This is a genomic window from Paenibacillus xylanilyticus, assembly GCF_013359935.1.
Classification (GTDB): domain Bacteria; phylum Bacillota; class Bacilli; order Paenibacillales; family Paenibacillaceae; genus Paenibacillus; species Paenibacillus xylanilyticus.
In genome coordinates, this window is record NZ_JABMCB010000206.1 from 403094 (window position 1) to 460764 (window position 57671).

The 57671-nt window shown below is 46.9% G+C and carries 58 protein-coding genes, 1 tRNA gene and 1 pseudogene (2 of these 60 running past the window's edge); 39 read left to right on the forward strand and 21 right to left on the reverse strand.

The window, feature by feature from the left end:
• Together HP552_RS33715 and HP552_RS33720 are read left to right on the forward strand one after the other, a co-directional pair.
• Positions 1 to 1192: the 3' portion of a class I adenylate-forming enzyme family protein gene (locus tag HP552_RS33715; RefSeq protein WP_175399672.1), read on the forward strand. The gene continues 362 nt to the left of window position 1, outside the view; only the last 1192 of its 1554 coding nucleotides appear in the window; the start codon falls outside the window, past its left edge; the stop codon is at positions 1190 to 1192.
• Positions 1193 to 1536: 344 nt separating this feature from the next.
• Positions 1537 to 3567, forward strand: coding sequence for a YheC/YheD family protein (locus HP552_RS33720; protein ID WP_175399673.1), 2031 nt, complete (start codon positions 1537 to 1539; stop codon positions 3565 to 3567).
• Between the two features lie 158 nt (positions 3568 to 3725).
• Here HP552_RS33720 and HP552_RS33725 read toward each other — a convergent pair whose 3' ends face one another.
• The 3 genes from HP552_RS33725 to HP552_RS33735 all read right to left on the reverse strand — a co-directional run bounded on the left by HP552_RS33725 (position 3726) and on the right by HP552_RS33735 (position 5217).
• Positions 3726 to 4022, reverse strand: a complete 297-nt coding sequence (locus tag HP552_RS33725; RefSeq protein ID WP_175399674.1) for a putative quinol monooxygenase — start codon at positions 4020 to 4022, stop codon at positions 3726 to 3728.
• Positions 4023 to 4116: 94 nt separating this feature from the next.
• Positions 4117 to 4767, reverse strand: coding sequence for a nitroreductase family protein (locus HP552_RS33730; RefSeq protein ID WP_175399675.1), 651 nt, complete (start codon positions 4765 to 4767; stop codon positions 4117 to 4119).
• Between the two features lie 30 nt (positions 4768 to 4797).
• Positions 4798 to 5217, reverse strand: coding sequence for a MarR family winged helix-turn-helix transcriptional regulator (locus HP552_RS33735; RefSeq protein WP_175399676.1), 420 nt, complete (start codon positions 5215 to 5217; stop codon positions 4798 to 4800).
• A 474-nt stretch (positions 5218 to 5691) separates the two neighbouring features.
• Between HP552_RS33735 and HP552_RS33740 the strand changes: the two genes are divergently transcribed.
• From HP552_RS33740 to HP552_RS33775, 8 genes are all read left to right on the forward strand, one after another.
• On the forward strand, positions 5692 to 6213 hold the full coding sequence (locus HP552_RS33740; protein ID WP_175399677.1) for a TetR/AcrR family transcriptional regulator: 522 nt from the start codon (positions 5692 to 5694) through the stop codon (positions 6211 to 6213).
• 66 nt (positions 6214 to 6279) lie between these two features.
• Entirely contained in the window at positions 6280 to 7257 is a 978-nt protein-coding gene (locus HP552_RS33745) for an SDR family NAD(P)-dependent oxidoreductase (RefSeq protein ID WP_175399678.1), read from the forward strand.
• Between the two features lie 376 nt (positions 7258 to 7633).
• On the forward strand, positions 7634 to 9061 hold the full coding sequence (locus HP552_RS33750) for an NAD(P)-binding domain-containing protein (protein ID WP_175399679.1): 1428 nt from the start codon (positions 7634 to 7636) through the stop codon (positions 9059 to 9061).
• A 149-nt stretch (positions 9062 to 9210) separates the two neighbouring features.
• Positions 9211 to 9687 (forward strand): hypothetical protein, encoded by a 477-nt coding sequence (locus HP552_RS33755; protein ID WP_175399680.1) that lies wholly within the window; start codon positions 9211 to 9213, stop codon positions 9685 to 9687.
• Positions 9688 to 9954: 267 nt separating this feature from the next.
• Positions 9955 to 10701, forward strand: coding sequence for a DeoR/GlpR family DNA-binding transcription regulator (locus HP552_RS33760; protein WP_175399681.1), 747 nt, complete (start codon positions 9955 to 9957; stop codon positions 10699 to 10701).
• Between the two features lie 2 nt (positions 10702 to 10703).
• Positions 10704 to 11615 (forward strand): 1-phosphofructokinase, encoded by a 912-nt coding sequence (gene pfkB, locus HP552_RS33765; protein WP_175399682.1) that lies wholly within the window; start codon positions 10704 to 10706, stop codon positions 11613 to 11615.
• Positions 11616 to 11697: 82 nt separating this feature from the next.
• Positions 11698 to 13662 (forward strand): PTS fructose transporter subunit IIABC, encoded by a 1965-nt coding sequence (locus HP552_RS33770; RefSeq protein ID WP_175399683.1) that lies wholly within the window; start codon positions 11698 to 11700, stop codon positions 13660 to 13662.
• Positions 13663 to 13822: 160 nt separating this feature from the next.
• Positions 13823 to 14611 carry a class I SAM-dependent methyltransferase gene (locus tag HP552_RS33775; protein ID WP_175399684.1) on the forward strand — a complete coding sequence of 263 codons (789 nt, stop codon included), beginning with the start codon at positions 13823 to 13825 and terminating at the stop codon, positions 14609 to 14611.
• A gap of 121 nt (positions 14612 to 14732) precedes the next feature.
• Here the strand turns inward: HP552_RS33775 and HP552_RS33780 are convergent, their stop codons facing one another.
• Together HP552_RS33780 and HP552_RS33785 are read right to left on the reverse strand one after the other, a co-directional pair.
• On the reverse strand, positions 14733 to 15872 hold the full coding sequence (locus HP552_RS33780; protein ID WP_175399685.1) for a zinc-dependent alcohol dehydrogenase: 1140 nt from the start codon (positions 15870 to 15872) through the stop codon (positions 14733 to 14735).
• 78 nt (positions 15873 to 15950) lie between these two features.
• Positions 15951 to 17114, reverse strand: a complete 1164-nt coding sequence (locus HP552_RS33785) for an oxalate decarboxylase family bicupin (RefSeq protein WP_175399686.1) — start codon at positions 17112 to 17114, stop codon at positions 15951 to 15953.
• Positions 17115 to 17405: 291 nt separating this feature from the next.
• Here HP552_RS33785 and HP552_RS33790 point away from each other — a divergent pair, with 291 nt between their 5' ends.
• Positions 17406 to 17966, forward strand: a complete 561-nt coding sequence (locus tag HP552_RS33790; RefSeq protein WP_175399687.1) for a nitroreductase family protein — start codon at positions 17406 to 17408, stop codon at positions 17964 to 17966.
• Positions 17967 to 18104: 138 nt separating this feature from the next.
• Positions 18105 to 18647: a MarR family transcriptional regulator gene (locus HP552_RS33795; RefSeq protein WP_175399688.1), complete on the forward strand. Its 543-nt coding sequence runs from the start codon at positions 18105 to 18107 to the stop codon at positions 18645 to 18647.
• A 65-nt stretch (positions 18648 to 18712) separates the two neighbouring features.
• Here the strand turns inward: HP552_RS33795 and HP552_RS33800 are convergent, their stop codons facing one another.
• On the reverse strand, positions 18713 to 19597 hold the full coding sequence (locus tag HP552_RS33800) for an SDR family NAD(P)-dependent oxidoreductase (protein WP_175399689.1): 885 nt from the start codon (positions 19595 to 19597) through the stop codon (positions 18713 to 18715).
• Positions 19598 to 19801: 204 nt separating this feature from the next.
• Between HP552_RS33800 and HP552_RS33805 the strand changes: the two genes are divergently transcribed.
• On the forward strand, positions 19802 to 20236 hold the full coding sequence (locus HP552_RS33805) for a MerR family transcriptional regulator (RefSeq protein ID WP_312884391.1): 435 nt from the start codon (positions 19802 to 19804) through the stop codon (positions 20234 to 20236).
• A gap of 61 nt (positions 20237 to 20297) precedes the next feature.
• On the opposite strand, the gene HP552_RS33810 is transcribed toward HP552_RS33805, so the two are convergent.
• Entirely contained in the window at positions 20298 to 21230 is a 933-nt protein-coding gene (locus HP552_RS33810; RefSeq protein WP_175399691.1) for an AraC family transcriptional regulator, read from the reverse strand.
• Positions 21231 to 21392: 162 nt separating this feature from the next.
• Here HP552_RS33810 and HP552_RS33815 point away from each other — a divergent pair, with 162 nt between their 5' ends.
• The 5 genes from HP552_RS33815 to HP552_RS33835 all read left to right on the forward strand — a co-directional run bounded on the left by HP552_RS33815 (position 21393) and on the right by HP552_RS33835 (position 26128).
• A complete protein-coding gene (locus HP552_RS33815) occupies positions 21393 to 21698 on the forward strand; it encodes an Atu4866 domain-containing protein (protein WP_175399692.1) in 306 nt (101 codons plus the stop codon).
• The gene (locus tag HP552_RS33820) at positions 21691 to 22428 is read left to right on the forward strand and encodes an SDR family oxidoreductase (RefSeq protein ID WP_175399693.1); all 738 of its coding nucleotides are present in this window, start codon (positions 21691 to 21693) and stop codon (positions 22426 to 22428) included. The genes HP552_RS33815 and HP552_RS33820 overlap by 8 nt, the downstream gene beginning before the upstream one ends.
• A gap of 57 nt (positions 22429 to 22485) precedes the next feature.
• Positions 22486 to 23388 (forward strand): LysR family transcriptional regulator, encoded by a 903-nt coding sequence (locus tag HP552_RS33825; protein WP_175399694.1) that lies wholly within the window; start codon positions 22486 to 22488, stop codon positions 23386 to 23388.
• A gap of 198 nt (positions 23389 to 23586) precedes the next feature.
• The gene (locus HP552_RS33830; RefSeq protein WP_175399695.1) at positions 23587 to 24348 is read left to right on the forward strand and encodes a spermidine synthase; all 762 of its coding nucleotides are present in this window, start codon (positions 23587 to 23589) and stop codon (positions 24346 to 24348) included.
• A 163-nt stretch (positions 24349 to 24511) separates the two neighbouring features.
• Positions 24512 to 26128: a sensor domain-containing diguanylate cyclase gene (locus HP552_RS33835; RefSeq protein ID WP_175399696.1), complete on the forward strand. Its 1617-nt coding sequence runs from the start codon at positions 24512 to 24514 to the stop codon at positions 26126 to 26128.
• Between the two features lie 79 nt (positions 26129 to 26207).
• Here the strand turns inward: HP552_RS33835 and HP552_RS33840 are convergent, their stop codons facing one another.
• From HP552_RS33840 to HP552_RS33860, 5 genes are all read right to left on the reverse strand, one after another.
• A complete protein-coding gene (locus HP552_RS33840; RefSeq protein WP_175399697.1) occupies positions 26208 to 26567 on the reverse strand; it encodes a winged helix-turn-helix transcriptional regulator in 360 nt (119 codons plus the stop codon).
• A gap of 220 nt (positions 26568 to 26787) precedes the next feature.
• On the reverse strand, positions 26788 to 27183 hold the full coding sequence (locus HP552_RS33845) for a DoxX family protein (RefSeq protein ID WP_175399698.1): 396 nt from the start codon (positions 27181 to 27183) through the stop codon (positions 26788 to 26790).
• A gap of 57 nt (positions 27184 to 27240) precedes the next feature.
• A complete protein-coding gene (locus HP552_RS33850; RefSeq protein WP_175399699.1) occupies positions 27241 to 28233 on the reverse strand; it encodes a Gfo/Idh/MocA family protein in 993 nt (330 codons plus the stop codon).
• 42 nt (positions 28234 to 28275) lie between these two features.
• On the reverse strand, positions 28276 to 28917 hold the full coding sequence (locus tag HP552_RS33855) for an NAD(P)-dependent oxidoreductase (protein WP_175399700.1): 642 nt from the start codon (positions 28915 to 28917) through the stop codon (positions 28276 to 28278).
• Positions 28918 to 28995: 78 nt separating this feature from the next.
• On the reverse strand, positions 28996 to 29469 hold the full coding sequence (locus HP552_RS33860; protein ID WP_175399701.1) for an adenosylhomocysteinase: 474 nt from the start codon (positions 29467 to 29469) through the stop codon (positions 28996 to 28998).
• Positions 29470 to 29689: 220 nt separating this feature from the next.
• Here HP552_RS33860 and HP552_RS33865 point away from each other — a divergent pair.
• Positions 29690 to 29774: transfer RNA gene (locus HP552_RS33865), tRNA-Leu, on the forward strand.
• 109 nt (positions 29775 to 29883) lie between these two features.
• On the opposite strand, the gene HP552_RS33870 is transcribed toward HP552_RS33865, so the two are convergent.
• Positions 29884 to 30084: a hypothetical protein gene (locus tag HP552_RS33870; RefSeq protein WP_175399702.1), complete on the reverse strand. Its 201-nt coding sequence runs from the start codon at positions 30082 to 30084 to the stop codon at positions 29884 to 29886.
• 158 nt (positions 30085 to 30242) lie between these two features.
• Here HP552_RS33870 and HP552_RS33875 point away from each other — a divergent pair, with 158 nt between their 5' ends.
• Positions 30243 to 31391, forward strand: a complete 1149-nt coding sequence (locus tag HP552_RS33875; protein ID WP_175399703.1) for a sn-glycerol-1-phosphate dehydrogenase — start codon at positions 30243 to 30245, stop codon at positions 31389 to 31391.
• Positions 31392 to 31636: 245 nt separating this feature from the next.
• On the opposite strand, the gene HP552_RS33880 is transcribed toward HP552_RS33875, so the two are convergent.
• Complete coding sequence (locus HP552_RS33880; protein ID WP_175399704.1) at positions 31637 to 32233, reverse strand: helix-turn-helix domain-containing protein; 597 nt, start codon at positions 32231 to 32233, stop codon at positions 31637 to 31639.
• Between the two features lie 447 nt (positions 32234 to 32680).
• Between HP552_RS33880 and HP552_RS33885 the strand changes: the two are divergent.
• The 10 genes and pseudogenes from HP552_RS33885 to HP552_RS33930 all read left to right on the forward strand — a co-directional run.
• Positions 32681 to 33064, forward strand: a pseudogene (locus HP552_RS33885) (phage holin family protein); the annotation flags it as partial.
• 249 nt (positions 33065 to 33313) lie between these two features.
• Positions 33314 to 33601, forward strand: coding sequence for a Dabb family protein (locus HP552_RS33890; RefSeq protein WP_175399706.1), 288 nt, complete (start codon positions 33314 to 33316; stop codon positions 33599 to 33601).
• A 181-nt stretch (positions 33602 to 33782) separates the two neighbouring features.
• A complete protein-coding gene (locus HP552_RS33895) occupies positions 33783 to 34244 on the forward strand; it encodes a DUF86 domain-containing protein (protein WP_175399707.1) in 462 nt (153 codons plus the stop codon).
• A gap of 11 nt (positions 34245 to 34255) precedes the next feature.
• The gene (locus HP552_RS33900) at positions 34256 to 35221 is read left to right on the forward strand and encodes a DUF4261 domain-containing protein (RefSeq protein WP_175399708.1); all 966 of its coding nucleotides are present in this window, start codon (positions 34256 to 34258) and stop codon (positions 35219 to 35221) included.
• 180 nt (positions 35222 to 35401) lie between these two features.
• The gene (locus HP552_RS33905; RefSeq protein WP_175399709.1) at positions 35402 to 35797 is read left to right on the forward strand and encodes a YtxH domain-containing protein; all 396 of its coding nucleotides are present in this window, start codon (positions 35402 to 35404) and stop codon (positions 35795 to 35797) included.
• A gap of 226 nt (positions 35798 to 36023) precedes the next feature.
• Positions 36024 to 36833, forward strand: a complete 810-nt coding sequence (racE, locus tag HP552_RS33910) for a glutamate racemase (protein WP_312884396.1) — start codon at positions 36024 to 36026, stop codon at positions 36831 to 36833.
• 235 nt (positions 36834 to 37068) lie between these two features.
• On the forward strand, positions 37069 to 38298 hold the full coding sequence (locus HP552_RS33915; protein WP_175399860.1) for a M14 family metallopeptidase: 1230 nt from the start codon (positions 37069 to 37071) through the stop codon (positions 38296 to 38298).
• 156 nt (positions 38299 to 38454) lie between these two features.
• Complete coding sequence (locus tag HP552_RS33920) at positions 38455 to 38706, forward strand: hypothetical protein (protein WP_175399710.1); 252 nt, start codon at positions 38455 to 38457, stop codon at positions 38704 to 38706.
• Between the two features lie 148 nt (positions 38707 to 38854).
• Positions 38855 to 39157 (forward strand): iron-sulfur cluster assembly accessory protein, encoded by a 303-nt coding sequence (locus tag HP552_RS33925; protein WP_175399711.1) that lies wholly within the window; start codon positions 38855 to 38857, stop codon positions 39155 to 39157.
• 21 nt (positions 39158 to 39178) lie between these two features.
• Positions 39179 to 39400 (forward strand): YuzB family protein, encoded by a 222-nt coding sequence (locus HP552_RS33930; RefSeq protein WP_175399712.1) that lies wholly within the window; start codon positions 39179 to 39181, stop codon positions 39398 to 39400.
• 130 nt (positions 39401 to 39530) lie between these two features.
• Here the strand turns inward: HP552_RS33930 and HP552_RS33935 are convergent, their stop codons facing one another.
• The gene (locus HP552_RS33935; RefSeq protein ID WP_175399713.1) at positions 39531 to 39929 is read right to left on the reverse strand and encodes a hypothetical protein; all 399 of its coding nucleotides are present in this window, start codon (positions 39927 to 39929) and stop codon (positions 39531 to 39533) included.
• A gap of 199 nt (positions 39930 to 40128) precedes the next feature.
• On the opposite strand from HP552_RS33935, the gene HP552_RS33940 reads away from it, so the two are divergent.
• The 3 genes from HP552_RS33940 (at position 40129) to HP552_RS33950 (ending at position 42746) form a co-directional block, all read left to right on the forward strand.
• Positions 40129 to 40410 (forward strand): hypothetical protein, encoded by a 282-nt coding sequence (locus HP552_RS33940; protein WP_175399714.1) that lies wholly within the window; start codon positions 40129 to 40131, stop codon positions 40408 to 40410.
• Between the two features lie 175 nt (positions 40411 to 40585).
• The gene (locus tag HP552_RS33945; protein WP_175399715.1) at positions 40586 to 41416 is read left to right on the forward strand and encodes an aldo/keto reductase; all 831 of its coding nucleotides are present in this window, start codon (positions 40586 to 40588) and stop codon (positions 41414 to 41416) included.
• Positions 41417 to 41840: 424 nt separating this feature from the next.
• Positions 41841 to 42746, forward strand: coding sequence for a prenyltransferase (locus HP552_RS33950; protein ID WP_175399716.1), 906 nt, complete (start codon positions 41841 to 41843; stop codon positions 42744 to 42746).
• A gap of 141 nt (positions 42747 to 42887) precedes the next feature.
• Here HP552_RS33950 and HP552_RS33955 read toward each other — a convergent pair whose 3' ends face one another.
• The 4 genes from HP552_RS33955 to HP552_RS33970 all read right to left on the reverse strand — a co-directional run bounded on the left by HP552_RS33955 (position 42888) and on the right by HP552_RS33970 (position 47664).
• Positions 42888 to 43598 carry a DsbA family oxidoreductase gene (locus HP552_RS33955; RefSeq protein ID WP_175399717.1) on the reverse strand — a complete coding sequence of 237 codons (711 nt, stop codon included), beginning with the start codon at positions 43596 to 43598 and terminating at the stop codon, positions 42888 to 42890.
• Between the two features lie 229 nt (positions 43599 to 43827).
• On the reverse strand, positions 43828 to 44232 hold the full coding sequence (locus HP552_RS33960) for a cytidine deaminase (protein ID WP_175399861.1): 405 nt from the start codon (positions 44230 to 44232) through the stop codon (positions 43828 to 43830).
• A gap of 80 nt (positions 44233 to 44312) precedes the next feature.
• Positions 44313 to 46307: an LTA synthase family protein gene (locus tag HP552_RS33965; protein WP_175399718.1), complete on the reverse strand. Its 1995-nt coding sequence runs from the start codon at positions 46305 to 46307 to the stop codon at positions 44313 to 44315.
• A 205-nt stretch (positions 46308 to 46512) separates the two neighbouring features.
• Positions 46513 to 47664, reverse strand: coding sequence for a THUMP domain-containing class I SAM-dependent RNA methyltransferase (locus tag HP552_RS33970; protein WP_175399862.1), 1152 nt, complete (start codon positions 47662 to 47664; stop codon positions 46513 to 46515).
• A gap of 240 nt (positions 47665 to 47904) precedes the next feature.
• Here HP552_RS33970 and HP552_RS33975 point away from each other — a divergent pair, with 240 nt between their 5' ends.
• The gene (locus HP552_RS33975) at positions 47905 to 48537 is read left to right on the forward strand and encodes an O-methyltransferase (protein WP_175399719.1); all 633 of its coding nucleotides are present in this window, start codon (positions 47905 to 47907) and stop codon (positions 48535 to 48537) included.
• A gap of 104 nt (positions 48538 to 48641) precedes the next feature.
• Here the strand turns inward: HP552_RS33975 and HP552_RS33980 are convergent, their stop codons facing one another.
• Complete coding sequence (locus HP552_RS33980; protein ID WP_175399720.1) at positions 48642 to 49853, reverse strand: asparaginase; 1212 nt, start codon at positions 49851 to 49853, stop codon at positions 48642 to 48644.
• Positions 49854 to 50276: 423 nt separating this feature from the next.
• Here HP552_RS33980 and HP552_RS33985 point away from each other — a divergent pair, with 423 nt between their 5' ends.
• Positions 50277 to 51482 (forward strand): cytochrome P450, encoded by a 1206-nt coding sequence (locus tag HP552_RS33985; protein WP_175399721.1) that lies wholly within the window; start codon positions 50277 to 50279, stop codon positions 51480 to 51482.
• Positions 51483 to 51569: 87 nt separating this feature from the next.
• On the opposite strand, the gene HP552_RS33990 is transcribed toward HP552_RS33985, so the two are convergent.
• Positions 51570 to 52832, reverse strand: coding sequence for an MFS transporter (locus HP552_RS33990; RefSeq protein ID WP_175399863.1), 1263 nt, complete (start codon positions 52830 to 52832; stop codon positions 51570 to 51572).
• A 143-nt stretch (positions 52833 to 52975) separates the two neighbouring features.
• On the opposite strand from HP552_RS33990, the gene hemE reads away from it, so the two are divergent.
• The 4 genes from hemE to HP552_RS34010 form a co-directional block, all read left to right on the forward strand.
• Positions 52976 to 54040, forward strand: coding sequence for a uroporphyrinogen decarboxylase (hemE, locus tag HP552_RS33995; protein ID WP_175399722.1), 1065 nt, complete (start codon positions 52976 to 52978; stop codon positions 54038 to 54040).
• Positions 54033 to 54983, forward strand: coding sequence for a ferrochelatase (gene hemH, locus HP552_RS34000; protein ID WP_175399723.1), 951 nt, complete (start codon positions 54033 to 54035; stop codon positions 54981 to 54983). Before hemE ends, hemH begins: the two co-directional genes overlap by 8 nt.
• Positions 54983 to 56422, forward strand: a complete 1440-nt coding sequence (gene hemY, locus HP552_RS34005; RefSeq protein WP_175399724.1) for a protoporphyrinogen oxidase — start codon at positions 54983 to 54985, stop codon at positions 56420 to 56422. The genes hemH and hemY overlap by 1 nt, the downstream gene beginning before the upstream one ends.
• Before the next feature lie 177 nt (positions 56423 to 56599).
• Positions 56600 to 57671, forward strand: the 5' portion of a protein-coding gene (locus tag HP552_RS34010; protein WP_175399725.1) for a CapA family protein. It continues 338 nt past the right edge of the window; only the first 1072 of its 1410 coding nucleotides appear in the window; the start codon lies at positions 56600 to 56602; its stop codon lies off the right edge, out of view.

The following is a 57671-nucleotide window of genomic DNA, read 5'->3' on the forward strand; positions in this document are numbered from 1 at the left end:
ATCTCCAATACTTTTTGCGACTGAAGAAGGTTCTGTTTCTGATTCAGTGGGATCTATTTTACACCAGAATTTGGAATTACAATCCATTGAAGCGATTGACCGCAAAATGGAGGATACCGCCGTTTTAATTTTTACAGGAGGAACGACTGGCAGACCAAAGGGAGTAATGCATTCACATCTCGGAATTTCAGCATGGAATCAATGTACGCCTACTAAAGGCTTGGGGTATGACATGGATCGTCGAGTGTTAGTACTTAATCTATCTCACCTAGTCGGCCAATTCCAACTGTGGGCAACCATGGCAGCCGGAGGCTGCCTGGTCTTTCTAGATGAATATCCGGCTAACGTTCAGCGTATCGTTGAGGCAGTGGAACGCGAACAGATTTCGCACCTCAGTACGGTCGGACAATTGCTGCGTGACCTGACCAGTGAGGTATCCGTTATGGGTAAAGATTTACCAAGCCTTAAGGTTATTGGTTGTGGAGGATCTGTCATTTCACCGGATACCCTAAAGAATGCGGTTCAACAGTTTCCAGGAGCGTTGATCGTTAACAATTACTCTCAAGCAGAATGTGGAATGGCGATCAGTCGACTACTGCCTGCACTTCATATGGATGATCCGATCCGTCTTCGCTCAGTAGGGCGTCCTTCGGATTTTGCTGCACAAGGAGAAAAAGCCTTTCAGGTACGAATCGTCACTGAAGAGGGGCAGGATGCACTAGATAATGAACCTGGCGAAATTGTAGTTCGCGGATCCCAAACGATGTTGGGGTATTGGCATCAACCAGAGGCTTCTAGCGAAGCAATAAGCAATGGATGGATACGAACTGGTGATGTAGGGTGTTTGGATGGTGAAGGATATCTATATGTGCTGGATCGTTTCAAGGATATGGTCATCATAAATGGTTCAAATGTGTTTTGTCCTGAAGTGGAACAAGTGATCATGACTCACGAACAGGTTATAGAGGTTGCCGTTATCGGACTTCCACAACCCAATGAAGGAGAGGAACTCGTTGCTTGCATCGTTCTACGTGAAGGTGGTAGCCTAGAGCTGGAAGGATTGTGGGCGTTTTGTGAACTCAGGCTAGCACAATATAAATGGCCAACGAAGATATATATTCTCGATACTCTGCCGCGAACCGCCGTGGATAAAGTGGACAAAAAAAGGTTACGCATGCAAGTACTTTTGTAGTGAAAAAGGTTAAAACCTGAAGTGATATGTTCTGTAGGGTGAGCTATCGGTCGACACGATCGATTGCTTATATTGTATTAAACGTATATTCATATTATGTAGTCTGATTATCATTGAATCTTAGGATGCTAATCCTGAATTAGTTATCAATGAAGAAACAAAACCATGCCGCGGAATTGTAGAGTGGATCAAATAAGTGACGAATGCAAATAATATATTTTTGATAGATAATTATAGTGACGGGCGAGTATTCACCTACGTGGATGCTCGCCCTTCTGTGTTCAGAATATGTTCAGCCCTGCCATGTATAATCGGCTTTAGAATTTTCGATATGAGGTGGTTAGTTGTTAATCGGTGTATATCGCAAAAACGATCCTCTACAAACACTGCCCGAGAGACGAATCAGCGAGTTGGTTGCAGAGGGATGGAGACAGGGTGTAGATGTATTTTTCTTTGATGCCAGCTGCATTGATATGGAGCAGGGAAGCATTAAAGGGAAATTTCAGGTAGGAGACTCCTGGATGGAGAAGAGGATCTCCCTGCCGGACGTAATTTTAAATGAAGCACCTGATCCGGTTAAGAGCAGACCAGAGAGTGAGAAGTGGCTGCGCCGCAGGGTGCCTTTTACGACATTTCTGATCCAAGGCAAATATGAGATTCATAAGAAACTGGAGCCATTATTCCAGGATCATATGGTGCCAACAGAGCGGTTGCTAGATCTGAATGGACTGCTGGCATTTTTGGATGTGCATAATGAAATAATCGTCAAACCCGATCAGGGGTGCAGGGATAATTCTATTTTTACCGTGAAGAAAAAGGAACAAAACTACTTATGGCGCCAGCATGCCGAGGAAAGCCAGCTCGATTATACTGATTTGGAGAAGCGTGTACAGGACGTTTTGGCACAAGGATCGTATATTATTCAGCCTTATTTTCCTTCGATAACAGAAATGAAGGAGGTCGTGAACTTCCGAGTACATATTCAGCGCAATGGTACGGGACGGTGGGCGGTAACCAAGGTGTACCCTATAATCGGCGCCCCGAATTCCATCATTAGCAATTTAAACCAAGGCGGCTGTACCGAGGATGCAAAAAACGTGTTGCAGCAGTTACTTTCAGATGATGCAGATCAGATCATCCGTGAAATGGAACGGCTTTCTATTCGGATGGCAGAAATAATGAATCGTTCGTACTCCTTTCTGATCGATGAGCTCGGGATGGATTATATAGTGACCCCTGAAGGGCAATTATTGTTTCTGGAAGCCAACATAAGTCCTCAAACGCGATTTCATGAGCGGGAACGGGCGGCAAAAGCGATTGAATATGCACAGTATGTGGCGAAGGCAGGGCGCATGGTGTCGAGTCCCGTTGTGGCGATGCTGACTGCTGACTCAGCAGACGAACCGTTGGCAGCTGCCTGCGCTTACGCAGCGAAGTGGAATGACGCAGAATTCTATTATTTTGGCCCAACGGATGTGCATGCTGAATTGCGGTTCATCAAAGGCTACGTCTATCAGGATGGAGAGTGGGAAGCCCGGTACTGCCCTTTTCCTAATGTGGTCTACGACCGATTGAAGGAGCGCGGCAATGCGAGTTACGATAATGTTTACGCTGCTTTGACACATGTTCCTTTTACGGACGAACGAAGTGGTGAATCCCTTAGCAAGAAAAAGATATATGAATTTGTACAAAAGGATCCGGAGCTGTCGACTCATCTTATCCCTTATCAAGCAGTTAAACACACTGACGAGGTTCCAGCTTTTATTGATACGCACGGTACTTCTATTATCAAACCCTCTCGGGGGTCATTGGGTGAAGGGATACTCATTGTTCAGCGGGAAGAGAATGGTTATGCCGTAAAGGACCATCAGCATATTCACAAAATGAGTGAGAAGGAATTCGCCGAATGGATCACGATGATCGCCAACAAAAACAGCCATATCGTTCAAAAGTTTATCCGAAGTGAAACCCGGAGTGGGCTTCCTTTCCATATTAGGCTTCATCTTGTTCGTAACGGAGAAGGCGAATGGTCGCTTATATCGGCATTTCCCTTTTTGTCGACGCAACGTGATCATAAGGTGGTCAATCATCCAGACTCTCTGCGTGCTGTTACAACATGGGATTGGCTGTCACGGCACGAGTTTTCCGATAAACAACAGGTTATGTTTGCCATGCTTAAACGGTTCGCATTAAAAATGGCCGATCATATTGCCGGCAGTGTAACAGATCGAATATGTGAGTTAGGGATCGATGTGGGAATCGACCCGTCAAGCCAAATATGGCTTTTTGAAGTCAATATGAACAACATCGGTTCAACTCATCGAGAGTTTGATGTCGCGCAGAACATTATTCCGTTTGCCCTTTCTTTGCAATGAATTTCTGATACAAAATAATAGCTAAGATTGAAATATCTTTTTTTCAATGGAAAAAGCCGTTCCAAAGTCAAAATGACTTTAGAGACGGCTTCTTTTAATGGCACTAATGGAGCCTGCATGCCTTGTTATTGGATTAATCAGATCAAACTTAGTGTGACTTAGTGTTTAACCGCTTCGCCAGCAAATACTTCAACGTTCATCGGAGCAGCCATGAAAGAGGGTGCTTGTTGAACAAATGCTTGGAAATGCGTGCTTGCGTTATGGGCTGCTGTAGCTGCTTCGTCTTTCCACAATTCGATCATGACATATTGATGTTCTTGTTCTGTGCTTTTGTTCAGAGCATAGCTGATATTGCCTTCTTCATTGCGTGTTGCTGCAACGAGTTCTTTGGCTGCGGAGAGGAAAGCTTGCTCTTGTTCCGGTTGAATTTGCAGGTGTGCGTGAATGATAATCATGTGTATTTACCTCCGTTAATGTATATAAATTTGTTTGAATGGTGCCGAAATGTTAAGGGTGACGCTATTCATTAAAAAGGTGAAGATAAGATGATTATGCCCAAGTTGTAATGGTATCAACAGGCAGACGGTAGGATGGATGACCATCTTTGGCTGATTTGCCAATGGAGATCAGCATGACTGGTTGATAGCGTTCTTTGTCCATACCGAAGGCTTCAGCGATCTGGTCTTTTTCATAACCGCCAATAGGGTTTGTATCATAACCATGCGCACGTGCGACAAGCATCAATTGCATGGAAACCAGACCTGCATCAATCAGGTTGACATCGCGAAGGGCGGAAGGTGGCATAACATCGTAATAAGGCATTACTTTGGCTAGCTGCATATCCTTCACTTCTTGTGGCATATAACCGAGTTCTACAGCTTTACCAAAAATCTCATCCATATACTCAACATTGTTCATGTCGATAAACACGCCAATGACTGCGGAAGAAGTCAGAACCTGATTTTGATTAAATCTGGCAAGAGGAGCAAGCTTCTCTTTTCCTTCAGCGGTGTCCACAACCAGGAAACGCCAAGGCTGCAGGTTGATGGAGGATGGTGCACGGGAAGCTTCTCCCAAAATTTCGGTCATTTCTTCACGGCTGATTTTTACCTCTGGATCATAAAGTTTAACGGAACGACGGCCATACGTGATTTCGTTAAAATCATTTGTCTTTTGGAACGTACTTTGAAAGGTACTCATGAAATGAATCTCTCCTTTGTAAAAGGGTTATTAAAAATTGTTTTGCATTCGTTCGAGATAACTCGCGAGAGCTTGAATTTCCTCTTCACTGAAGTCGTGTAAAATCTGATGAATGAAATTTTTCTTCTCTACTTTGTAACCTTCAATATGTTTGCGACCATCATCGGTCAGACGAACAAAGGTGACCCGATTGTCTACCGGATTTTTGCGTCTGCTCACCATGCCGTCAGCTTCCAGCTGCTTCAAATGGCGGGTAATGGCGGCACTATCAATATTAATGATTTTTTGCAGCATCGACTGGTTGATCTCGTCGACCTGATCCAATTCATGCAAAATCTCAAAACGTGATGAACTGATCCCAGTGCAGCGCTCGAACTTGGGACTGATTTTGTTGCCAAGTGCATTGAGCAGGTTGATGATCTGCTCTTCCTTTGAAACGATACGTGTCATGACTAGACCTCCCGGGTGAATCTGGACATGAACAACGGCTTATGTTCACACAATCCGATTGTGGCCTTTATGCAGTGCCATTGCTAATAAAAAATAATGGACGCCTCAATCATTGACGTATCAATCATTGACGTATCAATCATTGATAGCTCAACTAATATATCATGGCTATTTTTATTTTGCAAGCCAAATTCATATGAAAAAATATGCACATGAATTAGACTTTTTTTGTCGGCTCTTTATGGAGTAGCATGTCCAGTTTTAGAGAGAAATATCGTAATAATGTTGTGAATGAGACATTTATCAACTCTACTGGGCAAGGATAATGAATGAATACAACTGTAACGCGAATTCAGCAGCAGTATAATTACCCGCCAACTCAAAATGGCTAGAGAGATCTTTTGCAAAAACGGCTGGTATCCTATATACTTCAAGCTATTGATCAATTAATAACTATGGTTAGAGGTGAATAATATGACCAAAGATACAACGGCTTCAGTGAATCGGCGGAACGATATAATCTCGGCAGCCATCGAAGTATTTGCAGAGATCGGCTACTACCGTGCAACGACAGCTCAAGTAGCTGAAAGGGCACAGATTTCGCAACCGTATATTTTTCGCTTTTTCAAAACAAAAGAAGCGCTGTTGCTGACTGCACTTGAAGTTTCATGGACGCGGGTCATAGATTCGTTTCGGCTGGTGGTGGAAACGGCCACACCGGATCAACTGGAGAGCGAGTTGATTGAAGCGTACGAGCAGATTTTGGAGTCTCACAAAAGCGAAATTATGCTCCAGATGCAAGCACAAACCATTCAGGAAGATGTCATCCGGCAGGCAATGCAAAAAGGTTTTGGCGAAGTAAGAACGATGGTTTTGAATGCTTTTAGCAATGCAGGCATTGCCGATGCGAAGCAAAGAACGTTGGTTTTCCTGGCGATCGGCATGTTATGCAATATATCGACAGCACTGGATATGCCTGAGCTCAAAGAGAGATAGAGAGGGTTATTACCCTTTTCAACAATAGTTATTGATCAATAACTAAACAGGAAAAGGAGAATGGACATGAAAAAAGCTATTGTTATCGGGGCAACAGGCGGAACAGGTGTGGCAGTTACACAGGAATTGATTAACCGGGGGATATCGACTGTGGCATATGGGCGTTCACGACACAAATTGGAACAGCTTGCTGCAGCATTGGGGTCTCCAAGTCACCTTCAGCTCGCCGTGGGGGATGCCTTCGAACCGAATGAGATCATTGCTGCTTCCCAGGAAGTTGATGTGATGTTTCACTGTGCCAACGTCCCGTATAACGAGATGGAGAGCAGGCTGCTACCTCTGGGTGAATCTGTTATGAAGGCAGCAGAGCAGTTGGCTCTGAAGGTCGTTGTCATAGATGGTATATACCCTTATGGTAGAAGCCAAATGAATGAGGTAACGGAAGAACATCCGAAGCAGCCCCATACCCGAAAAGGAAAAACAAGACTGGCCTATGAACAGATGTTATTCAGCAGCAAGTGGACCAGAGCCCAAATCATGATTGTACGCTTGCCTGATTATTATGGTCCGACGGCGAATGAGGCATCCTACCTGGGATCAACACTTGAATCCATAGCGAAAGGCAAAATGGCCTTCTTTATCGGTAATATGAAGACTCCGCGGGAGTATATCTATTTACCTGACGCAGCAGTCATGGTGGTGGAGTTGGCAAACAGGGAGAATACGTATGGGCAGAACTGGAATATTCCCGGTTCAGGCATCATCGCAGGTAATGACATCGTCCGGATTGCACAGAAGGCAGCAGGTGTAACCAAACCTGTAGTGCCGCTGGGTAAAATCGGGTTGTCCTTGATCGGGCTGGGGGTGCCTGTGATGAGGGAAATTGTAGAGATGTTATATCTGACCGAGGAGCCGCTCATTTTAAGCCGACAAAAGTACGAGCGCAACATTGGTCCGGTGCAGGCGACTTCGTTCGAAGAAGGAATTGCGGTGACAATCAGACAGCTGCTGAAGAAGTGGATTATATTTTTTGTTCATTTGTGATTGATTGATCACTAACAAAATATAATATGGTATATCTAATGATGGGCAGATCCAGAATTTTTATGGGTCTGCTTTTTTTGTCTTGATGAAGATGAGCATGAATAGTGGCTTTATGGTTTCTGATAGACAACCGATAGAACATCAGGCTTTGTTTCGTTACTATCCACAAGCATGTTAGTTATTTTTAGATGTGATGACAATAAATATGACGTGAACTTCAAAACAAGAAAAAGAACTCATATAATAAACGGTAATATAACGCGGAGATACAATAAAATACAACGAATCCTCTTGATCTGACGTTAATCTGACATCGATTTTCAAAAAGAAGATAGATCTAATTTTTACAAAGTGCATATTGAAAGGGTTGAGGATCATGAGCCTTGAAGCTTTGAACCAACGTGTAAAAAACGATCTCACTTATTTGGCATATGGCGGGGCAGATTGGGTGCGTCCAACGAAACATGCCGATGGACATGTATATGACGTGATTATTGTAGGTGGCGGACAGAGTGGCCTGGGGGCTGCTTTTGGCCTTCTGCGTGAGCGGATTTCCAACATTCTAATTATCGACGAAAATAAGGCTGGACTGGAGGGACCTTGGGAGACATACGCTCGCATGGTAACCCTGCGTACACCTAAACACCTAACGTCCATTGATCTTGGAATTCCCTCCTTAACGTTTCGTTCCTGGTGGGAAGCACAGGTTGGACCTGAAGGTTGGCAGGCGCTGGACAAGATTCCACGCGGGGATTGGATGAATTATTTGCGTTGGTACAGGGAAGTGTTGAATTTGCCTGTAGTCAACGAAGTGAAATTAAAAATGATCGAACCCATGCCTGAAGGAGTCCATCAACTTCACGTGGAGGGTCCCGGAGCTGCTTCGGGTCAGCTACTCGCGCGTAAAGTTGTGCTGGCCACCGGTATACAGGGAGGGGGAGAGTGGCATGTACCACCCATGATTGCCGAACGATTGCCAAGAGAGCTGTATGCTCATACTTCGGAGGCTATCGATTATGAACGGCTGCGGGGCAAAAGAATTGCAGTGCTTGGGGGAGGTGCTTCTGCTTTTGATAATGCGAGTTTTGCACTCGCAGCAGGTGCGGCTGAAGCTCATGTATTTGTGCGGAGAGAACAACTTCCAAGTGTAAATCCCATACGTCAGATGGAGCAATCCGGAATGATTGAACGTTTCCATGCATTACGGGCAGCCGACAAATACGCGGTTATCTCACACTTTTTTCAATTTAATCAGCCTCCAACCAATGATACCTTCAACCGGGCTGCGGCTTGGCCAGGGTTCGAATTACATTTGAATTCACCTTGGCTCAATGTGGAAGCGAACGACAATGGAGCAGTGGTCACGACGGCTGAGGGGCAATTTGCTTTTGATTTCCTGGTGATTAGTACGGGGCTGTTAAGTGATCCCGCATTACGACCAGAACTCCAACTGGTGGAAAAACATATTGCTCGTTGGGCAGATTGTTATCAGGCTCCGCCTGAGCATCGCAATGAGCTGCTGGATGCACATCCCTTCCTTACTTCCGGATTTGCCATGACAAGCAGAAGTGAAGCAGGTGAATCACAGCTGCATGGGTTATTCGTTTTCAATTACTCGGCTCTTGCAAGTTGTGGCTTGTCCGCCTCTGCAATCTCCGGTACCAAGAGTGCTGTTCCGAAGCTTGTGTCTGCCATAGCTGATCAGCTGTTTCTAGATGATCGGGAGACGATACTGCAGCTATTTTATGATTATAATGAACAGGAATTCACAGCATCTTGGGCAAAAAGTGGCGTTCCTGGCTGATCCAGTTCTTATCCAATCCTTATCCAATCCTATAGACCGTTCAGCGTGCTTATGCTGTGCGGTTTTGTTTATTTTATAGGAGAATCTTACACTCTGTGCGGTTTTGTTGTAAAATGTCGAATGGAACATGTAAAGGCAGGTGTAAGTGGATGAAAGAAATGAACTACGAACAGTTTAGAGCCCATTTGAAGAAAGCTTCCCGCAAACGGGGCGTACCCATGATCAAGATTGTTGCTTTTCAGGAGAAGTATATGAAGATTGAGGATATTCAATTTTTCGATGTAGAGCAAAACTACATGAGTGTCCAGGCATGTAATACGCTTTGGATGAACCTGGAGAACAAGTCTTTTCGAAACATGGTGTCTCACCCTCTGCAGTTTTATAGGGATATGGAAGACCTGGGAAGGCAATCGTTCGAGAATATGATTAAAGAACTGTATGATACAGCAGTTCCTCTTTTATTGGATTATGATCCCAATGATTATTACACATCCGAACAGCTGGCAGCGATCCTGGCTACCGATGAAAATAAGCTGATTGAGCAGTTGGAGATGGGACGCTTCAAAGGTGCTTTTATTAATGAAGAGGGAAAATGGCTTAAACCCAAACCAGGGATGAACCCATAGATGTTTGATAATCCTGCAATGTAACAGCTGCAGGTTTTTTGATGTTTGAGCAAGGATAGAAGATACTATCGCTTGTTAGGGAGTAGAAACTACAGGGATAGGATTTTAGTATTGGATGAAAGTGAACGTTTTAGTTTATATTATGGGAGATACTGGAGTGAAAAAGTCGAAAGTTGCGAATTTTTGAAGGTTTCTAAATTATTTTGAATGAAAATGATTGTTTTTTGCGAGATTTATGTTACTATAGAAGCAGTTGGAGGAATGAATATGCTGACTGAAGAACGATATGCTGCAATTATAGAGCGCTTACATCAACAAGGGATTGTCAAATTGCAAGAGCTTGTCGACGTGCTCGGTGCTTCTGAATCAACGATAAGACGTGATCTAATTGATTTGGAGAGCCGTCAGATGCTGAAACGTATACATGGCGGAGCAGCACTCATGAATGAGAAGACACTGGAACCGGGCATGGAAGAGAAAACATCCAAAAACATTCAACAAAAGGTGACGATTGCTCGTTTGGCTGCACAGGAGATCGAAAATGGCGATTGCATTTATCTGGATGCAGGTACGACAACATTGGCCATGATTCCCTACATTGAAGCCAAGGATGTAACCGTTGTAACCAACGGCCTGTCTCATGTGGAAGCGCTGGTAAGCAAGCGGATTCAGAGTTATTTGCTTGGCGGCATGATGAAAATTCATACCAAAGCCGTAATCGGCAGTATCGCGTTGCAAAACATGGACAACTTCCGTTTTGATAAATGTTTCCTTGGTACAAACGGTGTGGATCCCGAGATGGGGTATACGACTCCTGATCCGGAGGAAGCTTTGATTAAGAGGCGTGCACATCAATTGTCCGGAAAATCATATGTACTGGCAGATTCGAGCAAAATTGGCGAAATTACGTTTGCCAAATTGTTCGAGCTGGAGGAGGCAGACCTGATTACGGAGCAGATGCCAGAGCACTGGCGGCCCGTCATTGCGCAGAAAACTAAAATAATTGAGGGATAACAATGATATATACGATAACGCTTAATCCTTCCATTGATTACATCGTGGAAGTGGATGACCTGAAGCTCGGCGGCTTGAATCGCATGAACCGGGATTTGAAACTTCCGGGCGGCAAAGGCATCAATGTATCACGTGTGCTGAATCAGCTGGGAGCAGGTAACACGGCGCTTGGATTCCTTGGTGGATTCACAGGCCGCTTCATTAATGACAAATTGCAGGCGGATCTTATTCAGACTGATTTCGTTACCATTGCCGATGATACTCGCATCAATATCAAGTTGAAGCACGGAGACGAGACCGAAATTAACGGGCTTGGCCCAGCTATTCGTGCAGAAGAAGCAGAAAAGCTGCTTCACAAGCTATCCTCCCTGCAAACAGGGGATATCGTCATTCTGTCGGGCAGTGTTCCGCCGTCCCTTGGAACTGATTTTTATGATCGACTCATCCAGGTATGCAAACAAACGGGTGCAGAGTTTGTGATTGATACCACTGGACCAGCGTTGATGGAAGCACTCGTGCATAAGCCATTACTGGTGAAGCCGAACCATCACGAGCTTGCTGAACTTTTCGGGGTAAGCATCGAGACACGGGAAGAGCTGGTGTTGTATGGTCGCAAGCTGCTGGAAGCGGGGGCCAAGCAAGTGTTAATCTCCATGGCTGGAGAAGGAGCGCTGTTCATTACCGGATCGGATGTTTATCATGCGAATGTTCCAAAAGGCATTGTGAAAAATTCGGTTGGGGCTGGAGATTCCATGATTGGAGGATTCGTAGGCACCTATGTATTGAACGGAGACATCCTTGAAGCATTCCGTACAGGAGTCGCATCGGGAAGTGCAACGGCTTTCTCCGATGATCTCGCAACACGCGAATTTATTGAGGAGCTGAGAAGCCAGGTCACCATTACCAAAATGTAGAACCAAATTTCAGTGCAATCCAATTGTAAATATAATCCGGCCTGCGGAGTGCAGGCCGACTGAACTTAAGGGAGTGTAACACATGAGAATAACAGACCTGATGATCCAGGAAACGATGATCATGGACCTGCAAGCCACAACCAAAGATGAAGCCATTGATGAACTCATTGCAAGCCTGAATAAAAGTGGACGCATTAATGATCCGGTTCTGTTCAAGGAAATGATCTATAAACGAGAAGCAGAATCCAGCACTGGGATTGGTGGCGGTATTGCAATGCCCCATGCCAAGACTTCTGCCGTGAATGAACCAACAGTTGTATTTGCGAAAAGCAGAAAAGGACTTGATTTTGCAGCGCTTGATGATGAGCCTGCTCATATATTCTTCATGATTGCTGCGCCTGAAGGTGCGGGTAATACTCATCTGCGCACACTAGCTGCTCTTTCCAGGCTGCTGATTGATAGCGATTTCATCGCTCAACTAATGAGTACAGATACGCCTGCAGAAGTGAGTGCACTATTTGATGCGAAGCAGGAGGAAGCAGCGAAGCAAGAAGCTGCCAAGGAGAAAGCCAAAGCTGAAAAGGCTGCAAAAGCAGCAAGCGAGGCCAGTTCTACAACGCAAGCTCCTGGTGTGATTGTTGGAAATGAGAATTCTGAGGATTTCGTAGTTGCCGTTACGGCTTGCCCAACAGGGATTGCACACACCTTTATGGCTGAAGATGCACTTAAAAAGAAAGCTCAGGAAATGGGCATTAATATTCGCGTTGAAACGAATGGTTCCGAGGGAGCCCAGAATGTTTTGACTCCAGACGAGATCGCTCGTGCCAAAGGTGTTATCGTGGCCGCGGACAAAAATGTGGAGATGGCCCGATTTGACGGTAAACCGGTATTGCAAAGACCGGTAAGCGATGGTATTCGCAAGTCTGAAGAGCTGATTCGCAAAGCAGTGAATGGAGATGCTCCAATCTATCGCAGCCAAGGCGGAAGTAGCGTTAAGGAAGATGGATCTAGTGCGGGCAAAATGAGCGTAGGCAGCAAGATTTATAAGGATTTGATGAACGGGATTTCGCACATGCTTCCGTTTGTCGTGGGTGGCGGAATTCTGCTCGCAATCTCTTTCCTGATCGAACAGCTTGCAGGCGAGGATAATCCCCTCTTCCAACTGCTGCAGACCATTGGTGGCGGAACGGGTGCGTTCCACTTCCTGATTCCAGTACTGGCCGGATTTATTGCCATGAGTATCGGTGATCGCCCAGCTCTGATGCCGGGTATGGTTGGTGGATTGATGGCGGTTAACTCCAATGCTGGTTTCCTTGGCGGACTTGCTGCCGGTTTCCTGGCAGGTTATGTGGTTATTGGTTTGCGTAAATTGTTTAAAGGATTGCCGAAAGCCATTGACGGTTTGAAACCAATTCTGTTGTATCCCGTGTTTGGATTGCTCATTGTTGGTGCAATCAGTTACTATATCTTTGATCCGATCTTTGGCTCACTTAACACATGGCTTGTAGATGCACTTGGAAATCTGGGAACAGGAAATGCCGTATTGCTTGGCTTGCTGCTTGGTGGCATGATGTCCATTGATATGGGTGGGCCGTTCAATAAGGCAGCCTATACCTTTGCGATTGGTGTGTTCACATCAAGTGGCAATACGGACGGTGCCTGGATGGCTGCCGTTATGGCAGGCGGTATGGTGCCACCTCTGGCCATCGCTCTGGCTTCAACGTTCTTCAAATCCAAATTCACGGAGCAAGAACGCAAATCGGGCTTGACTAACTATGTACTCGGCTTATCCTTCATTACGGAAGGCGCAATTCCATTCGCTGCTGCTGATCCGCTGCGTGTACTGACATCCTGTATCATTGGTTCGGCTGTTGCAGGCGGTCTCACACAGCTCTGGAGCATTAACGTACCAGCACCACATGGTGGAATCTTCGTAGCAGCTTTGGCCAATCATGCTATGCTGTTCTTGCTCGCCGTTGCGATTGGTGCAGTGATCTCCGGTCTGATTCTGGGATTGTGGAAGAAGTCACCGACCCTTGTGAAATAATGAAAGATTAATTTAATGGTAACAAGGCATTTCCTGAGTGGGCTTCATTCAGGAGATGCTTTTTTATTTTCGCTGAGCAGCAATCTGTGTTAAAATGGTTACAATAATTTAACTTTTGAAACGATGTTTCATGTATCGGAACATTTGGCAAGGAGGAAGCATGTTGACGAATGATGCAGCGAAAGGACAAGTACAAAAACAATTTGGCAAAAATGCCGAGAAGTATGTGACCAGTCCTGGACATGCAAAAGGTGAGGATCTTGATTTACTGGTGGCTTCATCCCAAGCAAGTCCAAATATGCAGGTACTTGATATAGCAACTGGAGGAGGACATGTTGCGTGCGCATTGGCACCACTTGTTCAGCAGGTAACTGCACTGGATTTAACCGAAGAGATGCTTCAGGTGGCTGAAGGCTTTATTCGGGAGAAGGGGCATCAAAATGTGAAGTTTGTGCCGGGAGATGCAGAGCATTTGCCGTTTAATGATGATGTCTTTGACATTGTCACCTGCCGGATTGCCGCGCATCATTTTCCGGATGTGCCGTCTTTTCTATCTGAGGCGTACCGAGTAACGAAACCAGGTGGCAGGCTGTTATTGATTGACAACGTGGCACCTGAGCGTGATGAATATGATCAATTTTACAATGAAGTGGAGAAGCGCCGGGATCCCAGTCATGTTCGTGCGTGGCGCAAGTCGGAGTGGATTCGGATGATAGAGATTGCGGAATATCAAGTGGGAACGATGATTTCCTTTGAGAAAAGCTTTATCTTTGAAGACTGGTGCAAGCGTGCCGGACTGCCGGAAGCAGATGGAAGAGAGCTTGAAGCAAGCATGCTCTGTGCACCTTCGGTGATTAAAAAGTTTTTTAGGTTTGAAGAGGTATTACCAGGCAAACTTGAGAGCTTCGGGGGAGAGAGTGTACTCATTCAGGCGTCAAAAGCGAGATAGCCGTAGTATGCGGGCAATGATAACAGAGACATTTTTCATCCGTTTGCACAGGAAAAACAACAACCAAAAGGGCAGATGCACCTGTAAATGGCGCACCTGCCTTTTTCATTGGGATCATTCATTAAGGTTTCAGCACAACTTTAGTACATTCGTCTTCATGATCGTTGAATATCCGGTATGCCTCACTGGCATTTTCGAGTGCAATGCGATGGGAGACAATTTCGGTCGGATCGAACTCACCTGCAGTAATTTTGCGGAACAATTCCGGCATATAGTGAATGACAGGTGCCTGTCCCATTTTAAGATTAATATTGCGTTCAAACATACTTCCGAGCGGGAACATGTTGTAGGACGAGCCATACACACCAGTAAGCTGCAATGTACCAAACTTGCGAACGGCTTTCATGCCGATTTCAATGGCACTCAGTGCCCCGCCGTGAAGTTTCAGCTTCTGCCCGATCTCCTCCAAAGTGGATTTCTTGCCGTCCATGCCGACACAGTCGATCACCACATCGGTACCTCCGCCCGTAATCTCGCGGATATGTGCACCCATATCATCATGATTTTCAAAATTGAAGACTTCCACATCATTCATGCGTTTGGCTTTTTCCAAACGATACGGGAGCCGATCAACTGCAATAACCCGCTTGGCGCCTTTCATCCAGGCAAACTTCTGCGTCATCAGGCCAATTGGTCCGCTCCCAAGCACAGTTACGGTATCTCCTGGTTTAACACCGGCATTTTCCACACTCCAGTAAGCGGTGGGAAGAACATCGGACAGAAACAGCAGAGCTTCATCTTCCAATTCACAGGATTCCGGAATCACGAACGGCATAAAGTTACCGTACGGCACGCGCAAAAATTCAGCCTGTCCACCAGGGTAATTTCCGTATCGTTCCGTAAAACCGAAATAACCACCGGTGTGGATATCGGGATTACCATTAGAATTGTCACACTGGCTCTCCATGTCGTGATTGCAATAGAAACATTCGCCACACGAAATGTTAAAAGGAAGGACCACGCGATCCCCCTTTTTTACACGTGTGACTTCAGGACCTACCTCTTCCACGATCCCCATCGGTTCATGACCGATGACATAATCCTTCTCGGCCGGCAATGCTCCCTGATAAATATGAAGATCTGATCCACATATGGCGGTGGAAGTAATACGCACGATAATGTCATCCTTTTGTTGCAGTCTCGGATCTTCAACCTGTTTCACCTGAATATCCTTGGTCCCTTGAAAAGTAACGGCTCTCATCAACATATTCCTCCTATCATATTGTGACTCTCTGAGAATTACCCCGTATGGAGCCATTTGATAGAGGTCCATACCAAATTAAACGACAGGCCACTTGACTTTACGTAGCGCCTTAAGCAGCTCGGAGGAAGCGTGCAGATTGTCACGGACAAGCTCACGAGGCGTGAGTGCCATCCACTGATTCAACGAAATGTCCTCGAAGCGGTCACTTCTAAAAATCTCCAAAAACCACAGGGTTTCTGTGCTTGTATTCTGAACATAGTGTCCCATGGCAACCGGAACATACCCTACATCTCCGGCTCTGTAATTGAATGTGCGTGCAGTGCCGTTCCCCCCAAATACGGTCATTCTTCCTTGCCCTGTCAGATAGTACTGCCATTCATCTGCATTTGGATGCCAGTGCATTTCACGCATGCCACCAGGTTTAATCTCGACCAGCGCAGCGGCAATGGTTGTGGAGATGGGGAAGTTGGTGGAATCGACGATGCGCACGCTTCCCCCTGGCGTAATCAGGGGTTCCTGAGCGAGGAGGCGATGTTTGAATGAGAGTGGGACGGTACCGTAGGGTGACGGAACTTCCTGACTTGCGACAGAATCAGGGACCTGATCTTGGAAAATATAAACCTGATCTGCCGGTCGGGATTGAAACGCAGACTCTGGCACACCAAAATTGACAGACAAAACCTCTGAGGGGGTGTGAGCAAACCAGTCGGAGATCGAAAGAGTGTTAAGATCGGAGAAGGCTCCGTCATCAAAAACAAGCAAAAATTCACAGCCCTCTTCCAGTCCTTGAATGGAATGGGGCAGACCTTTGGGGAAAAACCACAGGTCACCAGGCCCGACATCGGCGATAAAATTGCGGCCATCCTGATCGATGGACGTAATTCTTGCCGTACCCCAGATCATATACGCCCATTCGGACTGTTGATGCCAATGAAGTTCGCGCACGCCGCCCGGAGTCAAGCTCATATTTACTCCAGCCAGTGTCGTGGCAATCGGCAGATCTCGTACCGTTATTTCACGTGACCAGCCACCATGGTTTAACTGCATATGGGTATCGGAAAAAGACATTTTCAGATTGGGCATCAGTCCCGAGTCTGTTGCGGGAGGAACCAGCATATCCGGATTTTCACGGTCTCTCATGACATCACGCGGGCCCATATCGGGTCCGCCGGCTCCGTCTTGCCGGATCGGTTGTGGAACAATGAGCAGTTTACCGTTATGTTGTGATCCTTTTGTCATTCGTTTATCCCTCCAGTTCAGATCATGCTGGTCAGACTGGTCGTCAATCATATTCTATGAATCAGGGCCTGGATATTATGAAGGACAGGGGAAAGGCTGGATCAATGGACTTGTCTGTGCCACAGACACTCAAGACATGGACGGTGATGAAGACGTTTCTGACATTCGCTGTTGTAGTTGGCACTTAAGGATTGACGTGCACAGCATATCATAGTACCCTAATATTGTTTCATATGAAACAATTAATTTGCAAGTGGGAATACAACCTTATTCGGAAATGGGGAAGTTCATATGACAATAGCCGATACGATTCGTTCTCGACGAAGTATCCGCAGCTTCAATACACAACCGGTGTCCACGGACTTAATAATTCAATTGCTTAATGATGCGGTCTGGGCACCTAATCATGGCATGCGAGAACCATGGCGTTTTATTCTCGCCGAGCGTGCAGAAGCAAAAGAACAGGTGGCCAGTCTGATGCTGGAATCGGTGCAAAACATGAAATTGATGAAGCTGATGCCCGGCAAACTGCAGCAGGCGCTGAAAAAGAAGTTCAGCCACATGCCTGCGCACCTTATTGTGGTAATGAAAAATGAAAAGGATCAACATAAGCAGGAAGAAGACTATGCGGCTGTAAGCTGCGTTATTCAGAACTTTCAACTGCTTGCCTGGGAACAGGGCCTAGGTATGATTTGGTCCACGATGGAATACATTCATTCCCCCATTTTTTGCGAAGGTCTAAGCGTGAAGACAGATGAGCGAGTAGTTGGTGTGTTGCATATGGGGTACTTCGATAAAACGCCGAAACCCAAGTCGCGCACCTCTGCTGAACAAAAGCTCACCTTGCTGTAGTCCTGGAACAGAAGTGTGATATAAATCGTATCAATCCTGATCATATTGTTTCCAGTGAAACCAATCATGGTGTATAATGTATGTTATTCAAGCCTGGCTTGCATAATAGACCGAGACGAGAAAAGGTTGGGGAAAACTATGGATCATGAACAGACGGATCTGCGTTACATTTATGGATTGTTTATTAAGCTTTTGCATCAAAAAGAACAAAAGGATGACCAGGAAAATCTATTTCTCATGGATATTGTTCGTAAGACTGTATCATCAGAAGCAGCTTTGAACATGACGGATGTGCATGTAATTGCGTGTATTGGTGAACACGAACCCATTAATCTGACCTCGATAGCTGAACGGATGGAGCTGAGCAAGGGCAACACCTCCAAAGTGGCCCATAAACTGCTGAAGCAAGGATGGCTTCGAAAAACACAGTTAAATGACAACAAAAAGGAGATTTATTTCAGGCTGACATCACCAGGCAAAAAGCTGTTTCATGTTCATGCCGATCTGCACGTGAAGGTTGAAAATCAATTCCTCCGTTTTCTGGGGCAATATAACAAAATGGAGCTTGAATTTTTAAAGAGATTTGTGCTGGATTTGACACGTTTCTATGAGCAGTTGGATACTCGAAGTTTAATTGAGGACCTGGAGGAAGAGAGTGATCCGACAGAGAGCAAAATTTGAACGGAGAAAACCCCGTGACGAGCACGGGGAGAATGTTGCTTGCTGAAGCAAAGCATTTCCAGATATTAATTGCTTTTTTGATGTCCACTTCCTACAGGTACTGTATGTAGAAATTCTTGCTCATAGATCTCGTGGACTCTGTTTAAAACTGCAGCGCCGTGTTCTTTGAAACGAAGTGATTTCGCTTTGTTTTTAATCAGAAACGTACCTGGCTCGTGTCTAGTTGATGAAAATCCTCCATTGTAGAGCAGGGAAGCGCCATGACTTGGATGAGGAAAGAACAGTTTCATGATGGGCTTGATGTAAAAGGGCAGACCGGATTTTTTGTTGCCGCGTAAAGTATTGTTTCCTCCAGGGTCTACACTCAGAAGACGAATACCGTCTGTCTTAGCTGCATCGGCTGCTGCCTCATGTGTCCATAAAGAGAGACCAAGCTTCGAAGTGGCATATGGACCAAACAGCTTCTTGAATTCGGTCGGACGTTCCAGAATATTCAGATCAAATCGTTTTAGCATGTTGAACGCACTGGTTGAAGTGTTAACGACTGTTTTCAGTTGTCCTTTGAGCAGCAGTCCGTATAATTCCTTGTAAATGATGTAAGGTACCACGGTTTGCAATTCAAAATGCATTTCATGCCCCTGGTCAGAGTAACGAAGCTCGGAAGCACTGCCTCCTGCATTATTAAACAAGGCGTCAATCGAATCAGTCTCGGACTTAATCTGATCGAGCGCAATTCTTAGGCTTTCATAGTTGGTCAGATTAGCCTGAACCAACCGAAGCTGACCTGAACGTAATGCATTTTGGATATCGCCTTGCTCTGCCGGAAAAAGTGAGCGGTTGAGGCCAATAACCTGCCATCCTTCAACCAATAACATGCGGGTCAGTTCAAGACCGATTCCTGAGGTAGAGCCTGTAATCAGAGCGGTGTGAAGCTTGTTTTGTGTATTCATAGATACCTCCAAAGGATGGGAATTACAGAACGAATCTGTATGTTGTGTTCAGTCTATAATTTGGAGTCGACTCCAAGTCAAGCACCTGGATTGAAACATTTTTCGGTCTGAAATCGCTGTTTAATTTTGGGATGTATTCGCCTTGACTTGGAGCTGACTCCAAGTTGTATGATGGAGGTATGAGGAAGAAGGAGGCAGATGCGGGTGAGTGGTGAGGTATTGTATTCCATTAAGGAAACAGCAGAGAAGGCTGGGTTATCGGAAGATACCATTCGATATTATGAGAAGATTGAGCTTCTGCCACGGGCCGATCGGAAGGCTAATAGGCACCGGGTATATCGGCAAGAGGATATTCGAACCATGAAGCTCATTAGCTGTCTGAAGAAGACAGGCATGTCTCTCGAGGAGATGAAGCCATACTTGCATATGTCGATGGATTCGGATCTTGAGGACTTTCCAGAAGAGCGTGAGATGCTGGTGAATCATCGAATGAAAATAGAAGCTCAGATTGCCTCGCTGCAGCAGGTAGTCGATTTTATCGATGAGAAGCTGGACAAGCGGAGCATGTATCCGGACGAATGCACTCTAACCGCAGAAAAGCAGATGTCTGTATTTGAAAAAAAGAACATGTTCCTCTGATCGCCACGTTCCGTTGAACTCGAAAACCCTCGTCTTGAAGACGTGGGTTTTTTCATTTCTTTTAACTTTCGATTTGCAGAGCATGACGAAGACGTTTGATATCGCTTTTTGGGGGCAGGCCATACATTCGGGCATATTCCCTGCTGAATTGCGAAGGGCTCTCATATCCAACCTGAAACGCCGCATTGGCTGCATCGGTCGTACCTGCAATCAGCATGCGCCTGGCTTCCTGCAATCGGATCTGTTTCTGGAATTGTATAGGGCTCATGGTGGTGATGGCTTTGAAATGATAATGAAGGGAGGAAGAACTCATATTAATCATATCCGCAAGCTGCTCAACCCGCAGGGGTTTGTCATATTCGGATTGGATGACTTCAATTACCTTGGCAATGTGCTGGGCGTGACTGTTTTGAACCGCAAACTGTTTAATGGAATGTCCGTGTTCATCCTGAATAATTCGATACAGCATCTCACGGATGAACAGGGGGGCAAGTACAGGAATGTCATCAGGTGTGTCGAGCAGTCGAATCAATCGAACAGCCGCTTCGAGAAGTGAAAGCTTGGTGGAGCTGACAAATAATCCTCGCTGCGTTGCATTGTCGGGTTTGGATTGTAAAGAAGCAGCATCCTGTATTAGATCGAAAATCTGTCCAGAGTCAAAATCAAGACGCATACATAGATAGGGCTTCTCTGAAGAAGCCTGAACAACCTGTCCTGAAATAGGCAAGTTTACGGAAGCTACCAAATATTGTGTCAGGTCGTAGGTGTAGCTTTCCCGGCCGAGTATGACTAATTTGGAGCCTTGAGCAACAATGCAGAGAGCAGGTTGGTGAACGGAATATATGGGCTCGGAAATCTCCGAGGCACGGATCAAAGAAAGCGATGGAATGGCTGTGGGATGAATCCCGTCATTTGGAGTAAAACGCTCGATAAGATGAGCCATTTCCTGCTGCTGCCGTGTGACATGGTTATCCGTCTCTAATGATGAAAGCATGGAGTATACATCCTCCTTTCGTGAATCTTCTTCTGTTATTCTAGAATGTCCTGGAGGAATAGGCAAGATTACTGCTGGATTCTTCTATCGGGTAGGATGTGATCTCCTCCATAATGAGGATAAGCAATTGAAGCTTATGCAGAACAGAGAGGAGGCAGGAAGATGAAACACAATCCATCAGTTAGCAGACAGGAGAATAGCCACCCTTATGTTGGCATGTGGGTAACGAAGGACGGTTATATCCGGCACGAGCTGCTCCCGAACGGGCGATATGATGAAGCCAGAGGTCAAAGGCAAAGTGCATACCAAGGGAGTTATGTGGTCGCAGGAGACCATATTGAATATGTGGACGATACCGGATTTACAGCGGATGGAGATTTCATAAACGGCATTTTGTATCATGCAGGCATGGTTTTGTACAGGGAATTAAACGATAACCAATATGAAGGAGAGATTACACATGTTTAATATCAAAGGAAAAGTTGTTGTCATTACGGGGGCGAGCAGCGGAATTGGGGAGGCTGCGGCCCGTTTGTTGGCACAGCAAGGAGCGCATGTGGTCATTGGAGCAAGACGTGTCGAGCGTTTGCAGGCACTGGCTTCCTCAATTCGTTCAGAGGGGGGTTCTGTGGAGTTTCAGGCATTGGATGTTACCCGGCTGGAGGAAATGCAGAGTATTATGGATTTGGCGCTTACTCGCTTCGGGCGTCTGGATGTTGTTATTAACAATGCAGGCGTGATGCCTCTTTCCCCTCTTGAAGCGTTAAAAGTAGACGAATGGAATCGGATGATCGATGTCAATGTTCGGGGAGTACTGCACGGGATTGCGGCCGGCTTGCCAGTAATGAGAAAACAGAGTAGTGGCCAATTCATCAATTTGGCTTCCATTGGTGCTTATACCGTTTCACCAACGGCATCCGTATATTGCGCAACCAAATACGCGGTCCGTGCGATCACGGAGGGCCTGCGTCAGGAAGTGGGTGGAGATATTCGGGTAACCCTCATTTCCCCAGGGGTGACCGAATCGGAACTGGCCGAGACCATCTCGGATACAGAAGCGCGTGAGCTGATGAAAGATTATCGGCGTGTATCCATCCCGGCATCAGCCATCGCCCACAGCATCTTGTATGCCATCAGCCAACCGGCTGAGGTGGATGTCAATGAAATTGTCGTCAGACCAACTGCAAGTCTGGCTTAAGGCAGAGACTCTTTTGGTATATAATAGAATCAATTATACGAAAAGAGGAATAACACGTTGACTCTGCAACAATTAAAGTATGTGATTGAAGTTGCCACGCGCGGCTCCATGAATGAAGCAGCCAAACGGCTATTTATTTCTCAGCCCAGCCTGTCGAACGCCATTCGCGATTTGGAACAGGAGATGCGCATTACCATTTTTGAACGTACAAATAAGGGGATTTCGTTATCCAAAGAAGGGGTGGAATTCCTCAGTTATGCCCGTCAGGTCGTAGAACAGGCTGAACTGCTGGAGAATCGTTATCTGAATGCCAAGCCCTCTCCGCAGCATTTCTCGGTATCAACCCAGCATTATGCGTTTGCAGTTAATGCCTTTGTACGTCTGGTGCAGCAGTATGGACAAGATGAATACGAGCTGGCTCTGAGGGAGACCAAGACATATGAAATTATCCAGGATGTAAAGAGCCTGCGAAGTGAAATCGGGATCCTGTATTTGAACGAGTTCAATGCCAAGGTAATTAACAAATTGTTAAAAGATGCTGGACTGGTGTTCACTAGCCTGTTCACGGCTAAACCGCATATTTTCATCAGCGTAAAGAACCCGCTGGCTAAGCAAGAATCCGTAGCGATTGAGCAGCTTCAGGATTATCCTTACCTGTCATTTGACCAAGGGGAATACAATTCATTTCATTTTTCCGAAGAGATTCTGAGTACGTTATCCCATCCCAAGAGCATCCAGGTCAATGACCGGGCAACATTGTTTAATTTGCTCATTGGTCTGAACGGTTACACAATCTCAACAGGTGTTCTCAGTGCAGACTTGAATGGAAATGAGATTATCCCTGTTCCATTGGAATGTGAGGAGACGATCAATGTGGGCTGGATTAGCCACAAAAGCACCTCTCTCTCCAATCTTGGTGTGGAGTATGTCAAAGCCCTGCATGAGGCCATAGAATCTTGATTGCACAGGGCATACAGGCTAATAATCCTAATATTTTGCAGATAAAATTGGAAAAAATTTTATACCTGGGTTGAGCTCAGGCGCTGAATATAGACCATTTCCGGGTAACCGGGAATGGTTTTTTTGTCATTTTAATGGAGTATGGCTCTAAAGAGTTGGTATAATGAAAAATAGTATATTTAGGAGTAGTGGAATGGAATGAGAGGAGAACGGTTGGTGAAGGTTTTATATCGTAATATGAGTGAACAGCATGCGTTAACCGTATATGACACAACCAAGCTTTATGGGGAGAAGGGGCGTTTTAGGGTTTTGGAGTTTTCGAATGAGGCAGTGCAGGGGGCTATGGATCTGGAAAAGCCTTCACGAATGCTTCTTGAATACCCAAGAGCGATGGTTCATCTAATGGAACGGAATCATCCTGATTACGAAACTGTTTTTGTGGTGGGGCATGGAATCGGTACCCTGTCGACTTACCTGTCGAACCGCCTTGTTAAGATCGCCGAGCTGGACGAAGAAGTGGTTGAACTAAGCAAAACTTTATTTGGATACAAAGGCAGTGAGGTCATGGTGGGAGATGGTCGGGAGCTGCTGCAGCAGGAACCATCCGGAATGTATGATTATATTATTGTCGATGCCTTTACTGCAACGGGGACACCCATGCAGTTTACCTCCAGATCTTTTTTTGCCATGGTTCAGGACAGGCTTCGGTCTGGAGGAAGCATACTCTTGAATGTTTTCGGGCGTGCGGGCAATGACAGACTGGTAAACGCCATATATGCAACGCTGGCGGAACAGTTTGCTTACACACGTTCTTTTGCACTGCCCACAGAAACGCAGGAAGAGATCCAAAATCGCATCCTGGTGGGCAGCAGCGCGCCCATTGATTTCCAATCGAGGTTCATGGCTGGCTTCGTGGAGCAGGAGCCTGGAGAAGGTTATATCATCGTGGATGAACTTTGAGTAAGTTGGAGAAGGCAAACGCCTTATTTTATATTTGGCATGGAGTTATCAATGTTAATTGAAGAAAATGTAAAAAAATTCACACAAAATTCATACATTCATAATACCTTTCGTTTAGAATAGAAGGAATATGCCTTTTCATGGAAATCCGGGGGAAGCACTAATGATCGCAGAGAACAAAGCATCCAGATTGCAGGGAAAAGTAAGAAACATCAAGAAAATCAGTCTTACCGCCCTGCTCAGTGGACTAGTCTCCATTTCGGTGCTGATGACATTAACCATCATGTTTATTTCATCCTATACATCTCAGAAGCAGTCACTCATTGATAATACCTTATCTCTCAACTATTCGAGCGCAGCGCAAATGAGTCAGACACTGGATTCGCTATTCCAGTCCATGCAAAACAGCTTGAAATATGCTGCAGACTATTTTCCGCAAATGGACTATTCGGATACGGAAAAATTGGATTCGACGCTGGAATTGATTCGCAGCAGCAGTAACTTTTTTAATTCAGTCACTTTAGTGGACGACAAGGGAGTCATTCGTAGCGCATCACCTTATTCTAATAAAAACATTGGAATGCAGATTAGCTCTAATGCTGCAAAGAAAGCTTTTGAATCGAGAGCATCCTATATTTCGGAAGCCTATCAATCGCCTCTTTCGAAGCGCAGAATTGTGTTTGTAAGTGAACCCATCTTTGATGCTGCGGGAGTGTTTAAGGGGATGATCGGCGGGAATATTTTTCTGCAGGAAAATAATATTTTGAACCTATCATTTGGAAGTCAATTGAAGACGAGTAATGGCTCATATTTTTTTATTGTCGATGCCAAGGGAACACTTTTATTTCATCCAGATACCAAACGGATTGGCGAAAATATCAGTAAAAATGAGGTCGTGCAGAAATTGCTCGATAATCAAACAGGTAAGGAACAGTACAAAAATCTGGCGGGCGTAGACTCCCTTGCCGGGTATCAGAAGGTGCCGGCTACCGATTGGGGTGTGGTTGTCGTATCTCCTACCCAGACCGTGTACGATCAGCTGAATGAGCATATCCGCATGTTATTGTTGTACACTTCGGTTCCATTTCTCATTCTGACCCTGATTGTCATTCGCGTGGCACGGAAGCTGGCGAGTCCTTTTGTATATCTGGCGGACCTCGTTCATCAGGTGGATCAGGGGAAGGTGGACCTGCCAACAATGAGGCCTCATTGGAACCGGGAAGCGGATTTGCTGACCCGCACGGTTTTGGGTGCGTTGGCGAATTTCCGCAAACAAACGGATCAGCTCACCTATGACGCCAGAACCGATGTGTTAACAGGTATGACGAATCGCAGGACGTTTGAAGAAGTCATTCAGCAATGGATTGATGAACAGGTAACATTTTCGATTATTGTCATTGATATTGACCGGTTCAAATCCATTAACGATACTTACGGACATCACGCTGGAGATCAGGTTCTTAAACATATTGCGGGTCTGATCAAGTTAGCCGTTCGTCCGCAGGATGTAAGTTCCCGCTTTGGCGGGGAAGAATTTGTGGTCCTGCTTCGACACACCGAGTCTGACACCGCCTATCAGATCGCCGAGTATATTCGCATATCGGTTGAGGCAAGTATCATGCCGGTAGACCGTTCGGTAACCATTTCCGCAGGCATTGCCGAGTATCCGCTGCATTCATCCTCTGCCACGGAACTGTTTCATCTGGCGGACAATGCGCTGTACCAGGCGAAGGAAGAAGGCCGTAACCGTACCGTAACCATTCAGACCGTCGAAAAGTAACAGAACAGACGGGTATTATCCTCTATAGATTACACCAAAAAAGCTGATCCCTTGTGAAAGGGACCAGCTTTTTTGGCCATTACACTTCCTGTGACTTGGCCTGAACTTCATTTGTATATGTCTCTCCCCAGTCACGCATGCTGTAGATGATTGGACGCAGTGTTTCTCCAAAGGGGGTAAGCGAGTATTCCACTTTGGGAGGTACTTGAGGGTAAATCTCCCGGTGTACAATCCCGCTGCTCTCCAATTCTCTTAATTGCAAGGTGAGCATTCGCTGCGTAATGTCCGGAAATAACTTTCTGAGTTCATTGAATCGCAAAGAACCCGAAAACAAGTGATACAGAATGGCACCTTTCCATTTGCCCCCAATGACACTAAGTGTAACTTCCACAGCACAACCATAGGGTTTCAGGCATGCTTCTGTTGAAATTTTTTTCATATATCTGCCCTCCGTAAGCGATTGTGTATAGAATCAATTTAAGTACTACGTACCCAAAATGCGTGTATAATCTCTTCAAAGCATATCATGTCTGATTCGGATTATAAACCCTGGTACCGAATGAGTTGAGTAAGGAAAAACAACAAAAAGCCCGGTTTCGCCATGCGAAACAACGGGCTTGTGAGGATGAATAATAAACAAACAAGTCAGGTTTAAAAATTTACATCAAGGCGTCAAGTGAGTAGGCCCCGGCACCAGCCAGTCCCACCCCGACCAAAGAGCCAAGGATGACGAGATTGTATTCATATCCTCCATTGAGGTTCCATAGTCCCTTGCCTGCGTGTACTTTCACGATCGCAACAGCCATGGGTATAAACAGCAGTATCGACCCAACTGCGGTCCACAATCCTGCGACGAACAACAATCCGCCAATCAGCTCGGCAAGTCCAGCGCACACAGCTAGGGCTCTCGCAGGCTTGAGCCCGATTGCTTCAAAAAATGAAGCTGTGCCTGAGATGCCTTCACCGCCAAACATGCCAAACAGCTTTTTGCATGCATGACCCATCATAAGGGACCCAATGACAAGCCGAATAACTAGCAATCCTGTGTCCAGCATAAAATCTTCCCCTTCTCTTGATGTGTGAATCCGATCGCTTTCTGTAACGGTTATACGTCAGACCAGCGCAGCCAATATGGTGTCGCACAGGGCCATCGTTCCAATGTTATCCTTGCCACTCGAATGCGGAAGTGCCTTGTTGTGACAACATGCCATGAAGTGTGCCATCTCGCCTACAAATCCACGCAGATAGAGATCACGGTAGGCGCCAGACATGGGAGAGCCGGAAGGTGTGAAGACCGTATCCTGCTCTTCAAGAGACTTCCAAGGGAGGCTGTCCGAAGTGCGGGAGTGGTGAATAGTAAGTGTATTAATCTCATCTGCTGATACAAAACCGTGATCGAATGTGACCAGCAGGCTTTCGCTCTCGCGTGACCAAGCACTCATGCCTGCAAAGTAGGCGCTGCCCACTACACCGTTATTGAATTTCAGGGAAATGCTCTGGTTGATATGTTCTCCGTCCTTGATCGTGGTACCCGTCACTTGCTGTACTTCTCCGAAAAGAAAACGCATCAGATCTACCATGTGGATGGCTGCCAGTTTCATAAACTGTTCCTCATCCTTGCAGAAGGGTGTGCTGTCCACGGCAAACCTCATTTGAAATGAACGTGCTCTGCCCATGGAACCATCATCAATTTGTTCTTTCAGTTTCAGATAAATAGGCGCATAACGCTTCATGAATCCCACCATTAATACCACGCCAGCCTTCTCGGCTGCATTGGCGATTTCAGCAGCTTCTGTGGCGGTCCAACCCAGTGGTTTATCCACATAGACATTTTTGCCAGCCTTGATGCATTCGAGGGCAAGAGACGTTTGATCCTGAGGTTGTGCTACCACAATAACACCGTCACAATCTTCGTTTTGCAGCATTTGGCTCACATCATCATAGGCTGTTCCCGTGCTGCCGTATCGCAGCAGAGCGGCCTGAGAACGCTCGATACTGCGAGTGGATATGGCTTGAATGGTAGCTCCCGCTTCAATAGCGGAAGGATAAATATTGGTGGTTGCATGGAATCCAGCACCGATAAAACAAATTTTTGTTTGTGTCATAAGCATTTCTCCTTCATGGTTTGTAGTATCATTTCCAGGGAATTACACAGGTTTCTCGCTCAAATGGTACAGCATCTTGCTTGCAATCTCCGTATTGACGATATGAGGGACAGGCTGTGGTCCATTCACCAGATGCTGGCGATGTTGGACGAGGTAGAGCAGGGAAGCAGCCTGAAGGGATAAGCCAAGATCCATCGTCTCTGCAGGATTTCCGCTTCCTCCCGCGAGATTAAGCATCTCACCTTCGGTAAGCAGCATGAGCCTACGGCCATTCGTGAGGGTGAACTGCTCGATATCTGCTGTTAGACGTTCTATATGTTCGGCTTCCTGCCGAAGACGGTCCAGATCCATTTCCCATGAGAAATGTCCAGCGTTGGCAAGAATCGTACCATCGTTCATCTGGCTGATATGTGCCATTGATATGGCGTTGGGGCGACCTGTCACCGTGATGTAGACCTGGGCAAAAGTAAACGTTTCTTCCAGCTTTGCTACGCGGAAACCATCCAGAGCAGCTTCAAGTCCTGCCATGGGATCATTTTCGACCACAATGACTTGGCTGCCTAAATTGCGCAGATATCTGGCAATTCCGCGTCCACACGTACCATATCCTACGATGACGAAGCGTCTTGTAGGCAAAATCAGATTCGTGGTGCGCATGAACCCTTCGATAATGGTCTGTCCCACGCCGTGTTCATTCTCCATGATCCGTTTGAGGGGACTGTCGTTAATTACAATAATTGGGAATGAGATGGACTGCCCCGTTTACTCACGCAGCAGATTGGCCCCTGTTGTGGTTTCTTCTGTTCCCCCAATGAGTGAGGTATAGTCATAGTGCTGAAGGAGGGTGCGAGCCAGATCAGCTCCATTATCCATTAAAAGGTGTGGTTGGTGTTGAAGCACACGATGAATATTGTGCATATGCTGAGTGCGTCCATCGGAACGCTGCCCATATACGGTAATGCCTTCTGCTATGAGTGCAGCAGCGACGCTGTCCTTTGTTGTGCCCGGGCTTCCTGTTAATACAACATGGGCTCCGCCAGCTTGAAGGGTTCTGCATAGTACGGCCGTCTTGGGCTCTACATGAATACAGATTCCAATGGTAAGCCCCGCAAAAGGCTTTTCTTCGGAAAAACGGGCTTTTAATTCGGCGAGCAGGGGCATATGCATTTCTGTCCAGTGAATATTTCGTTTTCCTTCTTCAATGACTTCGGGTGTCATGGTCATAGGTTTGCTCATATTCCTCTCTATCCATAGGGTTGCCTGTCCTTGAAGGACAGTTGCTTAGAGCTAACGATAGGAGGTTTTTGTTTTTGAAAAAAGGACATATGTCCTATAAAAATGAATAATAAAAAGTTATTGCATTCTTCTTCCAGAGCATGTATACTCTTAATTACGGTGAAACGAGAGATTGCTTAGCCGGAATGCTTTTCATCAACGATGAGAAGATACATATTATGCGGTCGTGGCGGAATTGGCAGACGCGCACGGTTCAGGTCCGTGTGGGCTAACCCCCCGTGGAGGTTCGAGTCCTCTCGACCGCATCGAAGAGAAAAAGGTTCGGAGATTTGCTTTGGCAAACTCTCGAACCTTTTTTTATTGTTCTTACTATTTTATAACGAAAAAAAGAGCTCGAGGCTCTTATTTGCGAAATTACGTTTTTGGATCAGATTGCTGGCGGTGATGTAAAACTACCGCAGTCCATAGTCCGGCCAATGCACCAATTATACCGAAAAACGCAACACTTCCGATCACTTCATATGCTCGAAATTGGAACAAAAAAGCAATTCCGCTACCCAAGGTCGTTCCTGCAAGAAAACCGAGAGAAATACCCGTGTCTTTGCCAAGCTGCATTGGATCACCTGCTTCAGAGAGTTTGTTAAAACATTTGCAAAATAGGGGTACAAGAAGTAAAGTGTGATCAGGAAAATCATTGAAATTTTCCCTGTACTCATTGTGTGGCTTTTCCAGTGCAAATATGCATGAACCTAAAAACGGGAGGTTACGATCAAATGAATATGAACGAGCGAATTGCGGCTTGGAATCTGGAAGCCCAGCAGTGTACCTGTGGACATGATCATCGATTGGTACAAATGCAAGTGTTTCTGGAACAGGGTGCGATCAGGCGGTTGCCAGAATACTTGTCTGACCAGGGGTATCACGAAGTTACGGTGGTTTACGATGATCAGACAGGACCCGCAGCAGGATATGAAGTGGTGAAAAGGTTACGGGATGCAGGTCTTGCTGCAGATGAATTCCGGATGCCGGAGAACAGTGCGGGAGACATTATTGCCGATGAGGCTGGGATTGTGCAGGTACTGCTTGGTGTAAAACAAATGAGTCAGGCCATCATCGCAGTGGGATCAGGAACAATACATGATCTGGTAAGATTTGTGTGTGCCAAAATGAACAAACCGTTTCTGTCTGTTCCAACAGCGGCATCGGTTGATGGATTCACTTCTGCAGGGGCGCCGCTCATTGTAAGCGGCATCAAACAGACTTTTCAGGCTGTTCCTCCTGAAGCCATTTTTGCGGACATCAGCGTGATCGAGCAAGCTCCCCAAGCAATGACGGCAGCTGGATTTGGGGATATGTTAGGCAAGTACACATCTCTGGCAGACTGGATTGTCTCCCGAGAACTGGGTGGGGAGCCGTTCTGTCCGGTTGCTTACCGAATGACAGAAGAGGCGCTGACTGCCTGTATCGATAATGTTCACGCCATTGCGGAAGGGAGATCCGACGGGGTAACGGCATTAATGGATGCACTAATTATTTCGGGGGCCTCTATGTTGATCATCGATCATTCCCGTCCGGCATCCGGTGGTGAGCACCACATTTCGCATCGGTGGGAGATGGATTTGATGGTAGCGGGCCGCAAACCTGTTCTGCATGGAGCCAAGGTGGGTGTAGCCTGTGCGCTCCTTGTGGAACGGTACAAGGAACTCGCACATTTGTCCAAAGAACCTGTGTTTGAGGTGTACAGCACTTTGCCAGATGCGTCACAACTTGTGGCATGGCTCGAGCAGGTGGGGGGTCCGACGACAACAGAACAGCTTGGGGTAACGCCCGAAATGGTAGAGCATGCTTTTGCAACAGCTCATACACTTAGAGAAAGGTATACAGGACTAAAATATATCAATGAGATCCTTAACGTTGGATAAAATGAATCGAGCTGTACCCTGAGGTAAAGAGATGATTACTTTTGCTGCTATATTTTGTACGTACAACTATAATATTTTTGAGGCATTAGTCGGAACAGGTTTTCTTGAGTGAACTTTTTACTCATCAACGATACCGTTGGAGGAAGTAGAAGGATGGCCGAATAACAGTTCAATAGATCACGTCCAATTAAAAAGGCTCTGCCTTCCCGGATGGGAAGAACAGAGCCTTTTGTCTGTTCGCTCATTTAGTTGGTGCGTTGGTCTTTCAGGATGACATCTGCGAACAAGATGGTTTTCGGGATGCGGAAAAATTGTTCCGCTTGTTCCTGAAACGCAGCAGAAGGCAGCGTTCCCTGATGCAGCCATTTGCGGAAGGTGCCGGGATGAACCCCGATCCAGTGGCTGACATCTGTCACCGACAAATCATGGACCATACACAAGCCTGTCAGAATACGGTTGCTAACCGGAGAGCGGGTCACCGTACGCTTCATGAAACGGGAAGGCTCGGGCTGACAAATGACCGGGCTTTTGCGCACCACTTCTTCATTGAAGAGGATGTGACGCGGGTAGCCTAGCAGTTGGCACGCCTTGTCCAAATTGGTACTGCCGGGTATCCGCCCCTCATACACCCACGCGCTCACGCTGCGTGATGAGATGGATAGATCTTCGGCTAACTGGGACAACTTGATATCATTGGCCATCAGCACGGCTAGAAGAACTCGGTTACGGATTTGACAGCGTGTCGGTTTTCGGAATCGTTTAACACGGACGCCTTTTCCCAAGTATTTACGGTTGATCAGAGACCACGCCTGGATGGAATGTTGTTCTGGTTGATTAGGCATATTTCCTCCGATTTTTTTAACCAAATACTACAATAAGAACCGGGGTACTTTCAAGTGCCGTGTGCACTGGTTTGATTTAAGCTTAAACTGACGTGAGCAAGGAAGGAGGAATTATGGACTAGGGTATGCGCAATTCACTTCCTAGTATATTCCTAGATTACAATGTTTCACTAAATTTCAGGGATCAAAAAGAACTCTGACATCAATAAATTAGGTCTTATGAATCATTCATAGGACTATTTTACTTTTCTCTGTTTTTTGTTGATCTTATGCGGATTTTTACCTAAAATTCACCAATATTATCGGGCGGCCATTGTGATCTTCCAGCGAAAAGATGCACAAATCCGAAAGTGATATCCGTGGGTTAAACCAGGCAATTGGTCTGTCAAAATCTATGACTCTTACATATCTTGTATAGTGATCAATTCAGAGGGAGGGGTGAAAAACGTGAGTCCAGCCATAAATACCTTTGCTGCTATTTCTGGAGCATTTGTAAGTTTTGCTTTTGGGGTGTGGGATGAATTGCTGAGTCTGCTCGTGATTGCCATGGCTGTGGATTATGTGACAGGTATCGCTGCAGCTGTAAGGTCGGGTACAGGTTTGAATAGCAACATTGGGTTCTGGGGACTTGCCCGAAAGGGGCTGATGCTGACCGTTATCCTTCTTGCTCACCGTATTGATCTGCTGATGGGGACAGATATCATCAAAGGAGGAGCCATCTATTTTTACCTCGTTAACGAGTTGATTTCCATTACGGAAAACTATGCGAGAATCGGACTTCCACTACCCAATAAGCTCAGACAGGCCATTGCTGTTCTGAAAAAGGAGGAGGAATTGTCTGACCGGGAGTGGTCTGTACCGCAAGTTCAAGCACCCAAAGCTGATCCGAAAAGCCCTTCAGAGGAGGTAGGCCCTTCACTGGATCAAGACAAACCGGAAAAGAAAAGCTCGTAGTAACATCCTTTGTCATTTAGAGAACGTTTCCATGTATCCTTTCGCAATAGGTAACGTTATGATATATTTTGGTTACACGAAAATTCATTCATTTCCACTAATATACGCAAACGGGGTGCTTGTTCGATGATTAAACATATTGTTCTTTTTAAAATGAAAGATCGTTCTCCGGAAACCATTGAGGCAGCTGCGAACGTTCTTCGCAATTTGCAAGGCAAAATTGATGTCCTGGTCTCATTGGAAGTAGGTGTGGACGTACTTCGCTCCGACAGATCCTTCGACATTTCACTTACAGCCGAATTTGCTTCACTGGAAGATCTTCAGGCCTACCAGGTTCACCCGCTTCATCAGGAAGTAATCAAGTATATGAACGAAGTCAGAGAACAGTCGATCGCAGTGGACTATGAAATCTAAATCTAATTCAATCATTTCATTCTGCAGTTGTTAAAGGAGACTGGGCATGAGCGATTTAAGAGACGTTATGGAATTTTTATATATTTTTATCGTATTTTTGATCGCTTGTCCGGTGATGCTTTTCTGGCTTAAGCGAAGAGGAAAACGGAACCGATAATTCAGCGAACGGGAAGTGAACGCATTGTATCACGTAAACAGAGAACAGATTGCCCGCAGGCTTGCTGCCGTGCCGGAGGTTGCCGAAGGGCTTCGCCGAGCATCACAAGCCTGGGATGGCAGTCTTATGCTGGGTTTGGTCCAGGAGCGTTGTCTACACCTGGCTATTGAGATTGTAACAGATGTGGGCAGCTATCTGATCGACGGTTTCATTATGCGGGACGCAAGCAGCTATGATGATATTATCCAGATTAATCACGAAGAGAATGTTTTTGACGCTTCGACTTATGAGGTGCTCCGGCGTCTAGTCTCGCTGCGCAAGCCATTGGTACAGGACTACTTCAGCTGGAAGCGTGCAGAATTGCATCCGCTGAGCACAGAGGTGCCGGACATCCTGGAACAGTTTGCTGAGCAGGTCAGTGTTTATGTGGAGAAAGAACTTGGTCCGTTCCAGCATAATCAGATCGAGGGACAGAGTAAGGAATGAGGGGAAGCAGCATGACAAACGAAAGACAAGATGAACTAGATAAAAAGGATTCAAATGAAGTTCCTTCCGGGTTCCATCCCGTATACATGGTGGAGCTCTTATTCCGAGAGGAACCTGTGGTAAATCGGGTACAGTTACAGGATGCGCTGAGCCGGTATACCGGAAAAGTCCGTCTGGCTGTGAAGCAAATCAACGAACAACAGCCCTCGCAGAAAAAAATGGATGAAGCAGGGACGCATTCGGAGGAAGGCAATGCTTCAGCGTATAAGCAAGAGATGCTTGTTTTCTACCATCTGGATCATCAGGTTTCATTTGAGGAAGGGGCTATACCTGCACAGACCTGTATGCTCCCTGTTCACGGGATCAAGGATCGTTCGCGTTTCGGAGGCGCAGTGCAGCAGGCATGGCACTGGCCTGAAGCGGGACAGGCAGTGAAGTCAGCAAGATACTCCATCCGGCTACATGACATGTTCTCTGCAGCCATGCCGCGCAAACAGCGTCTGGAATTATTCCAAAATATGCTCCAGGCTGTAATGGAGGTTCTGCCTTGCGAGGGGATGTACTGGTACGGCAGTGACAAACTGGTGGAGCCGGAAGCTTACATTCAATCACAGAAGCGGGAAGAACATCTCTACGCAGCGATGAATGTTCGTATGTATCAGGCAGGCGGGACTGAAGAACAGCGTGAACTGGTTATGGATACGGTTGGATTGTCTGCACTTGGTGTTCCTGATGTGCAGTGCCATTTTACAGGATTGGATCCGGATACGGTTGCCCAGACCTTACTTGGAGCAGCCTATTACATATTCGATCAGGGGGATGTTCTGCAGGACGGGCAGACGCTGGGATCTTCTGGAGGAAGACGCTGGCGCTGTGAACATCAGGCTGCGCTAATTGCGCCAGGTCGTTATGTCATTGACCTCAATCCCGGAGATGCACATGCAGCTCAGCCGCTTGATTCATCTCGGCATATTTGATACTGACAATCGGGATAAGCAATAATGGGCTTAAAAAAGTTTTTGCCGTCTGGAGTGTCAGGTCAAGCCCTTGCTGCTTATACTGCATCAACAGAGTAGGCATTCGCCCGGATCAATGAGCATCTGGATGTAGTTGCTTGTTATTCGGTACTTCATTAAAGGTAAAGGGAGAGATGCGACGTGAAGGATTCAAACAAGGGTTTGTTGTGGGGAGCATTGATCGGTTCGGTAGTAGGTTCTGTGACAGCTCTGCTGCTCGCGCCAAAATCCGGTCGTGAGCTGCGTCAGGACATTTCGGAGGGTGCACGTCAGGTAACTGAAAAAGGGCAGGAACTGGCCGTCAAGGTCGGCGAGCAAAGCTCACAGATCGTATCCAAAGTTAAAGAAACGGCTGACGTTGTGATTCAGGATATCCAGTCCTGGCGGAATTGCGCAGAAGGGAAAGAATTGCGTGTGTCTGCCGTCATTGCCGATTCTGATTCGGCTGCAGACACTTCCATAGATAACAATGGGACGGAGTCTGGCATTGACGTGGTAGCGAAGCTGCCTGTGGATGATTCGAAGGACAATATCTGAAGCAACGGCAGGTATAAGCAGGCTTTCCTCGGAGAATGAGGAAAGCCTGCTTTGTTGTGTGCGTCAATGATCAAGAAGCACAGCATACGGCCATTTATTTGAACCCTGAGATGAAATCGGGTAAGATGTAGGTACCTTTTTGCCGGAAAAATCATACGGTAGGATGAAAGCTCTGGAACCGAATCGTTATCAGAACCAATTTAATGAAGAAGGAAGCGGTGTGTTCGTGCAGCAAGCAATCGCTATATTAGACTCCGGTGTAGGGGGGTTGACCGTCGCCAAGGAAGTGATGCGTCAGCTCCCGCGGGAAAAGATCATTTATTTTGGAGATACTGCCCGGACACCGTACGGACCCCGTTCGTCCGAACAAGTGAAACAATTTACGGAACAAATCGTTGATTTCTTGATCCAATTCGATCCGAAGGTTATCGTAATCGCCTGTAATACCGCTACGGCAGCAGCGCTTGATTATATTCGGGCGAAGGTAAACGTGCCAGTTATAGGGGTTATCCACCCCGGGGCGCGTGCTGCCATTACGGCTACCCGCACAGGGCGCATTGGCGTCATTGGTACAGTGGGAACGATAGGAAGTGGTGCATATACTTCGGCACTTAAGCAGTTGTCCCCTTATATTGATGTCGTTAGTCAGGCTTGTCCTGCATTGGTGCCTCTGGTGGAGCAAGGTGAATTTCGTTCCGAACAAACAACGCTTACGGTGGAGCAGTCATTGGGCCAGATCAAACAACAGCCAATTGATTGTCTCATTTTGGGTTGCACCCACTATCCATTTCTCATGGAAACGATCCAGGAAGTCATGGGACAGGAAGTGAAATTGATTAGTTCGGCAGATGAGACGGCGAGGGAAATCAGTACGATTTTGTATGATAAACGAAAGCTGGCAAGTGGGAATGAGACACCGGTGCATCAGTTTTTCTGTACGGGAGACCCGCGCATGTTCCAGAATATTACCCGCCAGTGGCTGGGGGAGCAAATCTCGAAAACGCCTGTCGTATGGCAGGTTACCCGATTGACGTAGCTTAGCACTATTCATTCATACATGAGTTAATGTTGACGCTTAACCCACAGCACTCATAAGCCAACCGGAGCCTTTCGAGCTCCGGTATTTTTATTTTTATATGAATAGTGATCGAGACGGCTTGCGTGATTCATGTCACATGACGGACAACCGGGTTCGCATACATATTAGGGTAGAAACCATTATGAGCACAGGACAAGGAGAATTGCGTTCTCCTGCCGGGAAAGGAGACACCATGGAACTTCAGTGGATTATTGTTCAGTCAGGGGACACCTTATCCCGCGTAGCCTCAGCGCATCATATGACAAGAGAATTGCTGGCTGCCCTGAACCCGGAAGCAGCAGCACAACCCTATTTGCTTGCTGGACAGATGCTGCGTATACTACCGGGAACCGGTCGAAGATATGCAGTTCAGCCTGGGGAGAGCGTGGGTTTGATAGCGGAACGTTTTGATTTGAATGAAGAGGAGCTGCGTGAGGCTAATCCCGAGTTTGCGAACGTTACGGATTGGTGCGGGCGTTGTATTCATATTCCGGATTCAAATGGCAAAACTATTGTCAGGCTGCAGGGCGAGTACGGGTATCGTGAAATGAACCGGGATATAGTTAAGCTTGTGAAGCAATACCCGTTTATCACCACAGGTTCAATCGGTACAAGTGTAATGGGGAAGTCTTTACCCTACTTGAAAATTGGCCAGGGAACGCGACATATTCACGTCAATGCTTCCGTGCACGCCAATGAATGGCTTACAACAGCGGTGGTCATGCGTTTTATTGAAGACTATGCAAGAGCGTACAGTGCCCGCGCCCCATGGCACCAGTTTCAAACGGAACGATGGATGCGGGAAACGACGTTGTGGATTGTGCCGATGGTGAATCCCGATGGGGTTGAACTCGTTCAGGAAGGCGTCGTGAATGAACATCCCCACGCCAAGCAGCTGCTGGCCTGGAATGCTGGACGGAAACACTTTACCCATTGGAAGGCCAATATTAGAGGAGTGGATCTTAACGATCAATTTCCGGCTCACTGGGAGGAAGAGGCAGCGCGAAGAGGAATTGTGTCACCTGGTCCCCGGGATTACGCGGGAACAGCCCCTTTATCTGAACCGGAAGCACGGGCACTTGCGCAGTGGACGGAACAACACAGCTTCGCTGCTGTCGTTTCCCTGCACAGTCAGGGGCAGGAGATCTACTGGAACTACCGCGATTTGGAGCCAAAAGAGAGTGCACCCTTATCGCGCAGGCTGGCCCGAGCCTCAGGTTACAAGGCAGTTAAGCTTGGCGGAAGTGATGCAGGATACAAAGACTGGTTTATTCAGCAGTTTCGGAAGCCTGGGTTCACGGTTGAGGTTGGGCTTGGGGTTAACCCATTACCAGTTGAACAGTTTGATGATATCTGTGTCGAGGTGGGCATGCTGCTGGCTGAGTTGCTGTCGGATGGGGATGCAGGGTCAGAGTCCACGTGATGAAACGTTCAGCTGGTCATCTTCGTATAAAAGAAACGGGCGCTGTAACGGCGTCCCATCTTTTTTTATTGGATATCATATTGCTCTTGAACGGGTAATAAGTGGAATACGATTATGTGCCTTTTCTGGCGCATGAAGAATATTGGAGGGGTTCACATGAAGTGGAGAAGACTGCTGTCGTTCAAACGATGGGCCGAGGTGTTCAAGAGACTGCCCCGCCTATTGCGGGCTCCGCAGATCCCTTTGCATGAGAAATTGTTGTTCATCATCCCGGTTCTACTGTATTGGGTGTTGCCCGACGTGCTGCCGTTTATGCCTATCGATGATATCGGTGTTACTTTGCTGCTCATGAACTGGTTTGTTAGTCGTGCCGAGCGCAAATATCCGGTACTTCCGTCTCGTACCTAGTCGAGATTTGAGATAAAACGGATCGTTTTACACCGATTTGCATCAATGTTATTGCGAAGCGGAGTAACTTTCTTTACAATAGATGCTGGAGTTTAGAAATGCTGAAATTGTTGGAACCAGCAATTACAATATAGGAGATGAAGTTGAAATGAACTGCAAAATTACTCGCAATGCGGCAAAAGTATTGAAACTGGAACTGGACAAGCCTGAGAACGAAGGGAAAAAACTTCGTGTTGTCATCACGCATGCACACGGTGATCACGCTCACTACGGACTGGATCTGGACACGCCTAAAGATAATGATACTGTGGTATCCACGGATAAAGAGATCGATGTAATTCTTGAGAACGATCAGCCGCTGCTGGATGGCGTTAAAATTGACTACCTGTACCTTCCTCAAGAGGGGTTTGTTATCACGAATCCTTCCAAAGGGAACCACGGCGACCACTAAGGCCGCGAAGAAGGGGAACTCATGGCTAACGATATCCGCGTATGCGAAAAGTGTAATCATATCAGGCTGAAGTCGATTGTACCCAAGCTGGAGAAAATGGCTCCGGAAACGGAGATCAAGATTGGATGCAAATCGTACTGCGGTCCGTGTGCGAAGCGTGCTTTTGTATTTATTAACGGTCGGTACATTAGTGCGCCAACTGAAGAAGAAGTGCTGGCGAAAGTCGCAAAATTCGTGAAGTAATGTTTTTGTGATCGGAGAGGACTTAAATCGCCCGCGAAATAAAAGGGAGAGGCTGATGCCTCTCTTTTTTTCATATGCAGTGGTAACTAGGGTAGAAGAATTGCGCTGTTCCATGAACCAATAGGGTGGGTTATATGGAAGCATCCTTTTTCATCTCATAGATATCAAAGGTGTCCTCATGAATTTCGATGGCGATTACCGTGTCGTCTTTCTTGAAAAAATGCACACTCCCCAAGCGCTTCTCCTCCAACTCAATCCATCCTTCATCGTGTAACTTTTGAAAGTAATCCGTTGGGGGATAGAGACCTTGTTCACCTCCAATATGTTCCAATTCATATGCCAATCCCATGTGGATATTGGTGTTTGCCGAATTTGTCGTAACTTTTAACGGTTTGGCATTCGAAGGAACTGGAATATCCGAATTCATAGAGGAGCTTGTATAACCGGTTATTTCATACGTCGAAGACGTACAGCCGCTGGTTATCAATAACAAAGTCAATATGATGAGAGAAATCCGCAGGCTTTTCAAATGACCACTTCCTTCTGGCAAAAGGTATTTATGAGATAAACGCAGTGAGTAAGGGGAAGGTTACAAACCTAGGGTCATGATGATTCAAAAAGGAGTCACGGCAGGCCGTTCATAATTGTTCTGCAAAAGAAGAATAAGGCAGGACCTCATCAACCATCCTAAAGGGGTAACAGGAACATGATCCCAAGGAGGAATACTCATGCCGAAGCGTTATGATTCCAGTTTGCAAGCCGATACGAACGTATCTCAGGCGCAGAATGCAGTGAACAAACTACATTTTGCCGTTTCTCAGGCCATGTCACATCCAACCGAACAGACCATTGAGCAGGCTGAACGTCGTTTGGCGCATACGGAGCAGGCCATGCTTCAAGCCGAACGTTCGCTGGGAGGTCAGGGCGTTGAGCTGGCAGAAGAAATGTTTGCTGAGGAGAAGAGAAGATTGAACTCCATCCAGAGTCAGAATGGGCAAGGGAATCAATAACTGTTCCTGTCACACCGGAACCCGCGGGCTATAGAGCTTTGCGGGTTTTTCATGTCCCTTTTTTGAATGTCTCCGAGGAATGAGCCGCCCTGGGCAGTAAATAAGGAAACGCTTAAATTTCTGTCAGAAGGTTAATAACCCTTGAGCAGGCCAAATTCCATACGGGAGGTACAGGATGACCAAACATATTACAGATTGCACGATTCTGAATAATGGGGTAACGATGCCTTGGCTAGGGTTTGGAACATACAGAGCAAAGGGTAAAGAAGTTCAGCAAGCAGTGGAGACGGCATTGGAAGTTGGATATCGCAGCATCGATACCGCGTCCGTCTACGGGAATGAAGAAGAAGTGGGACAAGCCATTGCGAGCAGCGGAATCGCCCGGAATGAGCTGTTTGTGACAACCAAACTCTGGAATGAGGATCAGGGATTTGATTCGACGCTCAGAGCATTTGAAGCCAGTCAGAAGGCGCTCGGACTGAATGTCATAGATCTATACTTAATTCACTGGCCAGGCAGAGACCAGTACAAGGAGACGTGGAGAGCGTTCGAACGTCTATATAGCGAAGGAAGCGTACGGGCGATTGGTGTTAGCAATTTCGAAATACACCATTTGCGCGAGATTATAAATGAATTTGGAACGGTACCTGCGGTCAATCAGGTGGAACTGCACCCGGGGCTGATTCAGCAGGAACTGCAGGATTTCTGTGGAGAGCAGGGAATTCAGTTGGAAGCCTGGAGTCCGATCATGCGAGGAAAGCTGAACAATGAATCCACGCTGAAGGGCCTTGCTCAAAAATATGGGAAGACACCCGCTCAGATTATTTTGCGCTGGGATATTCAAAACCAGATTGTAACCATTCCGAAGTCAGTTACACCCGAGCGTATTCGTGAGAATGCAGACATTTTTGATTTCGAATTAACGCCGGATGAACTTAGATCGATTGATGCCTTGGATTCTGATAAGAGAACCGGGCCGCATCCGGATCAGCTTTTTTGGGACTGATGCAGCTCCATCCCAATATAGGTATTCAACTTTCTGTTTGCGATGGTTCCGGATACGGATCGTTCTTCCGATCGCCTTTCAAAGGCCAATACATCGTAGACAGATAGACCAATTTATGCCATAAACTGAAAGGTCCTCTTCCAGAAGGAGAGGGCCTTTTCTCCCTTTCATAATTGCTGTCGTTATTCATTGCAGAGGGTTGTTGGTCAGCTGGCTGCAATCCCGCAGAACAGAGGTTAAGCTGCCTTAAGGGAGGCTTTTGATAAAGAACAACTTTTAACGCAGGCAACCTTAGAGATTCAGTCAAAATAACGAACAAAAATTTCCTATCACAACAGAGTCAATATGGTGTATAATCTAATGTTATGTGAACGTTGTCACAAAGTTTTAAGTATTTTACATCATAGGAGGCTTAAAATACATCATGAGTAAGTGGGCTTTATTTAAAAATATGACCCGACTGTATTCGGTAACGGTAATGGTTGTTCCAGTAATACTAGGTACCATTGCAGCCTACGCTATGCAGAAGGAATTTCATTTTCTTTTGTTTTTGCTGACGCTAGTGGGCGCGGTGTCAGCTCATATTTTTTCCAATATGGTAAACGATTTATGGGATTATCGCAACGGAACCGATACCCAAGCAACGGAGACAGAAGATGCGATTTCGACGCACTCCGGGTTTCTGACTTCAGGAACCATGACCGAGAAGAGATTTGCGGCAATTACCTGGGGATTCCTAGTGCTGGCTGGGGCTTGCGGTCTCATTCTTACAATTGTCAGCGGTTGGCCGATACTGGCTATTGCGCTGATCGGTGCTTTGATCGCTTATTTCTATGTTGCACCGCCAATTAAATTCGGGTACCGGGGGAAAGGCTATAGTGAAATCGGGATATTTATTTCCTTTGGTATTCTGCCGGTTCTGGGTGCCTACTATGTACAGACAGGAGAGTTTGCGCTTGCGCCGCTGCTGCTGTCCTTACCGGTCGGCATGCTGACCACCATGCTGCTATTTAACCATCATTTTCTGCACTGGCGTGCGGACCGTGAAATCGGCAAGAAGACGCTGGTTGTCATGTGGGGGGAAGAGCGGGCGCTTCGTCTATCCAAGCTGATGACGATCCTTGCTTACATCCTTTTGATCGTAAGTGTGGTGTTCCATGCTCTGCCCGTTTATGGTCTTGTCGCGATTCTTTCCGTTATTCCAATGTACAAGGTTTATAAATCACTGGGTAAAGTTAATCCGTCTGAGACGTATCTGCCGCTTATGGGAGCTTCCCAGCAATCATCTGTGCTCTGCGGCCTGATTATGTGTATAGGGCTGCTGCTCTAGTAGAGTGTATAAATAGGGTCCGGTTCTGCATTAGGCAGGTCGGGCAAGGTCTTCATACTTGTACGAAAATTTGATGAGTTGAGGTATAAGTTGAAAAAAGCAGCAGGTTCAGGGGATACCCTTGCTCCTGCTGCTTTTATGTTATTTGGATTGATTATCGGATTGCGGCACTTCGCATCCATCGTCCGTGCATACACCGCCTGCGTCCGCATTAGGTGCGCTGGACTCAACCATCGTGAATGGGGAGCGATCGTCCCATGCTTTCTGAATGGCATCCCGGAACACGTCATCCGGCTGCGCGCCAGATACGGCAAATTTACGATCGAATACAAAGAAGGGTACGCCGCGAATGCCTAATTGCTCGCCTTCAGCCTGGTCGGCACGAACCTGATCGGCGAATTGATTGCTGGCCAATACCTCGGTGGCTGCATTCGGGTCCAGACCCACTTCCTCAGCCAGTTGAATCAGTACATTGGTGTCACCAGCGTGTTTGCCTTCAATGAAAATAGCCTGGAACAATCGCTCGCTTAATTCAAGCATCTTGCCTTGTGTATCTGCCCAATGGGTCAGACGGTGAGCTGAGAAGGAGTTGGTAGGGATCATCGCATCGATGTTGTATTCCAGTCCGGCCGTGCGAGCATTGGCATTCATCTGAGCATTCATGCCCCGAGCCTGTTCTACACTCATATTGTATTTTGCGGCCAGGTATTCCGCGTTGGTTTTGCCGCTGTTCAATTCAGCATTTGAATCAAGTTCGAAACTTTTGAATTGCAGCTTCACTTCATTACGATGTGGGAACTGGGCGAGTACATTTTCCAAACGGCGTTTGCCAATATAACAGAAAGGACACATAAAGTAATATTCATCTTGTAAAAACCCCCATCAATATAAATGAAACTAGTTTGGTTACAATTATAAAGCGACTTTCGAATTAACGCAAGCAGGGCTTCGGCATGCCTGAACATAGAAGTGCTACACATGCAGCAGGCTGCTTGTGTAGCACTTTGAGGGTAAATGAATAACGGGATCATGGCTTCAAAGTTATCTGGATGCTTACATGTTTAACACGTAAATACTCATCTTATTTGCCCCGATAAGCCTTGGACCAGTGGTAAGGCTGGATCTCGTCCAGTCTCTTATAGATTAATTTTCCTTCCGGATCATATACGGCGGCTTTGACATCTTCACCCCAGAAAAACAATCTTTCCTGACACACTCCGCAAGGGGCGAGAACCTTGAATTCCGAATTTTCGTCATCACGTGCCACGCAGATCGAATGGGTGACCCGCTCGTTTAATTTGTGTGCTTCCAGATAAGCTCCCGTTTCCATGCATAGATGCGTAGCATCATTAATCACTTCTGGAGCAACGCTGATTAACAGCGAACCGGCCTCGGTATAAACAGCCGCTGCGCCACCCCAGCCTTGAGGGTAGCGATGTTTCACAAAGTTCGCAGCTGCATCGTATAACTTTTGTTCAATCGGCAGATGATCTGGTTGAGTTGTCATTGTACATATCTTCTCCTTTTCATTCCGTTACTTAGGTTAGACATTAGCAGCGGTATCATCTAGGATGCAGGTTCTCCATTGTTCTCTTCGCGGAAGCGCGGAATGAGGTCATACGTAATGACCGTGTCGGAAACATGCAGTCTCTTTGAGGCTTCGTCATGCCCGGAATTGCAGGCGTTAATGTCTGTCTTGGAATGGGTGGACAGATCATAACATGACCCATTCTCATAGATGTAATCGTCCGAGGGAATATAAAATACGGAACCGTCGGTGAATGCACCGCTGCGCAAAACTACTGTTCGGGGAGATCCGTCATAGATGTCGTTCCCCATATGATAGTAGGACTCATCTGTTATACCCAGCAAATGAAGTACGGATGGAGTAATATCCAGTTGTCCTGCAGGTTGATCCAAAGTCCCAGCTTCGGCTCCGTCTGGCAGATGCACCAGTAGGGGCACCTCATTCATGATTTGCTCCAGATCGAGTTCATTTAGAGATCTTCCAAGAAATTGCTCATATTGAGCCTGCTCCTTAATGGAATTATCGTGATCCCCATAAAACATGAAAATGGTATTGTCCCATAATCCCCGGTTTTTCAGATCTTCTACCATGCTGCCCAGCGCAGAGTCTACATAATGAACGGACTGCAGATAGTCGCCAAACATCGTCCCTTCAAACTCGTCCACATCAAGCTGCTGTTTATCCTGCGGGAGTGCATATGGATGATGACTGCTGAGTGTAATGAGGAAGGAATAAAAAGGTTCTGTCACCTCACTGTCCATCTTCTCAACGGATTGTCGGAAAAACGACTTATCGGACAGGGACCAGCCGAGTGGATCATCCTGCTCAAAATCATTTTTACTGTAAAACTTGTCGTAGTTCATGTTCTGATACATGGTGTAACGGTTCCAGAATCCACTCTCGTATGCATGAAATACATTTGTGCTGTATCCATTATCTTTCAGGATTGACGGTAAAGAGTCATACGTATGGTCTGCGTACCGAACGAATGCTGATCCGACGGGCAGTGGATGCAATGAAATATTGGCTCCAAAATCGGCATCCGATGTTCTGCCTTGGCCAGTTTGATGATAAAAATGACTGTAATACTGACTTTCCTTCATCAGTTCGTTAAAATGAGGCGTGATTTCCTGACCGCCAATGCTCTGTCCAATCATAAAATTCATGAAGGCTTCGCCTTGAACGATGATGACATTGCTGTCCTTATACTTACCAAAAAGTGCATCATCACTCGAAGAATTTTTCTGTCTGTCAGCGAAAAAGGACTTGGCCTGCTCGACATCTGCGGGGTCAGCCTCTGGGCCAGAACCGATGTGATCCTTGGCATAGTTGTACAGATCGTATCCGTGAAAAGCGAGAAGCCCGGTGACATTGTACATGGATACGTTCCACCAATTATTATCGAACAGTCCTTTGGCCCACGTTTTGCTGTAAAAATAGATAGGTCCTACGGCAAGGCAAAGTCCCAACACTAGGGCGATGCTGCCGGCAGTGAGTCTGCGCATGCCTTTTTTGCCGCCGCGATCAGAATAACTTCCTAACCTGTTACTATACGGAGTCGCACGTGAAACGCGATATCGTCTGCTGAATAGCAAAATGACCCCATACGGAATAATGGCTATCCAGTCTGCGAAGAACCACAAGTCGCTGACGTGTAAGAGGGTGGCAATGCTGTCTCCCAGAGCGTCAACTTGTCTGGCCTGCATCAATACAGGGATCGTCAGAAAATCCTGAAAGTATCGATAATAAACCATATCGGCATAGATCAGCGCTGTAAGCAGCAGATTAAGCACGACAAGGGACAGAATCATGCCCCGCCGAGGCAGCCACCAGGTCCAAAAGGACAGAAGCAGCAAAGAACCAATGGCAATGACTTTATCCAAGAGCCCCATCGTAATGTTGTAGGCATGCAGGTTGTGATGAAGCCACATGAGTTTAAGCAGCATAAGCACAAGGAAAATAAGATATAACGTAAGTGGATGATTTAGAAGCCTGCGCGGCGTCATGCGGCGTGTAGGCTGTGAGATGACCATCTAGGTTCCCTCCTGGTTGCAGTGTTTTGTTCGAATATTGTTAACGGAATGTAAAATAGGGCTCCATTCATTATAGCGTGGCTTCATGGCATTTCAACTATGCCCAGAGCAGAAGTGCTTCATGCAGGGCAGCAGCTGCAAAACTGGCGCAAAAAAGAGCGCCCCCGCCATGGGAGGCAGGAGCACTCTTTTGTGAACGTTGTGATTATTGTTGTGGTGATTGATTCCGTGGAGGTAATGGTCCCAAATACTGATAGTACTGGGTTTCAATTCGTCCATTAAACAATTTGCGACGCTTGTCTGCTTTGCGGCCGAAAGCATCTTCGAAGGATTTGGTTGAAGTGATGGCAAAAAAGGACCAGGTTGGCATTTCAAGGTAACTGCGTCCTAAGGAACGAATCAGCTTCTGAACTTCCTTCTCTTCGCTCAAACGTTCACCGTATGGCGGATTGGTAATGATCACACCATATTCTCCTTGAGGTCTGGCACGGTGTGCAGGCAGGACGCTTACTTCAATGTCCTTGGCGAAGCCGGCACTTTTGATCGCTGCCTGTGCTACCTCAATCGCTTCCGGATCGATGTCGCTACCCGAAATCTGCAATGGAACGTCGTCACGTACAGCATCGAATGCTTCCTCGCGAGCCTGTTCCCACAGTTCATGGGGGATGACATCCCAGTTCTCAGAGTTGAAGGAGCGACGCAGTCCCGGTGCAATGTTCCAACCGATCATGGCTGCTTCAATCAGCATGGTGCCTGAACCGCAGCACGGATCATAGAAGGGACGGGATACGTTCCAGCGGCTGAGCTGAATAAGGGCTGCCGCAAGTGTTTCTTTCAGCGGAGCCTCGGTTACCAGTTTACGATAACCCCGTTTGTGAAGGCCTGGTCCGGTCGTATCCAGCGTAAGCAGGGCGCGGTCATTCAGCAAAATCACTTCAACGACATATCGGGCCCCGTTTTCCGGGAACCACTCCGTGTTATGTGTAAGCTTCAGTTTCTCAACGATCGCCTTTTTTACGATTCCCTGAGAGGCAGGCACGCTGCTCAGCTGGGATTTGTGAGAGCGGCCCTCGACAGGGAATTCACCGTTGGCCGGAATCCATTCTTCCCAAGGAAGTGCTTTGGTCCCCTCAAATAATTCGTCGAATGTCGTCGCAGGGAACTCACCCATTTTGATAAGAACCCGATCTGAACTTCTCAGCCACAGGTTACAGCGGCAAATATCAATGTAATCTCCAGTAAAAAACACTCGGCCATTCTCGACCGTAACATCCTCATATCCCAGCTGTTTCAGTTCCCGGGCTACGACAGCCTCAAGTCCCATTGCTGAAGTGGCAATCAATTGCAATTGAGCCATGTGTTTCATTTCAACTCCATTTCATGCAGGAGAGGCATGTGCCTTCTTCCAGCTGTATAGTGACGGCGCGGCCTTGCCGCATTCCGTGAAAAAACTTACAATGAGAAATGCGGTAGGCATTCTGCGTTCATCAAGCAGGTTAATGCATCAGTCAAACCGCCTGTGTTGATAACAAACATTCATTATAGAACATTGGCATCCATAAGGAAAGCAGTCCAAGTGTCCAAGGAGGATAACGTGGTGAATCTTACCCCTGACGAATATGTAAATCAATTATTTCAAGAAGATGATCTGTTATTAAAGGTAAAAGAGGCCATTCGTTCAAACGATATGCCTGAAGTTTCGGTTGCGCCGGCTTATGGCCGTCTGCTCACTTTTCTCGCCAAGACATCACGGGCAGAGGCCGTGCTTGAGATTGGTGTACTGGGTGGTTACAGCGGGATTTGTCTAGCGCGCGGATTGGAGGAGGGAGGAACCCTCACTTCATTGGAATTGAAAGAGGAGTATGCAGCAATGGCACGTGGTCACTTGGAGGAAGGCGGCTTTGGGGATAAAGTTGAATATCGAATCGGCCCGGCAGCTGCCAGCCTCGAACAGCTTGAGCAGGAAGGTCGAACATTTGATTTCTTCTTCATTGATGCAGACAAAGAGAACTATCCGGTGTATCTCGACTATGCCATTCGGTTAGCGCGCCCTGGAGCTGTTATTGTGGGAGATAACTGTTTCCTGCGTGGACGTACGCTTAATCCGGACAAGCAGGGGCCGGCAGTACTTGCCGTTCGCCGATTCAACGAACAGATAGCGAGTGATCCGCGCCTCGTAACAACAATGCTGCCCGACTATGATGGTCTTGCACTGGCCTGGGTGAAGTAATTAAGCATACGTATAGCATACAAAAAAAGAGATGAACTCATCCCTCATTCTAGGGGGGCGGTGTTCATCTCTTTTTTTCATATTATAAATGTATAAGAGCTTGATTAAACTTCAGGTGTGCCGTAAGTCTCGAACCATGTTTTGATCGTTTCGAAATCATCACTGAACGACAAGCCAAGCATTAACAAAATGCGTGCTTGTTGAGGGCTGAGGTTGTCCCCCGCAATAACGCCGTTTCCGCCGCCATACACGCTTCCCGAACCTGTACGGGTGGTGGTCACGAAAATAACGCCCTCTTCAACGGCTTTCGTGCGGGCTTGTCCCATTGCTCTGGAGATACCGCCCGCTCCGGTACCGGAAGTTACAATCCCTTTGGCTCCGCCATTTACGAAACCTTCAATTGCTTCCCCGCCTGCTTCTTGATAGGAGATTGCAATTTCGACTTTTGCCAGATCTGCCTTCGTAATTTTGCTCAGATCAAATGCTGGCTTCGCTGTGCCTTCAGGTTTCAATGCACGCGCAGGAGCGCGATAGATTCGAATATTCTCTTCATCAATATAACCCACTGCCCCAAGCATTGGCGTCTCGAATGTATCAGTCCGATAGTCATTCGTTTTGGTTACACCGCGTGCGAGCTGAATCGTGTCATTCAGCATCAATACCGTTCCGAATGAAGTGGTGCGTCCGCTTCCTGCTAGTTTAATGGCATTATACAGATTGGCCTGGGCGTCTGAGCCAATTACAGTCCATGGCCGCATGGAGCCGGTAATGACAACAGGTTTATCACTCTGCACCGTCATGTCAAGGAAATAGGCAATCTCCTCCATGGTATCAGTACCTGTCGTAACGACGACACTATCGTACTGTGCAAGAGCCTTGTCTACGGTCAGGGAAAGATCATAGAGGTCGGCCATGGTATAAGAACCTGAACCGGAGTTTCCGAATTGGAGCGTGCTAACATCTGCAATCTTCTGTTTGTCCGGTAAAGCATCGACCATTTCCTCAATCGGAAGTGTACCTGCTCTGTAATTCTGGAAGCTGGTCGCATCCTCGGACTGGCCGGCAATCGTTCCGCCTGTTCCGATGACGAGCACATTAGGCAATGCGGATTGCTTGGATGATTCCGACACGGCAGGAATGGATGTATTTCGGGCTGGTGCAGACGATGTGGTCTGTACTGCACCTGTTGTTCCGCTCACTTCTACCGTTGCCGCTTGAGCGGCGTAGGTTCCAATTGGGGATAAAGAGATGGTCAGAGCAGTTAGTGCTGCAGTGCTCCATACTGCCCAGGGACGAAGATTTGACTGTTTACTCATGATTAGCACTCTCCTTCAGGTTAGTAGCGTGTGATGTTTGTTTAGAAGAATATGTATCTGATTTCAAAATGATTGTATTTCATGTTAACTAATATGACAACAGAGGAATAATATAGAGTAAACGGTTACAATAGTAGAATTATGGAGTAAACAAACTATTTATGAGGTTTTATGAATAAATATAAAGTGTGAAACGATGTGAAAAAGCGGGGATAGAAAGGTTTACATATTTTTTATGTTATTAAACTTTACATATAAGTCTTTTATCCTGTTTGAAAATAGAATTTTTTAGGATTCATACTGTACTCCCTAGGAAATGAGGCTCAATTATTGCCAAATATTTGTATAACCAGACAGGCGAGTCTATAATATACGGTGTTCCAATATGTAAATAAATATATATTAACGATTGGAGGAAATACGATGAACCAAGCACCCAGAAAGTATGCCAATTACATTCCGATCCGGGAACTGAAAGCGGTGGAGCAGCAATTATTTCCGTTCCAGGTGTACGCTGAACTTCGTTCGAATACTCCAGTCCGATATGATGAGCACCGCAAATGTTGGGATGTTTTTCGTTATGAGGATGTGCAATACGTATTGAAAAATCCGAAGCTGTTTTCTTCTGCACGTGATCGTGCGAATACCAGCATGCTCACGACAGACCCGCCCAAACACAAGCAGCTAAGGGATTTGGTTAATCAGGCGTTCACGCCCAGAGCCATTGAGGCGCTGGCCCCCCGCATCCAGGAAATTGCCGATGAGTTGATTACTCCGCATCTGCAGCAGGGTCAGATGAACCTGGTCGATGATCTGGCGACCCCGCTGCCTGTCATCGTGATCGCAGAACTCCTTGGAGTCCCTGCAGAAGATCGGCAGAAGTTCAAGGACTGGTCTGACGCCTTGGTAAAAGGAGCGCGCGATGACAGTGATGAAGCTTTTCAGGAACTTATGGAAGAGAAGAAGCGAAATCAACAGGAACTGGCTGTCTATTTCAGAGCCATTATGGAAGAACGGCGGCAACAACCGCAGGATGATCTAATCTCTTTGCTGCTCGCGGCTGAGATCGAAGGTCAGAAGCTGAGCGAGGAGGAGCTGGTCGGTTTCTGCATTTTGTTGCTTGCTGCAGGCAATGAAACAACCACCAACCTGATTACCAATGCGGTACGAATTCTGGCAGAACAACCCGAGCTGCAGCAGCGGCTGCGCGAACATCCGGAACATATTGCGTCAGCAGTGGAAGAAACGCTGCGCTATTATCCACCGATTGTTGCGATTGGACGCTTAGCCAGAGAAACGGTCGAGTTGAGTGGGCAGACGATTCAGGAAGGGGAGCAGGTCATTTCGTGGGTTGGCTCAGCCAATCGGGACGGCCAGGTATTTGAGCATGCCGAACAATTTATAGAGGATCGCAAACCAAATCGGCATATGGGGTTTGGCTTTGGCATTCACTTCTGCCTGGGTGCACCACTTGCTCGTTTGGAGGCCAGGGTCGTGCTCAATACTATTCTGCAGCAGATGCAGGGGATCAAACTGGTTTCGGAAACGAAACTGCAGCCAATCCAGAGTGCTTTCGTATTTGGTGTGAAGGAGTATCCAATACAATTTGAGAGTCTTGTGCAGCATTGAGAATGGAATGCCAAAAGCCGCTTTCTTTGTCCCGTGGGGCAATGAAGGCGGCTTTTGTTATCCGTTTTAAATTGGAGGGGGGTCGTATTAGGACTCCCTGATTAGAGCAGGCTTTTTATACAGTTTAAATCGAACCCAAACCATATTGATTAGCAGCAGGCCGCCGGAGACGATAAACAGTCCCTCAATGCCGATGAATCCTGCCATAAAACCACCGATTACGGCTCCAAGCATGTTTCCCAAGGCAAGCGTACTGGTATTGAAACTGAATGCACGGCTGATCATGCCATCTGGGGTGTAGGTTCGGATCAGGGCGTTGACGCTGGGCAGCAGACCACCCATAAACACACCCATGGCGAAACGCACCAGAATGAGCTGCCATACCGTTTGTACGAAGGCTTGTGGTATCAGCAGAAGCCCGGTTCCTATAAGAGAGAAGGTAAGCACCTTGTGTGCGCCTATGCGGTCGCTGAGTTTGCCAAGGATTGGGGACATGGCCATGTTGGATAGTCCTGTGACGGCACCGACCAATCCGGCCCAGAATGCCACGTTTACATCCGATGCATGCAGTTTTTGCACATACAGCGGCAAGAGTGACATGGGGCTTATCATTGCAAACTGCAACAGGAACGTCACAGCAAACAGCGCGGGCAGCTGTGATGACTTGTTCAGTTCCTTCAAACCGGACAATACCGATTGTTCCGGCAATTTAGCCGCTTCCTTGCGGTCAAATGTTTCTCTAACCAGGAACATCGCGAGCATGGATGCAGCAAAGATCAAACCGCCAGTAATGTAGAAAATGGGCCGGAAGCCAACGGCATCGGCAAGCAATCCACCAATGAGTGGACCGAGAATCGTGCCGGCTACCTGTCCGGACTGACTGATCCCCATGGCGAAACCCATGCGATCCTTGGGTGTTGTTCCGGAAATCAGAGAGACGGCTGCCGGGTTGAAACCAGAAATCGTCCCGTTGAGCAAACGTAATAAAAGGAGCTGCCATGGGCTTTGTGCAAACCCCATCAGTGCGATGACAATCGCCATCCCGAATCCGGAGCGCAGCAGCATGATTTTACGTCCATACTTGTCGGACAGCTTGCCCCACAAGGGCTGGAACAAAAATGAAGTGAGGAAATTGGCAGCAAATATAAATCCCGCCCATATGCCAATCTCATGCTCACCGACGACGCCTAGATCCTTGGCGAGGTATAGGGACAAAAAAGGCGTGATCATGGTCATACCCGAATTGACCAAGAACTGTCCAAACCAAAGCACAATGAGGTTCACTTTCCAAGTTTTCAAAGTGCTTTCACTTCCTTTCTGTAATTCGTGGAAAAAACACCATTCTTTCATTATATCATAATTGGCATATGGATGAGGGGGTGTAAGGAATGTCATAGTATTGTCATCGGAACAGATCTGTACGTGGTTGTTACAGCTCTTCAAAAAGGGCATAATGAGAGTTATGAGTCCAAAAACTATTGGAGGCTTCTTACATGAGCTATAATGATCGTTTGATTCGAGCCAGTTTCAAGCAGCAAGTGGACCGTGTTCCCGTGTGGTACATGCGTCAGGCTGGGCGCTATGATCCTGAATATCGCAAAATTAAGGAAAAGTATTCTTTGCTCGAAATTTGCCGTCAACCTGAGCTAGCCGCTGAAGTTACACTCATGCCGGTACGTAAACTCGGTGTGGATGCGGCTATTTTGTACTCGGATATTATGAATCCGGTTGCGTCCTTGGGCATTGATTTTGATATTGTAAAAAACATTGGTCCGGTGATAGATAATCCTATTCGTTCTGCTGCAGATGTGGACCGTCTCCGTCCCATTGACGTTGAAGGCGACCTGCCGCACATTCTGGAAACCATTCGCATTCTGGACAAGGAATTGGACGTGCCTCTCATTACTTTTGCCGGTGCACCATTTACAATTGCCAGCTATCTGATTGAAGGTCGACCATCAAAAGGTTATATTCGGACTAAAACGATGATGTACAGTGAGCCTGAGGTATGGCACAAGCTCATGCAAAAGTTAGGTGACATGGTAATTACATATGTCCGTGCACACATTGCTAACGGGGGCAAGGCATTCCAGCTGTTTGACAGCTGGGTAGGAGCGCTTTCTCCGAATGATTTCAAAACATATGTGCTGCCGACGATTACCCGTATCTTTACCGAATTATCCGATTTGAATGTACCGAAAATTTATTTCCCTGGTGTAGCCTCTGGTGAACTGCTGCCAACCCTGACGAATCTGCAAGCCAATGTCATCGGATTGGATTGGAGAGTTTCCATCACAGAAGGTCGTAAGAGACTGGGTGGCCAATTTGCCGTACAAGGGAATCTTGATCCCTATGTGCTGACGGCACCAATGGATCTGATTAAGCAGCAGGCAAAAGTAATTATTGATGAAGGCATTAAAGAGCCAGGTTATATTTTTAATTTGGGGCATGGGTTGTTCCCGGAAGCTTCTCTGGAGAAGTTGAGAGAACTCACGGCATATATCCATGAATATTCTGCAGAAGTTTTAAAGACGGGGGTGACGGTTAGCAATGACTAATACCGTAGGTGTACTGGTGATGTCTTATGGCACACCTGAAAATATGGAAAGTATTGAAGCGTACTACACACATATTCGGAGAGGCCGACCGCCTGAGCCGGAACAACTGAAGGAACTGACGGATCGTTATGAAGCGATCGTTGGGGGAGTTTTCCCTCTACGTGAGAATACAGATAATCAGGTTAAAGCTCTTCAGGAGACGTTGAGTAAGGATGACCGTGCAAACGGGGTGGAGTTTCGTTGTTATCAAGGACTGAAGCATGCACATCCGTTCATAGAGGATGGCGTGGAACAGATGGCCAAGGACGGGATTCAGACAGCGATTGGTATCGTGCTCGCTCCCCACTATTCAACCATGAGTGTAGGCAGCTATATTAAGCGTGCTCGTGAGAAAGCGGAGGAATTGGGAATTCAGATGTCCTTTGTCGAGAGTTACCATTTGCATCCGAAGCTGATTCTGGCCCTTTCTTCCCGTGTTAGTGCCAAGCTGGATGAATTCGAAGAAGCTGGGGCTAAGCGCGGTGATGTACGGGTGCTGTTCAGTGCTCACAGTCTGCCGGAGCGAATCGTGGGACTGGGTGATCCATATCCACAGCAATTGCTCGAAACCTCTGAAGTCATCGCATCACGTGTAGGCATCAGCAACTGGCAGTTTACATGGCAAAGTGCAGGACGTACAGCTGAGCCTTGGCTCGGGCCCGATATTCTGGATACGCTTCAGGATTTGTCCCGCGAACAGGTTGAGGACGTGCTGGTCGCACCGATTGGGTTTGTATCTGACCACCTTGAAGTTTTGTATGATTTGGATATTGAAGCCAAATCGATTGCCAAAGAGATCGACATGCGTCTGATGCGGATTGATTCGCTCAACAGTGATCCTCTCTACATGGAGACGTTGAGTGACGTCATTATCAGCAAATGGCAGCAAGGGTCGGAAGTCTAATGGAAGACCAGAAACGTCGTGTCGTAGTCGTAGGCGGAGGTCTGACCGGCCTTAGCGCGGCATTTTATATTCGAAAACACTACCGGGAAGCCGGGATTGAACCGAAGATTACACTGGTTGAGAAAAGTTCGTCCATGGGCGGCATGATTGAAACGCTGCACCGGGATGGATTTGTTATCGAAAAGGGACCGGATTCTTTTCTGGCTCGCAAAACCGCAATGATTGATCTGGCGAAAGAACTGGAAATCGATCATGAACTGGTTAGCCAGAATCCGGAATCGAAGAAAACGTATATCATGCAGCGTGGCAAGCTTCATCCAATGCCTGCCGGACTCGTTCTGGGTATCCCGACAGAGTTAAAGCCGTTTCTGAGAAGCGGACTGGTTTCTCCTGCGGGCAAGCTGCGTGCGTTGATGGATTTTTTGATCCCACCTCGCCGTTCAGCAGAGGATGAATCCCTCGGCTACATGATTGAACGCCGTCTCGGTCCGGAAGTGCTGGAAAACCTGACAGAGCCCCTGCTCGCCGGAATCTATGCTGGAGATATGCGGCGTCTGAGCCTTCAGGCGACATTCCCGCAATTTGGTGAAGTGGAACGGGATTATGGCAGTCTGATCCGCGGCATGATGACAGGTCGGAAACCTGCGGAGACGCATACGGGAACGAAGAAAAGCGCGTTTTTGAATTTTCGTCAGGGACTTCAAAGCCTTGTTCATGCGCTTGTCCACGATATGCAGGATGTGGATCAGCGACTGAATACATCTGTACAATCGCTGGATGTTCAGACGGGTGACAGTGACCACGCCAGATACAGTGTGCAGCTCAGTAGCGGTGAGCGAATGGATGCGGATGACGTGATCATTACAGTCCCAACGTATGTAGCATCTGAACTGTTGAAATCCCATGTGGACACATCCGCGCTTGACGCAATAAATTACGTGTCCGTAGCCAATGTGGTACTGGCTTTTGAGAAAAAGGATATTGAACATGTATTTGATGGATCTGGTTTCCTTGTTCCGCGTAAGGAAGGCCGGAATATTACAGCCTGTACCTGGACATCGACCAAATGGCTGCACACCAGCCCGGACGACAAGGTGCTGCTGCGTTGTTATGTCGGTCGTTCGGGAGATGAGCAGAACGTGGAACTTCCCGATGATGCACTGACGGATTTGGTGCTCAAAGATTTGCGGGAAACCATGGGTGTGGAAGCCGTTCCGATCTTCTCGGAGATTACCCGTCTTCGCAAATCCATGCCGCAGTATCCGGTAGGCCATCTTCAGCATATTGCGGCACTGCGTGAGGAACTTGGCAGCAAGCTGCCGGGCGTCTACATTGCAGGTGCTGGTTATGAAGGTGTCGGATTGCCGGACTGTATCAAACAGGCAAAAGAAATGTCACTTCAGGCGGTGCAAAAGCTGGCTGCACAACAATCCAATTAACTTAAGGCTGTCTTGATTGCGGATAAAATTTATCTGCAGGAGAGGCAGTCTTTTTTTATGCGGGGAAGCATCCATTGGTGATGCAGGAAATTTGGTTTCATGTGAATTGAGTGATGGAAATCCAGGATATGCCTGATATAATGATAAAGGATTGCTGTAGAAGAAGAGGAGCTGCCTATGTATCCCCCAAGATCGAATCGAAGTAATCAAAAGAAAAAAGAAAAACGTGCTCGCAGACGAATCATCTGGATGATCAATCTGTTTCTGATTGCTGCAATCGGAGGGGTAGGCATATATTACGCAGCAGGGATACAGAAACAGCAAGCGGAGCCAGCGACGAATGAAGCTGTAGTGGAGCAACAACCGGCCGATCGCGAGGATGCCAAGGGCGGAGAGCAGGTTGAATCTCCTGAAGCGGATTCGGATGTAAAACCGGAAGACTCCGGATTAAACAGCCCCGAGACCGGTATAGCTGAAGATGAGAGCGTTTCATCCGGTAGTGAACCGGCAGGTTCGGGTGGAAAGAAATCGGAACAGGAGTCAAAATCCGGGCCAAAAGGAACGGAAACGGACAAACCCTCCGATCCGAAGGAGAATGACAGTTCGGACAATAAGAAGACAGTACCGCTGCCTACAGGTTCAGGGAAGAATGTGACCATTAATTTTGTTGGTGATATTCAATTCTCTGGTAAAGTGGCCGAATTGCTGGATAAGAACGGCTACGAGTATCCTTTTGCGAAGCTTGGCAGTCTGTTCAACAACGACGATTTGACCGTAGGCAACCTGGAGACACCCATAACTCTGGGCGGGACGGCTGCCGCAGACAAGACTTATGTTTACAAATCTTCGCCAAAAGCACTGGCAGCAATGGCTGATGCTGGATTTGACGCTGTAAATCTGGCCAACAATCATATTTTGGATCAGGGCGTTGAAGGTCTTGTGGATACGCTAACCTATCTTCAGGAATATGGCATGGCTCATACTGGAGCTGGTATGAACAAGGAAGAGGCCTATGCACCAGCGTATCTGGAACGGAAAGGCATCAAGATTGCGCTGCTTGGCTTCAGCCGGGTTGTGCCTGAAGCGAGCTGGAAGGCAGAAGGCAACCGAGCGGGAGTGGCCGAAGCCTACAATTCCACAGGAGCGGTAAGTGCGATTCAGGAAGCTCGTCAGAAGGCAGATCTCGTCATCGTGATAGCGCATTGGGGAGAGGAACGTGTCAGCACACCCAATGATGATCAGACCCGGC

Bases quoted from the DNA above. Each gene is read 5' to 3' on its own strand.
- HP552_RS33725 (WP_175399674.1), bottom strand. From the start codon at position 4,022: ATGATTATCATTCACGCACACCTGCAAATTCAACCGGAACAAGAGCAA.
- HP552_RS33730 (WP_175399675.1), bottom strand. From the start codon at position 4,767: ATGAGTACCTTTCAAAGTACGTTCCAAAAGACAAATGATTTTAACGAA.
- HP552_RS33735 (WP_175399676.1), bottom strand. From the start codon at position 5,217: ATGACACGTATCGTTTCAAAGGAAGAGCAGATCATCAACCTGCTCAAT.
- HP552_RS33740 (WP_175399677.1), top strand. From the start codon at position 5,692: ATGACCAAAGATACAACGGCTTCAGTGAATCGGCGGAACGATATAATC.
- HP552_RS33745 (WP_175399678.1), top strand. From the start codon at position 6,280: ATGAAAAAAGCTATTGTTATCGGGGCAACAGGCGGAACAGGTGTGGCA.
- HP552_RS33750 (WP_175399679.1), top strand. From the start codon at position 7,634: ATGAGCCTTGAAGCTTTGAACCAACGTGTAAAAAACGATCTCACTTAT.
- HP552_RS33755 (WP_175399680.1), top strand. From the start codon at position 9,211: ATGAAAGAAATGAACTACGAACAGTTTAGAGCCCATTTGAAGAAAGCT.
- HP552_RS33760 (WP_175399681.1), top strand. From the start codon at position 9,955: ATGCTGACTGAAGAACGATATGCTGCAATTATAGAGCGCTTACATCAA.
- pfkB (WP_175399682.1), top strand. From the start codon at position 10,704: ATGATATATACGATAACGCTTAATCCTTCCATTGATTACATCGTGGAA.
- HP552_RS33770 (WP_175399683.1), top strand. From the start codon at position 11,698: ATGAGAATAACAGACCTGATGATCCAGGAAACGATGATCATGGACCTG.
- HP552_RS33775 (WP_175399684.1), top strand. From the start codon at position 13,823: ATGTTGACGAATGATGCAGCGAAAGGACAAGTACAAAAACAATTTGGC.
- HP552_RS33780 (WP_175399685.1), bottom strand. From the start codon at position 15,872: ATGAGAGCCGTTACTTTTCAAGGGACCAAGGATATTCAGGTGAAACAG.
- HP552_RS33785 (WP_175399686.1), bottom strand. From the start codon at position 17,114: ATGACAAAAGGATCACAACATAACGGTAAACTGCTCATTGTTCCACAA.
- HP552_RS33790 (WP_175399687.1), top strand. From the start codon at position 17,406: ATGACAATAGCCGATACGATTCGTTCTCGACGAAGTATCCGCAGCTTC.
- HP552_RS33795 (WP_175399688.1), top strand. From the start codon at position 18,105: ATGGATCATGAACAGACGGATCTGCGTTACATTTATGGATTGTTTATT.
- HP552_RS33800 (WP_175399689.1), bottom strand. From the start codon at position 19,597: ATGAATACACAAAACAAGCTTCACACCGCTCTGATTACAGGCTCTACC.
- HP552_RS33810 (WP_175399691.1), bottom strand. From the start codon at position 21,230: ATGCTTTCATCATTAGAGACGGATAACCATGTCACACGGCAGCAGCAG.
- HP552_RS33815 (WP_175399692.1), top strand. From the start codon at position 21,393: ATGAAACACAATCCATCAGTTAGCAGACAGGAGAATAGCCACCCTTAT.
- HP552_RS33820 (WP_175399693.1), top strand. From the start codon at position 21,691: ATGTTTAATATCAAAGGAAAAGTTGTTGTCATTACGGGGGCGAGCAGC.
- HP552_RS33830 (WP_175399695.1), top strand. From the start codon at position 23,587: ATGAGAGGAGAACGGTTGGTGAAGGTTTTATATCGTAATATGAGTGAA.
- HP552_RS33835 (WP_175399696.1), top strand. From the start codon at position 24,512: ATGATCGCAGAGAACAAAGCATCCAGATTGCAGGGAAAAGTAAGAAAC.
- HP552_RS33840 (WP_175399697.1), bottom strand. From the start codon at position 26,567: ATGAAAAAAATTTCAACAGAAGCATGCCTGAAACCCTATGGTTGTGCT.
- HP552_RS33845 (WP_175399698.1), bottom strand. From the start codon at position 27,183: ATGCTGGACACAGGATTGCTAGTTATTCGGCTTGTCATTGGGTCCCTT.
- HP552_RS33850 (WP_175399699.1), bottom strand. From the start codon at position 28,233: ATGACACAAACAAAAATTTGTTTTATCGGTGCTGGATTCCATGCAACC.
- HP552_RS33860 (WP_175399701.1), bottom strand. From the start codon at position 29,469: ATGAGCAAACCTATGACCATGACACCCGAAGTCATTGAAGAAGGAAAA.
- HP552_RS33870 (WP_175399702.1), bottom strand. From the start codon at position 30,084: ATGCAGCTTGGCAAAGACACGGGTATTTCTCTCGGTTTTCTTGCAGGA.
- HP552_RS33875 (WP_175399703.1), top strand. From the start codon at position 30,243: ATGAATATGAACGAGCGAATTGCGGCTTGGAATCTGGAAGCCCAGCAG.
- HP552_RS33880 (WP_175399704.1), bottom strand. From the start codon at position 32,233: ATGCCTAATCAACCAGAACAACATTCCATCCAGGCGTGGTCTCTGATC.
- HP552_RS33890 (WP_175399706.1), top strand. From the start codon at position 33,314: ATGATTAAACATATTGTTCTTTTTAAAATGAAAGATCGTTCTCCGGAA.
- HP552_RS33900 (WP_175399708.1), top strand. From the start codon at position 34,256: ATGACAAACGAAAGACAAGATGAACTAGATAAAAAGGATTCAAATGAA.
- HP552_RS33915 (WP_175399860.1), top strand. From the start codon at position 37,069: ATGGAACTTCAGTGGATTATTGTTCAGTCAGGGGACACCTTATCCCGC.
- HP552_RS33920 (WP_175399710.1), top strand. From the start codon at position 38,455: ATGAAGTGGAGAAGACTGCTGTCGTTCAAACGATGGGCCGAGGTGTTC.
- HP552_RS33925 (WP_175399711.1), top strand. From the start codon at position 38,855: ATGAACTGCAAAATTACTCGCAATGCGGCAAAAGTATTGAAACTGGAA.
- HP552_RS33930 (WP_175399712.1), top strand. From the start codon at position 39,179: ATGGCTAACGATATCCGCGTATGCGAAAAGTGTAATCATATCAGGCTG.
- HP552_RS33940 (WP_175399714.1), top strand. From the start codon at position 40,129: ATGCCGAAGCGTTATGATTCCAGTTTGCAAGCCGATACGAACGTATCT.
- HP552_RS33945 (WP_175399715.1), top strand. From the start codon at position 40,586: ATGACCAAACATATTACAGATTGCACGATTCTGAATAATGGGGTAACG.
- HP552_RS33950 (WP_175399716.1), top strand. From the start codon at position 41,841: ATGAGTAAGTGGGCTTTATTTAAAAATATGACCCGACTGTATTCGGTA.
- HP552_RS33955 (WP_175399717.1), bottom strand. From the start codon at position 43,598: ATGTGTCCTTTCTGTTATATTGGCAAACGCCGTTTGGAAAATGTACTC.
- HP552_RS33965 (WP_175399718.1), bottom strand. From the start codon at position 46,307: ATGGTCATCTCACAGCCTACACGCCGCATGACGCCGCGCAGGCTTCTA.
- HP552_RS33970 (WP_175399862.1), bottom strand. From the start codon at position 47,664: ATGGCTCAATTGCAATTGATTGCCACTTCAGCAATGGGACTTGAGGCT.
- HP552_RS33980 (WP_175399720.1), bottom strand. From the start codon at position 49,853: ATGAGTAAACAGTCAAATCTTCGTCCCTGGGCAGTATGGAGCACTGCA.
- HP552_RS33985 (WP_175399721.1), top strand. From the start codon at position 50,277: ATGAACCAAGCACCCAGAAAGTATGCCAATTACATTCCGATCCGGGAA.
- HP552_RS33990 (WP_175399863.1), bottom strand. From the start codon at position 52,832: ATGAAAGAATGGTGTTTTTTCCACGAATTACAGAAAGGAAGTGAAAGC.
- hemE (WP_175399722.1), top strand. From the start codon at position 52,976: ATGAGCTATAATGATCGTTTGATTCGAGCCAGTTTCAAGCAGCAAGTG.
- hemH (WP_175399723.1), top strand. From the start codon at position 54,033: ATGACTAATACCGTAGGTGTACTGGTGATGTCTTATGGCACACCTGAA.
- hemY (WP_175399724.1), top strand. From the start codon at position 54,983: ATGGAAGACCAGAAACGTCGTGTCGTAGTCGTAGGCGGAGGTCTGACC.